56 protein-coding genes, 8 tRNA genes, 6 rRNA genes and 2 other annotated features (2 of these 72 running past the window's edge) are annotated in these 57,671 nt (G+C 41.5%); of the genes, 69 read left to right on the top strand and 1 reads right to left on the bottom strand.

Features of this window, described 5'->3' with window-relative positions; translation table 11 throughout:
- The 15 genes from lysS to rrf (ABC371_RS05005) all read left to right on the top strand — a co-directional run.
- Nucleotides 1–933: the 3' portion of a lysine--tRNA ligase gene (lysS, locus tag ABC371_RS05075; protein ID WP_412895806.1), read on the top strand. Its footprint begins 552 nt before the window's first position; 933 of the gene's 1,485 nt are visible here — the last part of the coding sequence; the start codon falls outside the window, past its left edge; its stop codon occupies nucleotides 931–933.
- A gap of 316 nt (nucleotides 934–1,249) precedes the next feature.
- Nucleotides 1,250–2,799 (top strand): 16S ribosomal RNA (locus ABC371_RS05070).
- A gap of 160 nt (nucleotides 2,800–2,959) precedes the next feature.
- Nucleotides 2,960–5,890 (top strand): 23S ribosomal RNA (locus ABC371_RS05065).
- Nucleotides 5,891–5,987: 97 nt separating this feature from the next.
- Nucleotides 5,988–6,103: ribosomal RNA gene (rrf, locus tag ABC371_RS05060) — 5S ribosomal RNA — on the top strand.
- An 8-nt stretch (nucleotides 6,104–6,111) separates the two neighbouring features.
- Nucleotides 6,112–6,187, top strand: a tRNA-Val gene (locus ABC371_RS05055).
- Between the two features lie 14 nt (nucleotides 6,188–6,201).
- Nucleotides 6,202–6,277, top strand: a tRNA-Lys gene (locus ABC371_RS05050).
- Between the two features lie 14 nt (nucleotides 6,278–6,291).
- Nucleotides 6,292–6,372 (top strand) — tRNA-Leu (locus ABC371_RS05045).
- Nucleotides 6,373–6,376: 4 nt separating this feature from the next.
- Nucleotides 6,377–6,451: transfer RNA gene (locus ABC371_RS05040), tRNA-Gly, on the top strand.
- A gap of 16 nt (nucleotides 6,452–6,467) precedes the next feature.
- Nucleotides 6,468–6,556: transfer RNA gene (locus tag ABC371_RS05035), tRNA-Leu, on the top strand.
- Nucleotides 6,557–6,569: 13 nt separating this feature from the next.
- A tRNA-Arg gene (locus tag ABC371_RS05030) sits at nucleotides 6,570–6,646 on the top strand.
- A gap of 5 nt (nucleotides 6,647–6,651) precedes the next feature.
- Nucleotides 6,652–6,728, top strand: a tRNA-Pro gene (locus ABC371_RS05025).
- 12 nt (nucleotides 6,729–6,740) lie between these two features.
- Nucleotides 6,741–6,816 (top strand) — tRNA-Ala (locus ABC371_RS05020).
- A 79-nt stretch (nucleotides 6,817–6,895) separates the two neighbouring features.
- Nucleotides 6,896–8,445 (top strand): 16S ribosomal RNA (locus ABC371_RS05015).
- Nucleotides 8,446–8,601: 156 nt separating this feature from the next.
- Nucleotides 8,602–11,532 (top strand): 23S ribosomal RNA (locus ABC371_RS05010).
- A gap of 55 nt (nucleotides 11,533–11,587) precedes the next feature.
- Nucleotides 11,588–11,703: ribosomal RNA gene (rrf, locus tag ABC371_RS05005) — 5S ribosomal RNA — on the top strand.
- Together the 16S, 23S and 5S rRNA genes with 8 tRNA genes alongside form the textbook arrangement of a ribosomal RNA operon.
- 362 nt (nucleotides 11,704–12,065) lie before the next feature.
- Here rrf (ABC371_RS05005) and ABC371_RS05000 read toward each other — a convergent pair.
- The gene (locus ABC371_RS05000; protein WP_412895805.1) at nucleotides 12,066–12,320 is read right to left on the bottom strand and encodes a hypothetical protein; all 255 of its coding nucleotides are present in this window, start codon (nucleotides 12,318–12,320) and stop codon (nucleotides 12,066–12,068) included.
- A 270-nt stretch (nucleotides 12,321–12,590) separates the two neighbouring features.
- Between ABC371_RS05000 and ABC371_RS04995 the strand changes: the two genes are divergently transcribed.
- The 54 genes from ABC371_RS04995 to ABC371_RS04730 all read left to right on the top strand — a co-directional run.
- Nucleotides 12,591–13,292 carry an MgtC/SapB family protein gene (locus ABC371_RS04995; RefSeq protein ID WP_412895804.1) on the top strand — a complete coding sequence of 234 codons (702 nt, stop codon included), beginning with the start codon at nucleotides 12,591–12,593 and terminating at the stop codon, nucleotides 13,290–13,292.
- Between the two features lie 177 nt (nucleotides 13,293–13,469).
- Complete coding sequence (locus ABC371_RS04990; protein ID WP_412899281.1) at nucleotides 13,470–13,934, top strand: CtsR family transcriptional regulator; 465 nt, start codon at nucleotides 13,470–13,472, stop codon at nucleotides 13,932–13,934.
- A 176-nt stretch (nucleotides 13,935–14,110) separates the two neighbouring features.
- Nucleotides 14,111–14,656, top strand: coding sequence for a protein-arginine kinase activator protein McsA (gene mcsA / locus ABC371_RS04985; protein WP_412895803.1), 546 nt, complete (start codon nucleotides 14,111–14,113; stop codon nucleotides 14,654–14,656).
- Between the two features lie 3 nt (nucleotides 14,657–14,659).
- Nucleotides 14,660–15,757: a protein-arginine kinase McsB gene (mcsB, locus tag ABC371_RS04980; RefSeq protein WP_412895802.1), complete on the top strand. Its 1,098-nt coding sequence runs from the start codon at nucleotides 14,660–14,662 to the stop codon at nucleotides 15,755–15,757.
- A complete protein-coding gene (clpC, locus tag ABC371_RS04975; RefSeq protein ID WP_412895801.1) occupies nucleotides 15,754–18,207 on the top strand; it encodes an ATP-dependent protease ATP-binding subunit ClpC in 2,454 nt (817 codons plus the stop codon). Before mcsB ends, clpC begins: the two co-directional genes overlap by 4 nt.
- A 212-nt stretch (nucleotides 18,208–18,419) precedes the next feature.
- Nucleotides 18,420–19,790 carry a DNA repair protein RadA gene (radA, locus tag ABC371_RS04970; protein WP_412895800.1) on the top strand — a complete coding sequence of 457 codons (1,371 nt, stop codon included), beginning with the start codon at nucleotides 18,420–18,422 and terminating at the stop codon, nucleotides 19,788–19,790.
- A 275-nt stretch (nucleotides 19,791–20,065) separates the two neighbouring features.
- Nucleotides 20,066–21,157, top strand: coding sequence for a PIN/TRAM domain-containing protein (locus tag ABC371_RS04965; protein ID WP_412895799.1), 1,092 nt, complete (start codon nucleotides 20,066–20,068; stop codon nucleotides 21,155–21,157).
- A gap of 26 nt (nucleotides 21,158–21,183) precedes the next feature.
- Nucleotides 21,184–21,870 carry a 2-C-methyl-D-erythritol 4-phosphate cytidylyltransferase gene (ispD, locus tag ABC371_RS04960; protein ID WP_412895798.1) on the top strand — a complete coding sequence of 229 codons (687 nt, stop codon included), beginning with the start codon at nucleotides 21,184–21,186 and terminating at the stop codon, nucleotides 21,868–21,870.
- 61 nt (nucleotides 21,871–21,931) lie between these two features.
- Nucleotides 21,932–22,414, top strand: a complete 483-nt coding sequence (gene ispF / locus ABC371_RS04955; protein ID WP_412895797.1) for a 2-C-methyl-D-erythritol 2,4-cyclodiphosphate synthase — start codon at nucleotides 21,932–21,934, stop codon at nucleotides 22,412–22,414.
- A gap of 66 nt (nucleotides 22,415–22,480) precedes the next feature.
- Entirely contained in the window at nucleotides 22,481–23,938 is a 1,458-nt protein-coding gene (gene gltX, locus ABC371_RS04950) for a glutamate--tRNA ligase (RefSeq protein WP_412895796.1), read from the top strand.
- A 46-nt stretch (nucleotides 23,939–23,984) separates the two neighbouring features.
- Nucleotides 23,985–24,253 (top strand) — a binding site (T-box leader).
- A gap of 164 nt (nucleotides 24,254–24,417) precedes the next feature.
- Entirely contained in the window at nucleotides 24,418–25,089 is a 672-nt protein-coding gene (gene cysE, locus ABC371_RS04945; protein WP_412899280.1) for a serine O-acetyltransferase, read from the top strand.
- Nucleotides 25,070–26,467, top strand: coding sequence for a cysteine--tRNA ligase (cysS, locus tag ABC371_RS04940; RefSeq protein WP_412895795.1), 1,398 nt, complete (start codon nucleotides 25,070–25,072; stop codon nucleotides 26,465–26,467). Before cysE ends, cysS begins: the two co-directional genes overlap by 20 nt.
- Nucleotides 26,468–26,473: 6 nt before the next feature.
- The gene (locus tag ABC371_RS04935) at nucleotides 26,474–26,878 is read left to right on the top strand and encodes a Mini-ribonuclease 3 (protein WP_412899279.1); all 405 of its coding nucleotides are present in this window, start codon (nucleotides 26,474–26,476) and stop codon (nucleotides 26,876–26,878) included.
- Nucleotides 26,879–26,895: 17 nt separating this feature from the next.
- Nucleotides 26,896–27,639 carry a 23S rRNA (guanosine(2251)-2'-O)-methyltransferase RlmB gene (gene rlmB / locus ABC371_RS04930; protein ID WP_412895794.1) on the top strand — a complete coding sequence of 248 codons (744 nt, stop codon included), beginning with the start codon at nucleotides 26,896–26,898 and terminating at the stop codon, nucleotides 27,637–27,639.
- Nucleotides 27,640–27,642: 3 nt separating this feature from the next.
- On the top strand, nucleotides 27,643–28,152 hold the full coding sequence (locus ABC371_RS04925) for an NYN domain-containing protein (RefSeq protein ID WP_412895793.1): 510 nt from the start codon (nucleotides 27,643–27,645) through the stop codon (nucleotides 28,150–28,152).
- A gap of 118 nt (nucleotides 28,153–28,270) precedes the next feature.
- Nucleotides 28,271–28,924: an RNA polymerase sporulation sigma factor SigH gene (gene sigH / locus ABC371_RS04920; RefSeq protein WP_058000110.1), complete on the top strand. Its 654-nt coding sequence runs from the start codon at nucleotides 28,271–28,273 to the stop codon at nucleotides 28,922–28,924.
- Nucleotides 28,925–29,060: 136 nt separating this feature from the next.
- Nucleotides 29,061–29,207: a 50S ribosomal protein L33 gene (gene rpmG, locus ABC371_RS04915; protein WP_010284985.1), complete on the top strand. Its 147-nt coding sequence runs from the start codon at nucleotides 29,061–29,063 to the stop codon at nucleotides 29,205–29,207.
- Nucleotides 29,208–29,244: 37 nt separating this feature from the next.
- Nucleotides 29,245–29,427, top strand: coding sequence for a preprotein translocase subunit SecE (secE, locus tag ABC371_RS04910; RefSeq protein WP_116354154.1), 183 nt, complete (start codon nucleotides 29,245–29,247; stop codon nucleotides 29,425–29,427).
- A 241-nt stretch (nucleotides 29,428–29,668) separates the two neighbouring features.
- Nucleotides 29,669–30,202, top strand: a complete 534-nt coding sequence (nusG, locus tag ABC371_RS04905; RefSeq protein WP_412895792.1) for a transcription termination/antitermination protein NusG — start codon at nucleotides 29,669–29,671, stop codon at nucleotides 30,200–30,202.
- Between the two features lie 296 nt (nucleotides 30,203–30,498).
- Nucleotides 30,499–30,924, top strand: a complete 426-nt coding sequence (rplK, locus tag ABC371_RS04900) for a 50S ribosomal protein L11 (protein ID WP_010285014.1) — start codon at nucleotides 30,499–30,501, stop codon at nucleotides 30,922–30,924.
- Between the two features lie 159 nt (nucleotides 30,925–31,083).
- The gene (gene rplA / locus ABC371_RS04895; protein ID WP_412895791.1) at nucleotides 31,084–31,773 is read left to right on the top strand and encodes a 50S ribosomal protein L1; all 690 of its coding nucleotides are present in this window, start codon (nucleotides 31,084–31,086) and stop codon (nucleotides 31,771–31,773) included.
- 62 nt (nucleotides 31,774–31,835) lie between these two features.
- Nucleotides 31,836–31,962 (top strand) — a sequence feature (ribosomal protein L10 leader region).
- A 75-nt stretch (nucleotides 31,963–32,037) separates the two neighbouring features.
- Nucleotides 32,038–32,538, top strand: a complete 501-nt coding sequence (gene rplJ / locus ABC371_RS04890) for a 50S ribosomal protein L10 (protein ID WP_412895790.1) — start codon at nucleotides 32,038–32,040, stop codon at nucleotides 32,536–32,538.
- 61 nt (nucleotides 32,539–32,599) lie between these two features.
- Nucleotides 32,600–32,962, top strand: coding sequence for a 50S ribosomal protein L7/L12 (rplL, locus tag ABC371_RS04885; RefSeq protein WP_136379922.1), 363 nt, complete (start codon nucleotides 32,600–32,602; stop codon nucleotides 32,960–32,962).
- 117 nt (nucleotides 32,963–33,079) lie between these two features.
- Complete coding sequence (locus tag ABC371_RS04880; RefSeq protein WP_412895789.1) at nucleotides 33,080–33,685, top strand: class I SAM-dependent methyltransferase; 606 nt, start codon at nucleotides 33,080–33,082, stop codon at nucleotides 33,683–33,685.
- A 448-nt stretch (nucleotides 33,686–34,133) separates the two neighbouring features.
- Nucleotides 34,134–37,703, top strand: a complete 3,570-nt coding sequence (rpoB, locus tag ABC371_RS04875; RefSeq protein ID WP_412895788.1) for a DNA-directed RNA polymerase subunit beta — start codon at nucleotides 34,134–34,136, stop codon at nucleotides 37,701–37,703.
- A 58-nt stretch (nucleotides 37,704–37,761) separates the two neighbouring features.
- Complete coding sequence (gene rpoC, locus ABC371_RS04870; protein ID WP_412895787.1) at nucleotides 37,762–41,355, top strand: DNA-directed RNA polymerase subunit beta'; 3,594 nt, start codon at nucleotides 37,762–37,764, stop codon at nucleotides 41,353–41,355.
- A 141-nt stretch (nucleotides 41,356–41,496) separates the two neighbouring features.
- Nucleotides 41,497–41,745 carry a 50S ribosomal protein L7ae-like protein gene (locus ABC371_RS04865; protein WP_412895786.1) on the top strand — a complete coding sequence of 83 codons (249 nt, stop codon included), beginning with the start codon at nucleotides 41,497–41,499 and terminating at the stop codon, nucleotides 41,743–41,745.
- 104 nt (nucleotides 41,746–41,849) lie between these two features.
- The gene (gene rpsL / locus ABC371_RS04860; protein ID WP_116354145.1) at nucleotides 41,850–42,272 is read left to right on the top strand and encodes a 30S ribosomal protein S12; all 423 of its coding nucleotides are present in this window, start codon (nucleotides 41,850–41,852) and stop codon (nucleotides 42,270–42,272) included.
- 38 nt (nucleotides 42,273–42,310) lie between these two features.
- Complete coding sequence (gene rpsG, locus ABC371_RS04855; RefSeq protein WP_010285031.1) at nucleotides 42,311–42,781, top strand: 30S ribosomal protein S7; 471 nt, start codon at nucleotides 42,311–42,313, stop codon at nucleotides 42,779–42,781.
- A gap of 82 nt (nucleotides 42,782–42,863) precedes the next feature.
- On the top strand, nucleotides 42,864–44,942 hold the full coding sequence (fusA, locus tag ABC371_RS04850) for an elongation factor G (protein ID WP_412895785.1): 2,079 nt from the start codon (nucleotides 42,864–42,866) through the stop codon (nucleotides 44,940–44,942).
- Nucleotides 44,943–45,062: 120 nt separating this feature from the next.
- Nucleotides 45,063–46,253, top strand: a complete 1,191-nt coding sequence (gene tuf / locus ABC371_RS04845) for an elongation factor Tu (RefSeq protein WP_412895784.1) — start codon at nucleotides 45,063–45,065, stop codon at nucleotides 46,251–46,253.
- A 369-nt stretch (nucleotides 46,254–46,622) separates the two neighbouring features.
- The gene (gene rpsJ, locus ABC371_RS04840; RefSeq protein WP_003348621.1) at nucleotides 46,623–46,931 is read left to right on the top strand and encodes a 30S ribosomal protein S10; all 309 of its coding nucleotides are present in this window, start codon (nucleotides 46,623–46,625) and stop codon (nucleotides 46,929–46,931) included.
- A gap of 43 nt (nucleotides 46,932–46,974) precedes the next feature.
- Nucleotides 46,975–47,604, top strand: a complete 630-nt coding sequence (rplC, locus tag ABC371_RS04835) for a 50S ribosomal protein L3 (RefSeq protein ID WP_412895783.1) — start codon at nucleotides 46,975–46,977, stop codon at nucleotides 47,602–47,604.
- A gap of 24 nt (nucleotides 47,605–47,628) precedes the next feature.
- Nucleotides 47,629–48,252, top strand: a complete 624-nt coding sequence (rplD, locus tag ABC371_RS04830; protein WP_412895782.1) for a 50S ribosomal protein L4 — start codon at nucleotides 47,629–47,631, stop codon at nucleotides 48,250–48,252.
- Complete coding sequence (gene rplW, locus ABC371_RS04825) at nucleotides 48,252–48,539, top strand: 50S ribosomal protein L23 (RefSeq protein WP_116354140.1); 288 nt, start codon at nucleotides 48,252–48,254, stop codon at nucleotides 48,537–48,539. Before rplD ends, rplW begins: the two co-directional genes overlap by 1 nt.
- 26 nt (nucleotides 48,540–48,565) lie before the next feature.
- Nucleotides 48,566–49,396, top strand: a complete 831-nt coding sequence (rplB, locus tag ABC371_RS04820; protein WP_136379911.1) for a 50S ribosomal protein L2 — start codon at nucleotides 48,566–48,568, stop codon at nucleotides 49,394–49,396.
- A 57-nt stretch (nucleotides 49,397–49,453) separates the two neighbouring features.
- Nucleotides 49,454–49,732, top strand: a complete 279-nt coding sequence (gene rpsS, locus ABC371_RS04815) for a 30S ribosomal protein S19 (protein WP_136379910.1) — start codon at nucleotides 49,454–49,456, stop codon at nucleotides 49,730–49,732.
- A 17-nt stretch (nucleotides 49,733–49,749) separates the two neighbouring features.
- On the top strand, nucleotides 49,750–50,091 hold the full coding sequence (rplV, locus tag ABC371_RS04810; RefSeq protein WP_116354137.1) for a 50S ribosomal protein L22: 342 nt from the start codon (nucleotides 49,750–49,752) through the stop codon (nucleotides 50,089–50,091).
- A gap of 3 nt (nucleotides 50,092–50,094) precedes the next feature.
- Complete coding sequence (rpsC, locus tag ABC371_RS04805) at nucleotides 50,095–50,751, top strand: 30S ribosomal protein S3 (RefSeq protein WP_116354136.1); 657 nt, start codon at nucleotides 50,095–50,097, stop codon at nucleotides 50,749–50,751.
- Nucleotide 50,752: 1 nt separating this feature from the next.
- Nucleotides 50,753–51,187, top strand: coding sequence for a 50S ribosomal protein L16 (rplP, locus tag ABC371_RS04800; RefSeq protein ID WP_136379908.1), 435 nt, complete (start codon nucleotides 50,753–50,755; stop codon nucleotides 51,185–51,187).
- Nucleotides 51,177–51,374: a 50S ribosomal protein L29 gene (gene rpmC, locus ABC371_RS04795; protein ID WP_010285065.1), complete on the top strand. Its 198-nt coding sequence runs from the start codon at nucleotides 51,177–51,179 to the stop codon at nucleotides 51,372–51,374. Before rplP ends, rpmC begins: the two co-directional genes overlap by 11 nt.
- A gap of 28 nt (nucleotides 51,375–51,402) precedes the next feature.
- Nucleotides 51,403–51,666 (top strand): 30S ribosomal protein S17, encoded by a 264-nt coding sequence (gene rpsQ, locus ABC371_RS04790; RefSeq protein WP_116354134.1) that lies wholly within the window; start codon nucleotides 51,403–51,405, stop codon nucleotides 51,664–51,666.
- Nucleotides 51,667–51,712: 46 nt separating this feature from the next.
- The gene (rplN, locus tag ABC371_RS04785) at nucleotides 51,713–52,081 is read left to right on the top strand and encodes a 50S ribosomal protein L14 (RefSeq protein WP_116354133.1); all 369 of its coding nucleotides are present in this window, start codon (nucleotides 51,713–51,715) and stop codon (nucleotides 52,079–52,081) included.
- Nucleotides 52,082–52,118: 37 nt separating this feature from the next.
- Nucleotides 52,119–52,430, top strand: a complete 312-nt coding sequence (gene rplX, locus ABC371_RS04780; protein ID WP_136379906.1) for a 50S ribosomal protein L24 — start codon at nucleotides 52,119–52,121, stop codon at nucleotides 52,428–52,430.
- A 24-nt stretch (nucleotides 52,431–52,454) separates the two neighbouring features.
- On the top strand, nucleotides 52,455–52,994 hold the full coding sequence (gene rplE / locus ABC371_RS04775) for a 50S ribosomal protein L5 (protein WP_412895781.1): 540 nt from the start codon (nucleotides 52,455–52,457) through the stop codon (nucleotides 52,992–52,994).
- Nucleotides 52,995–53,007: 13 nt separating this feature from the next.
- Nucleotides 53,008–53,193 carry a 30S ribosomal protein S14 gene (rpsN, locus tag ABC371_RS04770; RefSeq protein ID WP_010285078.1) on the top strand — a complete coding sequence of 62 codons (186 nt, stop codon included), beginning with the start codon at nucleotides 53,008–53,010 and terminating at the stop codon, nucleotides 53,191–53,193.
- 30 nt (nucleotides 53,194–53,223) lie between these two features.
- Entirely contained in the window at nucleotides 53,224–53,622 is a 399-nt protein-coding gene (rpsH, locus tag ABC371_RS04765) for a 30S ribosomal protein S8 (RefSeq protein ID WP_099352750.1), read from the top strand.
- Between the two features lie 28 nt (nucleotides 53,623–53,650).
- Nucleotides 53,651–54,187: a 50S ribosomal protein L6 gene (gene rplF / locus ABC371_RS04760; RefSeq protein WP_412895780.1), complete on the top strand. Its 537-nt coding sequence runs from the start codon at nucleotides 53,651–53,653 to the stop codon at nucleotides 54,185–54,187.
- A gap of 32 nt (nucleotides 54,188–54,219) precedes the next feature.
- On the top strand, nucleotides 54,220–54,582 hold the full coding sequence (gene rplR, locus ABC371_RS04755) for a 50S ribosomal protein L18 (RefSeq protein ID WP_010285081.1): 363 nt from the start codon (nucleotides 54,220–54,222) through the stop codon (nucleotides 54,580–54,582).
- Between the two features lie 22 nt (nucleotides 54,583–54,604).
- Nucleotides 54,605–55,105, top strand: coding sequence for a 30S ribosomal protein S5 (gene rpsE / locus ABC371_RS04750; RefSeq protein WP_116354129.1), 501 nt, complete (start codon nucleotides 54,605–54,607; stop codon nucleotides 55,103–55,105).
- Between the two features lie 13 nt (nucleotides 55,106–55,118).
- Nucleotides 55,119–55,301 (top strand): 50S ribosomal protein L30, encoded by a 183-nt coding sequence (gene rpmD / locus ABC371_RS04745; protein ID WP_010285086.1) that lies wholly within the window; start codon nucleotides 55,119–55,121, stop codon nucleotides 55,299–55,301.
- Between the two features lie 32 nt (nucleotides 55,302–55,333).
- Complete coding sequence (rplO, locus tag ABC371_RS04740) at nucleotides 55,334–55,774, top strand: 50S ribosomal protein L15 (protein WP_412895779.1); 441 nt, start codon at nucleotides 55,334–55,336, stop codon at nucleotides 55,772–55,774.
- On the top strand, nucleotides 55,774–57,066 hold the full coding sequence (gene secY / locus ABC371_RS04735) for a preprotein translocase subunit SecY (RefSeq protein WP_136379903.1): 1,293 nt from the start codon (nucleotides 55,774–55,776) through the stop codon (nucleotides 57,064–57,066). Before rplO ends, secY begins: the two co-directional genes overlap by 1 nt.
- Before the next feature lie 57 nt (nucleotides 57,067–57,123).
- A protein-coding gene (locus tag ABC371_RS04730) for an adenylate kinase (RefSeq protein WP_412895778.1) crosses the window boundary here: on the top strand, nucleotides 57,124–57,671 show its 5' portion. The gene runs 103 nt beyond the window's last position; only the first 548 of its 651 coding nucleotides appear in the window; its start codon is at nucleotides 57,124–57,126; the stop codon falls past the right edge of the window.

Raw genomic sequence — 57,671 nt, 5'->3', positions numbered from 1 at the left:
ATGAGACGTTATTTAGATGATCACGGCTATTTAGAGGTGGAAACACCAATGATGCATTCTATTCCTGGTGGTGCATCTGCACGCCCGTTCATTACTCATCATAATGCATTGGATATCCCGTTATATATGCGAATTGCGATTGAGCTACACCTTAAGCGTCTAATCGTTGGTGGACTAGAAAAGGTCTATGAAATTGGAAGGGTATTTCGTAATGAAGGTGTCTCAACACGCCATAACCCTGAATTTACAATGATTGAGTTATATGAAGCATATGCTGACTATAAAGATATCATGAGCCTTACTGAAAACCTAGTAGCCCATATTGCCCAAGAAGTATTAGGAACTACTACAATCACTTATGGTGAACACCAAATAGATTTAAAGCCAGAGTGGAAACGACTCCACATGGTAGATGCAATTAAAGAATATGTAGGGGTAGATTTCTGGAAGGAAATGAGCCTTGAAGAAGCTAGACAACTTGCAAAAGAAAATAATGTAGAAATTAACGATAATATGCAATATGGTCACATTGTGAATGAGTTCTTTGAGCAAAAAATTGAAGACAAGCTTATTCAACCAACATTCATCTATGGACATCCGGTAGAAATTTCACCACTTGCGAAGAAAAATCCTGAAGATCCTAGATTTACAGACCGATTTGAGCTATTCATCGTTGGTAGAGAACACGCCAATGCATTTACAGAATTAAATGACCCTATTGATCAACGTCAAAGATTCGAAGCTCAGCTTAAAGAAAGAGAGCAAGGAAATGACGAAGCTCATATGATGGATGAAGATTTCGTTGAATCGTTAGAGTACGGTTTACCACCAACAGGTGGATTAGGTATCGGAGTAGACAGACTTGTTATGCTCTTAACGAATTCTCCATCAATTAGAGACGTATTACTCTTCCCACAAATGCGCCATAAATAATTTTTAAAAAGAGTGGTTATCCACTCTTTTTTTATGCTCTATTGTTAAAAAAACTTTTTCAGTATAATTTTTTTATCAAAAAGACTTGCCTAAATATTTAATAGGTGGTATATTAAGTACCTGCCGCTGAGAGGTGGCGATGAAATAAAAAAGAAACAAAAAAAGTTATTGACTATCTAAAAGATAGGTGATATTATTATAAAGTTGCTTCAAAAGAGCAACGGTAATAATACCTTAAAAAGTTCTTTGAAAACTGAACACAATACAAGCGTCAACGTTAATTCTAAGTAACAAACTTATTGAGCAATCAATACTCTTATTGGAGAGTTTGATCCTGGCTCAGGATGAACGCTGGCGGCGTGCCTAATACATGCAAGTCGAGCGAACCTGAGGGAGCTTGCTCCTAAAGGTTAGCGGCGGACGGGTGAGTAACACGTGGGCAACCTGCCTGTAAGACTGGGATAACTTCGGGAAACCGGAGCTAATACCGGATAATATATGAGACCACATGGTCTCCTATTAAAAGATGGCTTTTTGCTATCACTTACAGATGGGCCCGCGGCGCATTAGCTAGTTGGTGAGGTAACGGCTCACCAAGGCAACGATGCGTAGCCGACCTGAGAGGGTGATCGGCCACACTGGGACTGAGACACGGCCCAGACTCCTACGGGAGGCAGCAGTAGGGAATCTTCCGCAATGGACGAAAGTCTGACGGAGCAACGCCGCGTGAGCGAAGAAGGTCTTCGGATCGTAAAGCTCTGTTGTTAGGGAAGAACAAGTATCGTTCGAATAGGGCGGTACCTTGACGGTACCTAACCAGAAAGCCACGGCTAACTACGTGCCAGCAGCCGCGGTAATACGTAGGTGGCAAGCGTTATCCGGAATTATTGGGCGTAAAGCGCGCGCAGGCGGTCCTTTAAGTCTGATGTGAAAGCCCACGGCTCAACCGTGGAGGGTCATTGGAAACTGGGGGACTTGAGTGCAGAAGAGGAGAGCGGAATTCCACGTGTAGCGGTGAAATGCGTAGAGATGTGGAGGAACACCAGTGGCGAAGGCGGCTCTCTGGTCTGTAACTGACGCTGAGGCGCGAAAGCGTGGGGAGCGAACAGGATTAGATACCCTGGTAGTCCACGCCGTAAACGATGAGTGCTAAGTGTTAGAGGGTTTCCGCCCTTTAGTGCTGCAGCAAACGCATTAAGCACTCCGCCTGGGGAGTACGGTCGCAAGACTGAAACTCAAAGGAATTGACGGGGGCCCGCACAAGCGGTGGAGCATGTGGTTTAATTCGAAGCAACGCGAAGAACCTTACCAGGTCTTGACATCCTCTGACACTCCTAGAGATAGGAATTTCCCTTCGGGGACAGAGTGACAGGTGGTGCATGGTTGTCGTCAGCTCGTGTCGTGAGATGTTGGGTTAAGTCCCGCAACGAGCGCAACCCTTGATCTTAGTTGCCAGCATTAAGTTGGGCACTCTAAGGTGACTGCCGGTGACAAACCGGAGGAAGGTGGGGATGACGTCAAATCATCATGCCCCTTATGACCTGGGCTACACACGTGCTACAATGGATGGTACAAAGGGCAGCAAAACCGCGAGGTTAAGCCAATCCCATAAAACCATTCTCAGTTCGGATTGCAGGCTGCAACTCGCCTGCATGAAGCCGGAATCGCTAGTAATCGCGGATCAGCATGCCGCGGTGAATACGTTCCCGGGCCTTGTACACACCGCCCGTCACACCACGAGAGTTTGTAACACCCGAAGTCGGTGGGGTAACCGTAAGGAGCCAGCCGCCTAAGGTGGGACAGATGATTGGGGTGAAGTCGTAACAAGGTAGCCGTATCGGAAGGTGCGGCTGGATCACCTCCTTTCTAAGGAAACTGAAGTTCTACGAACTTCATAAAAAGACGCTTTGTATTGTGGTCAGTTTTGAGAGTGCTTTTGTGCTTTCAAATTCGTTCTTTGAAAACTAGATAACGTAACAAAACATTCATTGAAGTAGTAAAAGTTCTTTTATAATTAATTAACTTAGGTTAAGTTATGAAGGGCGCACGGTGGATGCCTTGGCACTAGGAGCCGATGAAGGACGGTACTAACACCGATATGCTTCGGGGAGCTGTAAGTAAGCTTTGATCCGAAGATTTCCGAATGGGGAAACCCACTGCTCGTAATGGGGCAGTATCCTTACCTGAATACATAGGGTGAGAGAAGGTAGACCCGGGGAACTGAAACATCTTAGTACCCGGAGGAAGAGAAAGCAAACGCGATTTCCTGAGTAGCGGCGAGCGAAACGGAAGATAGCCCAAACCAAGAGGCTTGCCTCTTGGGGTTGTAGGACACTCTATACGGAGTTACAAAAGAGCGAAGTAGACGAAGCGACCTGGAAAGGTCCGTCAGAGAAGGTAACAACCCTGTAGTTGAAACTTCGTTCTCTCTTGAGTGGATCCTGAGTACGGCGGGACACGAGAAATCCCGTCGGAAGCTGGGAGGACCATCTCCCAAGGCTAAATACTCCCTAGTGACCGATAGTGAACCAGTACCGTGAGGGAAAGGTGAAAAGCACCCCGGGAGGGGAGTGAAAGAGAACCTGAAACCGTGTGCCTACAAGTAGTCAAAGCACATTTATGTGTGATGGCGTGCCTTTTGTAGAATGAACCGGCGAGTTACGATCCCGTGCAAGGTTAAGTTGAAGAGACGGAGCCGCAGCGAAAGCGAGTCTGAATAGGGCGATATAGTACGTGGTCGTAGACCCGAAACCAGGTGATCTACCCATGTCCAGGGTGAAGTTCAGGTAACACTGAATGGAGGCCCGAACCCACGCACGTTGAAAAGTGCGGGGATGAGGTGTGGGTAGCGGAGAAATTCCAATCGAACTTGGAGATAGCTGGTTCTCTCCGAAATAGCTTTAGGGCTAGCCTCGAGTTAGAGTCTTGGAGGTAGAGCACTGATTGGACTAGGGGCCCTCATCGGGTTACCGAATTCAGTCAAACTCCGAATGCCAAAGACTTGATTCTCGGGAGTCAGACTGCGAGTGATAAGATCCGTAGTCAAGAGGGAAACAGCCCAGACCACCAGCTAAGGTCCCAAAGTATACGTTAAGTGGAAAAGGATGTGGAGTTGCTTAGACAACCAGGATGTTGGCTTAGAAGCAGCCACCATTTAAAGAGTGCGTAATAGCTCACTGGTCGAGTGACTCTGCGCCGAAAATGTACCGGGGCTAAACGTATCACCGAAGCTGTGGATTGTTCTTACGAACAATGGTAGGAGAGCGTTCTAAGTGCAGCGAAGTCAGACCGAGAGGACTGGTGGAGCGCTTAGAAGTGAGAATGCCGGTATGAGTAGCGAAAGAGGGGTGAGAATCCCCTCCACCGAATGCCTAAGGTTTCCTGAGGAAGGCTCGTCCGCTCAGGGTTAGTCGGGACCTAAGCCGAGGCTGAAAAGCGTAGGCGATGGACAACAGGTTGAAATTCCTGTACCACCTCATTACCGTTTGAGCAATGGAGGGACGCAGGAGGATAGGGTAAGCGCGCTGTTGGATATGCGCGTCCAAGCAGTTAGACTGGTAAGTAGGCAAATCCGCTTACCGTAAGGTTGAGTTGTGATGGCGAGGGAAATAAAGTACCGAAGTTCCTGATTCCACACTGCCAAGAAAAGCTTCTAGCGAGGTAGAAGGTGCCCGTACCGCAAACCGACACAGGTAGGCGAGGAGAGAATCCTAAGGTGATCGAGAGAACTCTCGTTAAGGAACTCGGCAAAATGACCCCGTAACTTCGGGAGAAGGGGTGCTTTTTAGGGTGAATAGCCCTGAAAAGCCGCAGTGAATAGGCCCAGGCGACTGTTTAGCAAAAACACAGGTCTCTGCGAAGCCGCAAGGCGAAGTATAGGGGCTGACACCTGCCCGGTGCTGGAAGGTTAAGAGGAGGGGTTAGCGTAAGCGAAGCTCTGAATCGAAGCCCCAGTAAACGGCGGCCGTAACTATAACGGTCCTAAGGTAGCGAAATTCCTTGTCAGGTAAGTTCTGACCCGCACGAAAGGTGTAACGATCTGGGCACTGTCTCAACGAGAGACTCGGTGAAATTATAGTACCTGTGAAGATGCAGGTTACCCGCGACAGGACGGAAAGACCCCGTGGAGCTTTACTGCAACCTGATATTGAATTTTGGTACAGCTTGTACAGGATAGGTAGGAGCCTTGGAGGCCGGAGCGCCAGCTTCGGTGGAGGCGTCGGTGGGATACTACCCTGGCTGTATTGAAATTCTAACCCGAAGGCCTTATCGGCCTTGGAGACAGTGTCAGGTGGGCAGTTTGACTGGGGCGGTCGCCTCCTAAAGAGTAACGGAGGCGCCCAAAGGTTCCCTCAGAATGGTTGGAAATCATTCGTAGAGTGTAAAGGCACAAGGGAGCTTGACTGCGAGACCTACAAGTCGAGCAGGGACGAAAGTCGGGCTTAGTGATCCGGTGGTTCCGCATGGAAGGGCCATCGCTCAACGGATAAAAGCTACCCCGGGGATAACAGGCTTATCTCCCCCAAGAGTCCACATCGACGGGGAGGTTTGGCACCTCGATGTCGGCTCATCGCATCCTGGGGCTGTAGTCGGTCCCAAGGGTTGGGCTGTTCGCCCATTAAAGCGGTACGCGAGCTGGGTTCAGAACGTCGTGAGACAGTTCGGTCCCTATCCGTCGTGGGCGTAGGAAATTTGAGAGGAGCTGTCCTTAGTACGAGAGGACCGGGATGGACACACCGCTGGTGTACCAGTTGTCCTGCCAAGGGCATAGCTGGGTAGCTATGTGTGGAAGGGATAAGTGCTGAAAGCATCTAAGCATGAAGCCCCCCTCAAGATGAGATTTCCCATAGTGTTAAACTAGTAAGATCCCTCGAAGATGACGAGGTTGATAGGTCAGAGGTGGAAGCATGGTGACATGTGCAGCTGACTGATACTAATCGATCGAGGACTTAACCAAACTGATGAATGTAGGAGCGTTATCTAGTTTTGAAGGAATGAATTTCCTATTAATTAATCTCGAAAAGAGATTATAATAAGAAATGTTCTTTTAATAGTCTAGTGACGATGGCGAGAAGGTCACACCCGTTCCCATACCGAACACGGAAGTTAAGCTTCTCAGCGCCGATGGTAGTTGGGACTTTGTCCCTGTGAGAGTAGGACGTCGCTAGGCAAAATAATGGAGGATTAGCTCAGCTGGGAGAGCACCTGCCTTACAAGCAGGGGGTCGGCGGTTCGATCCCGTCATCCTCCACCATTCTTAATTAGTATGAGCCATTAGCTCAGTCGGTAGAGCATCTGACTTTTAATCAGAGGGTCGAAGGTTCGAGTCCTTCATGGCTCACCATTTAATTTCAATATGCGGGTGTGGCGGAATTGGCAGACGCGCTAGACTTAGGATCTAGTGTCTTTGACGTGGGGGTTCGAGTCCCTTCACCCGCATTATGCGGAAGTAGTTCAGTGGTAGAACACCACCTTGCCAAGGTGGGGGTCGCGGGTTCGAATCCCGTCTTCCGCTCCAGAGGTAATTTTTAAATGCCGGGGTGGCGGAACTGGCAGACGCACAGGACTTAAAATCCTGCGGTAGGTGACTACCGTACCGGTTCGATTCCGGTCCTCGGCACCATTCGAATAATAATGCGCCCGTAGCTCAATTGGATAGAGCGTCTGACTACGGATCAGAAGGTTATGGGTTCGACTCCTTTCGGGCGCGCCATATTACGGGAAGTAGCTCAGCTTGGTAGAGCACTTGGTTTGGGACCAAGGGGTCGCAGGTTCGAATCCTGTCTTCCCGACCATTTTAAAATATTGGGGCCTTAGCTCAGCTGGGAGAGCGCCTGCTTTGCACGCAGGAGGTCAGCGGTTCGATCCCGCTAGGCTCCACCAACAGTTCTTTGAAAACTGAACACAATACAAGCGTCAACGTTAATTCTAAGTAACAAAACTTATTGAGCAATCAATACTCTTATTGGAGAGTTTGATCCTGGCTCAGGATGAACGCTGGCGGCGTGCCTAATACATGCAAGTCGAGCGAACCTGAGGGAGCTTGCTCCCAAAGGTTAGCGGCGGACGGGTGAGTAACACGTGGGCAACCTGCCTGTAAGACTGGGATAACTTCGGGAAACCGGAGCTAATACCGGATAATATATGAGACCACATGGTCTCGTATTAAAAGATGGCTTTTAGCTATCACTTACAGATGGGCCCGCGGCGCATTAGCTAGTTGGTGAGGTAACGGCTCACCAAGGCAACGATGCGTAGCCGACCTGAGAGGGTGATCGGCCACACTGGGACTGAGACACGGCCCAGACTCCTACGGGAGGCAGCAGTAGGGAATCTTCCGCAATGGACGAAAGTCTGACGGAGCAACGCCGCGTGAGCGAAGAAGGTCTTCGGATCGTAAAGCTCTGTTGTTAGGGAAGAACAAGTATCGTTCGAATAGGGCGGTACCTTGACGGTACCTAACCAGAAAGCCACGGCTAACTACGTGCCAGCAGCCGCGGTAATACGTAGGTGGCAAGCGTTATCCGGAATTATTGGGCGTAAAGCGCGCGCAGGCGGTCCTTTAAGTCTGATGTGAAAGCCCACGGCTCAACCGTGGAGGGTCATTGGAAACTGGGGGACTTGAGTGCAGAAGAGGAGAGCGGAATTCCACGTGTAGCGGTGAAATGCGTAGAGATGTGGAGGAACACCAGTGGCGAAGGCGGCTCTCTGGTCTGTAACTGACGCTGAGGCGCGAAAGCGTGGGGAGCGAACAGGATTAGATACCCTGGTAGTCCACGCCGTAAACGATGAGTGCTAAGTGTTAGAGGGTTTCCGCCCTTTAGTGCTGCAGCAAACGCATTAAGCACTCCGCCTGGGGAGTACGGTCGCAAGACTGAAACTCAAAGGAATTGACGGGGGCCCGCACAAGCGGTGGAGCATGTGGTTTAATTCGAAGCAACGCGAAGAACCTTACCAGGTCTTGACATCCTCTGACACTCCTAGAGATAGGATTTTCCCTTCGGGGACAGAGTGACAGGTGGTGCATGGTTGTCGTCAGCTCGTGTCGTGAGATGTTGGGTTAAGTCCCGCAACGAGCGCAACCCTTGATCTTAGTTGCCAGCATTAAGTTGGGCACTCTAAGGTGACTGCCGGTGACAAACCGGAGGAAGGTGGGGATGACGTCAAATCATCATGCCCCTTATGACCTGGGCTACACACGTGCTACAATGGATGGTACAAAGGGCAGCAAAACCGCGAGGTTAAGCCAATCCCATAAAACCATTCTCAGTTCGGATTGCAGGCTGCAACTCGCCTGCATGAAGCCGGAATCGCTAGTAATCGCGGATCAGCATGCCGCGGTGAATACGTTCCCGGGCCTTGTACACACCGCCCGTCACACCACGAGAGTTTGTAACACCCGAAGTCGGTGGGGTAACCGTAAGGAGCCAGCCGCCTAAGGTGGGACAGATGATTGGGGTGAAGTCGTAACAAGGTAGCCGTATCGGAAGGTGCGGCTGGATCACCTCCTTTCTAAGGAAACTGAAGTTCTACGAACTTCATAAAAAGACGCTTTGTATTGTGGTCGGTTTTGAGAGTGCTTTTGTGCTTTCAAATTCGTTCTTTGAAAACTAGATAACGTAACAAAACATTCATTGAAGTAGTAAAAGTTCTTTAATAATTAACTTAGGTTAAGTTATGAAGGGCGCACGGTGGATGCCTTGGCACTAGGAGCCGATGAAGGACGGTACTAACACCGATATGCTTCGGGGAGCTGTAAGTAAGCATTGATCCGAAGATTTCCGAATGGGGAAACCCACTGCTCGTAATGGGGCAGTATCCTTACCTGAATACATAGGGTGAGAGAAGGTAGACCCGGGGAACTGAAACATCTTAGTACCCGGAGGAAGAGAAAGCAAACGCGATTTCCTGAGTAGCGGCGAGCGAAACGGAAGATAGCCCAAACCAAGAGGCTTGCCTCTTGGGGTTGTAGGACACTCTATACGGAGTTACAAAAGAGCGAAGTAGACGAAGTGACCTGGAAAGGTCCGTCAGAGAAGGTAACAACCCTGTAGTTGAAACTTCGTTCTCTCTTGAGTGGATCCTGAGTACGGCGGGACACGTGAAATCCCGTCGGAAGCTGGGAGGACCATCTCCCAAGGCTAAATACTCCCTAGTGACCGATAGTGAACCAGTACCGTGAGGGAAAGGTGAAAAGCACCCCGGGAGGGGAGTGAAAGAGAACCTGAAACCGTGTGCCTACAAGTAGTCAAAGCACATTTATGTGTGATGGCGTGCCTTTTGTAGAATGAACCGGCGAGTTACGATCCCGTGCAAGGTTAAGTTGAAGAGACGGAGCCGCAGCGAAAGCGAGTCTGAATAGGGCGATATAGTACGTGGTCGTAGACCCGAAACCAGGTGATCTACCCATGTCCAGGGTGAAGTTCAGGTAACACTGAATGGAGGCCCGAACCCACGCACGTTGAAAAGTGCGGGGATGAGGTGTGGGTAGCGGAGAAATTCCAATCGAACTTGGAGATAGCTGGTTCTCTCCGAAATAGCTTTAGGGCTAGCCTCGAGTTAGAGTCTTGGAGGTAGAGCACTGATTGGACTAGGGGCCCTCATCGGGTTACCGAATTCAGTCAAACTCCGAATGCCAAAGACTTGATTCTCGGGAGTCAGACTGCGAGTGATAAGATCCGTAGTCAAGAGGGAAACAGCCCAGACCACCAGCTAAGGTCCCAAAGTATACGTTAAGTGGAAAAGGATGTGGAATTGCTTAGACAACCAGGATGTTGGCTTAGAAGCAGCCACCATTTAAAGAGTGCGTAATAGCTCACTGGTCGAGTGACTCTGCGCCGAAAATGTACCGGGGCTAAACGTATCACCGAAGCTGTGGATTGTTCTTACGAACAATGGTAGGAGAGCGTTCTAAGTGCAGCGAAGTCAGACCGAGAGGACTGGTGGAGCGCTTAGAAGTGAGAATGCCGGTATGAGTAGCGAAAGAGGGGTGAGAATCCCCTCCACCGAATGCCTAAGGTTTCCTGAGGAAGGCTCGTCCGCTCAGGGTTAGTCGGGACCTAAGCCGAGGCTGAAAAGCGTAGGCGATGGACAACAGGTTGAAATTCCTGTACCACCTCATTACCGTTTGAGCAATGGAGGGACGCAGGAGGATAGGGTAAGCGCGCTGTTGGATATGCGCGTCCAAGCAGTTAGACTGGTAAGTAGGCAAATCCGCTTACCGTAAGGTTGAGTTGTGATGGCGAGGGAAATAAAGTACCGAAGTTCCTGATTCCACACTGCCAAGAAAAGCTTCTAGCGAGGTAGAAGGTGCCCGTACCGCAAACCGACACAGGTAGGCGAGGAGAGAATCCTAAGGTGATCGAGAGAACTCTCGTTAAGGAACTCGGCAAAATGACCCCGTAACTTCGGGAGAAGGGGTGCTTTTTAGGGTGAATAGCCCTGAAAAGCCGCAGTGAATAGGCCCAGGCGACTGTTTAGCAAAAACACAGGTCTCTGCGAAGCCGCAAGGCGAAGTATAGGGGCTGACACCTGCCCGGTGCTGGAAGGTTAAGAGGAGGGGTTAGCGTAAGCGAAGCTCTGAATCGAAGCCCCAGTAAACGGCGGCCGTAACTATAACGGTCCTAAGGTAGCGAAATTCCTTGTCAGGTAAGTTCTGACCCGCACGAAAGGTGTAACGATCTGGGCACTGTCTCAACGAGAGACTCGGTGAAATTATAGTACCTGTGAAGATGCAGGTTACCCGCGACAGGACGGAAAGACCCCGTGGAGCTTTACTGCAACCTGATATTGAATTTTGGTACAGCTTGTACAGGATAGGTAGGAGCCTTGGAAGCCGGAGCGCCAGCTTCGGTGGAGGCGTCGGTGGGATACTACCCTGGCTGTATTGAAATTCTAACCCGAAGGCCTTATCGGCCTTGGAGACAGTGTCAGGTGGGCAGTTTGACTGGGGCGGTCGCCTCCTAAAGAGTAACGGAGGCGCCCAAAGGTTCCCTCAGAATGGTTGGAAATCATTCGTAGAGTGTAAAGGCACAAGGGAGCTTGACTGCGAGACCTACAAGTCGAGCAGGGACGAAAGTCGGGCTTAGTGATCCGGTGGTTCCGCATGGAAGGGCCATCGCTCAACGGATAAAAGCTACCCCGGGGATAACAGGCTTATCTCCCCCAAGAGTCCACATCGACGGGGAGGTTTGGCACCTCGATGTCGGCTCATCGCATCCTGGGGCTGTAGTCGGTCCCAAGGGTTGGGCTGTTCGCCCATTAAAGCGGTACGCGAGCTGGGTTCAGAACGTCGTGAGACAGTTCGGTCCCTATCCGTCGTGGGCGTAGGAAATTTGAGAGGAGCTGTCCTTAGTACGAGAGGACCGGGATGGACACACCGCTGGTGTACCAGTTGTCCTGCCAAGGGCATAGCTGGGTAGCTATGTGTGGAAGGGATAAGTGCTGAAAGCATCTAAGCATGAAGCCCCCCTCAAGATGAGATTTCCCATAGTGTTAAACTAGTAAGATCCCTCGAAGATGACGAGGTTGATAGGTCAGAGGTGGAAGCATGGTGACATGTGCAGCTGACTGATACTAATCGATCGAGGACTTAACCAAACTGATGAATGTAGGAGCGTTATCTAGTTTTGAAGGAATGAATCCTTCAACATAGTCTAGTGGCGATAGCGAAGAGGTCACACCCGTTCCCATACCGAACACGGAAGTTAAGCTCTTCAGCGCCGATGGTAGTTGGGACTTTGTCCCTGTGAGAGTAGGACGTCGCTAGGCACACTAAAGATCAGCCGATATGGTTGGTCTTTTTTATTTGTTTTTGTTTGGATATTAGGGGTTGAAGAACGTGGCACTTGTTTGACAGATGTTGAGTGATGAAGAGTAACGTAAATTGTAGAATCGTTCCTGTTTTGAGATTGATTTCAAGTGATTGGTAACTAAAAAGGCTTAAACGTTCCACTTTTGTAATTGTATTGAAGGAAAGGGTAACGAAAAGTGCTGATTCGTTCCTGTTTCATGATTTAGATGAAGGAATCGGTAACGCAAGCCAATACACAATCTTTTTTAGATTGTCACTTTTAATAACGGCAAAAAGTTAGGTAATGCTGATCCAGCGAACGCCAAATTTGCAAACCCCATTACCGGTATATCGCCCATTCGTAAAACGATAAATGATATACCGTAAACCCGATTAACGGTATATCACGCAACCGTAAACCGATAAATGGTATACCGCAAACCCGATTACCGGTATACCACCCACTCGCAAACCAATAAATGATAAACCGCAAGCAGCAACCGACATAATCGTTTTTATCAACCCTCCCAGAATCCCATACATAATACATATATACGAATCGACAAACCATATACCAATACAGGTCATTAGTCATTAAGATAACTCCCTATATACCAGTGTTAAATTTTACATTTCAAAAAAGATCTATATTATTAATTACATTGTTAATGATAATTAACATCTTAGGTCCTATGGCAGAAACACTATTTTAAAATAGGTATTTTTGATACTCATAAACTTTTTGAACGAATCGTATAATGATAAAACACTACCTTTTTTTATTTGAATTAAAGGGGATTTTAAATTTCCTATCGAATAAGTAATTTACAGGTCGCCTATGTCTATAGAACAGGGGGGATGTGACATGGCACAATTTTTTGCATCGTTCCAAACTCAAGAATTTTTTACGATGTCGCTTCGCATTTTTATGGCTGCGTTATTATGTGGATTAGTTGGATTGGAGAGAGAAGTACATAAACACCCTGCTGGATTTCGTACACATTTACTGGTTGGAGTTGGTTCTTGTTTAATGATGCTGATGTCTATTTTTGGGTTTCAGCCTTATTTAGAGATGAGTACGAATGTCCGTTTTGACCCGGCACGAATTCCGTCATATGTGATTAGTGGTATTGGTTTTTTGGGTGCTGGTACTATTTTGGTAAGGGATGCCACGGTTCGTGGGCTAACTACGGCAGCATCGATTTGGGTTGTTGCTGGTCTAGGGTTAATAATCGGGTTAGGGATGTATGCGCCAGCCATATTAACTACAATTGTAGTTTTATTAAGTTTAATTTTTCTAAACCGATTTGAAGAGTTCTTTTTTAAATCCAGAAAACGAAAAGTTGTTCATATCATTATTCATGAAAATATTTCCTCGTCTTCATTCATTTTAAAATTATTTAAAGATAATGGTTTTAAGGTGAAGGATTTTAATATTAAGTATTCAAAGGATAAGGTAGAAAACAATTGCCAGTACACAATTGATGTAGAAGTGGCAAGTAAAAATGAGCGTTTACGCTTATATGAAGAAATGTCTAAGCGGGAAATGGTCCAAAAAATTTTTTAATTTGGTGTTTAGAGAGGTACCAGGTTTGGAAAGTATAGGATAGTAAAGCCCTTAAATGGTAAATGATTGCCCTTTTTCTACTTTCAATTTCACATGCGAAACAGTTGAAAAATTAGTGCAGTCATTTTATATTATAATTATAGTCAAATATAGTCAAAGTCAAGGTGAGGTGTGGTCATAATGAGGAATATATCTGATATCATTGAACAATATCTAAAAAGTGTTCTTGATACAAGTGATCGAGCTATAGTTGAAATTAAAAGAAGTGAGATTGCCGATAAATTTGAATGTGTCCCATCTCAAATTAATTATGTGATAAATACAAGGTTTACGTTAGAGAGAGGCTATTTGGTGGAAAGTAAAAGAGGTGGCGGAGGCTACATTCGAATTATGAGAGTGAAAACAAATGACGACTCTCAACTGATTAAGCAACTCGTACGCCTTATCGATAAACGGATTGCTCAAACAAGTGCTGAGGACGTTATTTTGCGCTTGGTTGAGGAGGAAGTGATCTCAAAAAGAGAAGCGAAGATCATGTTAAGTGTGATTGACCGTTCTGTCTTGTTTATTGAGCTTCCACATCGGGATGAATTAAGAGCAAGAATGTTAAAGGCAATGCTTACATCCCTCATGTATAGATAAAAGGTAAAGCCTCCGGCGGATGCCACGATTTTTCAAAGGAAAGTTTTCGAGAGGAGGATCAAAGACTAAGAACGCCACTTCCTGTGGCAACGTCTTTGTGACCCACCTCGTGTGGGCCTAAAAAAATCGGGCGCAAATACGCCAAGGCGCATTTGATTAAATAGGAAGGTGTTATCATGATATGCCAAGAATGTAATCAACGCCCTGCAACATTTCATTTTACAAAGGTGATTAATGGTGAAAAAACAGAGGTTCATATTTGTGAACATTGTGCTCAAGAAAAAAGCGAGATGTTCATGTTTCCAGGCACATCTGGCTTTTCAATAGATAACTTATTAGCAGGACTTCTTCAGTTTGAGCCACTTACCGGTTCACAGCAACATGCTTTTCAAAAAAATGAAGTATTGCAATGCGAGAACTGTAAAATGACTTTTCAACAATTTGCAAAAGTAGGTCGGTTTGGCTGTTCGCAATGCTATCCAACCTTTGAAAAACAACTTACCCCAATTTTAAAACGTCTGCATAGTGGCAATACACATCATACAGGGAAAATTCCAAAACGAATCGGTGGCTCCTTCCATATTCGGAAAGAGATTGAACAACTAAAGCAAAAGATGCAGGAATATATTTCGTTAGAGGAATTCGAAAAAGCTGCAGATGTTCGTGACCACGTAAGGGATCTTGAAAAGAAACTGAGTGGTTACACAGAAGGGGAGGTTTAATCAATGTCACTTGAGCATTTTATCAATCAAGCTTTAAGTGCTTGGATGAGTCAAGAAGGTCCTGATTCAGATATTGTCTTAAGTTCACGGATTAGACTTGCTCGAAATCTGAAAAATGTACCTTTCTCAACGGTTTATTCAAATGAAGAGGCTGGGCAAATAGTCGATGTCTTTCAAAAGGGGTTTGCTGGAAAGAGTTTTCCCTCAATTGGAGGATTTGAATTATTAAAAATGACGGAGCTTCAGCCTAATGAAAAAAGGGTATTGGTTGAAAAGCATTTGATCAGTCCACATTTAGCCGAAAACTTTCAATTAGGAGCTTGTCTTTTATCCGAAAATGAAGAAATTAGCATCATGATTAATGAAGAAGACCATATACGAATACAATGTTTATTCCCAGGGTTGCAATTATCGGAAGGCTTGCAGGTTGCAAACAACCTAGATGATTGGATAGAGGAGCATGTTGATTATGCATTTGATGAAACTAGAGGCTATTTAACAAGCTGTCCAACAAATGTAGGAACTGGACTAAGGGCCTCCGTGATGATGCATCTTCCAGCTCTTATTCTTACACATCAAATGAGTCGTATCATTCCAGCAATCAATCAACTTGGTCTAGTTGTAAGAGGAATTTATGGTGAAGGTAGCGAGGCGTTAGGGAATATTTTTCAAATATCCAATCAAATCACGCTAGGTAAAACGGAAGAAGATATTGTAGAAGACTTAAAGAGTGTGGTTGCACAGTTGATTGCACAAGAGCGCTCTGCTCGAGAAGCACTTGTGAAGACTTCAAACATACAATTAGAGGACCGAGTATTTCGTTCCTATGGTGTTTTAGCTAATAGTAGGATTATTGAATCGAAAGAAGCAGCTAAGTGTTTATCAGATGTTCGATTGGGTATTGATCTTGGCTATATAAAAGAAATATCAAGAACCATTCTTAATGAACTCATGATTTTAACTCAACCTGGATTCTTGCAGGTCTATGCTGGTGGAGCATTAAGGCCAAATGAAAGGGACGTTAGAAGGGCGTCTATTATTCGAGAAAGATTAAAACTAGAAAATAATAAGACTACTGACATGGAGGGTGATGGGTTATGATGTTTGGCAGATTTACTGAGCGTGCACAAAAGGTGTTAGCGTTAGCTCAAGAGGAAGCTGTACGATTGGGACATAACAATATTGGAACTGAACATGTATTATTAGGTCTTATCCGCGAAGGTGAAGGGATTGCCGCAAAGGCCTTGCTTGCACTAGGGTTAGGACCTGAAAAAATACAAAAAGAAGTAGAAGCTCTAATTGGACGTGGTCAGGAAGGTTCACAGACCATCCATTACACACCACGTGCGAAAAAGGTAATTGAGTTATCAATGGATGAGGCTCGTAAGCTAGGCCATTCTTATGTAGGAACAGAACACATCCTACTTGGATTAATTCGCGAAGGTGAGGGTGTTGCTGCAAGAGTGTTAAACAACCTTGGAGTGAGCCTCAATAAAGCTCGCCAACAGGTTTTACAATTATTAGGGAGCAATGAGTCGTCATCAGGACATCATGGCGGTGGTTCTGCTAATGCGAATACACCAACCTTGGATAGCTTAGCACGTGATCTTACGGCGATCGCAAGAGAAGGCAGCCTTGATCCCGTGATTGGACGAAGTAAAGAGATTCAACGTGTGATTGAAGTGCTAAGCCGTCGTACGAAAAATAACCCTGTTTTAATTGGGGAGCCTGGTGTTGGTAAAACGGCTATTGCTGAAGGATTAGCCCAGCAAATTGTAAACAATGAGGTACCAGAAACGCTTCGCGATAAGCGTGTAATGACCCTTGATATGGGTACTGTAGTTGCAGGTACAAAATACCGTGGAGAATTTGAGGACCGTTTGAAAAAGGTAATGGATGAAATTCGCCAAGCTGGGAATATCATTCTGTTTATTGATGAACTTCATACGTTAATCGGTGCTGGTGGTGCTGAAGGTGCGATTGATGCATCGAATATTTTAAAACCATCTCTTGCTCGCGGTGAGCTACAATGTATCGGTGCAACAACTTTAGATGAATATAGAAAATACATTGAAAAAGATGCTGCTCTTGAGCGTCGTTTCCAACCAATTCAGGTAGATGAACCATCTGTAGAAGAGTCTATTTTAATATTAAAAGGACTACGTGACCGTTATGAGGCACATCATAGAGTATCGATCTCGGATGAATCGATCATTCAAGCGGTTAAGCTTTCAGACCGTTATATCTCCGATCGCTTTTTACCAGATAAGGCCATCGACTTAATTGATGAGGCGGGTTCAAAGGTTCGTCTTCGTTCGTATACAGCACCACCAAATCTAAAGGAGCTTGAATTAAAGCTTGAAGAGGTTCGTAAGGAAAAAGATGCAGCCGTTCAAAGTCAAGAATTTGAAAAAGCTGCTTCGTTACGTGACTCAGAGCAACGCCTTCGTGAACAGTTAGAAGAAACGAAGAAAAACTGGAAAGAAAAACAGGGTCAAGAGAATTCAGAGGTAACAGTGGATGATATTGCAATGGTTGTATCAAGCTGGACTGGGGTCCCTGTATCAAAACTAGCGCAGACAGAAGCTGATAAATTACTTAATATGGAGGAAATCCTTCATTCACGTGTGATTGGTCAGGAAGAGGCTGTAAAGGCAGTTTCTAAGGCTGTAAGGCGTTCGCGTGCTGGATTAAAGGATCCAAAGCGCCCAACAGGTTCATTCATATTCCTAGGACCAACAGGGGTTGGGAAAACAGAATTAGCGCGTGCCTTAGCTGAATCTATTTTTGGTGATGAGGATGCGATGATTCGTGTAGATATGTCAGAGTACATGGAGAAGCACTCTACATCAAGATTGGTAGGCTCACCTCCAGGATATGTAGGCTATGAAGAAGGAGGTCAATTAACAGAAAAGGTGCGCCGTAAGCCATATTCTGTTATCCTCTTAGATGAAATCGAAAAAGCACACCCAGATGTGTTTAATATTTTACTTCAAGTCCTAGAGGATGGTCGTTTGACTGACTCTAAGGGGCGTACGGTTGATTTTAGAAATACAATTTTAATTATGACATCAAACGTTGGAGCTAGCACACTAAAGCGAAATAAATATGTTGGCTTTGCGCTTGATGATGAGAAGCAAGATTATCGAAACATGAAGGATAAGGTAATGGAAGAGTTAAAGAAAGCATTCCGTCCGGAGTTCCTTAACCGTATTGATGAAACCATTGTCTTCCACTCACTAGAGAAGAAGCATTTGAGGGAAATTGTTACCCTTATGGCAGATCAGTTAACAAAACGCCTGCAGGAGCAAGAGTTTGAGCTTGAATTAACAGAAGCTGCTAAAGACCGAATTGCAGAAGAGGGATATGATCCAGAATACGGAGCGCGTCCATTACGCCGTGCCATTCAAAAACAAATTGAAGACCGTTTGTCTGAAGAACTATTACGCGGTAATATAGAAAAAGGAAAGAAAATTGTAATGGACTATGCTAACGGAGAATTCGTAATCCAAACGAAAGAAACCGAAGAAACAAAAGAAACAGTGAAATAAAAAAGTACGTAATTGTAAAAGAGGTATACATCAAGAATTGATTCGTGTATACCTCTTTTTTTAGAAAATGTCTAGCTTCAGGCGCCATCGGCTCGAGGTCACAAGCTAATCGTTACTGAAGGCAAAAAGCTCCTTCTGTCAGCGCTTATCTTGTACTTGTCGCCTAAAGCTGAGCGCCTTGAGCTTTTCTAATAAAGAAAGGATTAATGACAATGGCAAAAACAAAGACGAAATTCACCTGTCAGTCCTGTGGCTATGAATCACCAAAATGGATGGGGAAATGCCCTGGATGTGGTGAATGGAATTCATTAGTCGAGGAAACCCTACATAAACCAGCTAGAAAAGGTGCTTTTGCACATTCAAGTCCCACTGTTCAGCGCAAGCCTTCACCAATCACATCAATCGAGTCAGAAAATGAACCTAGAATGTATACAACAAACAAGGAATTTAATCGCGTACTTGGCGGCGGAATTGTCCGTGGTTCACTTGTATTAATTGGGGGTGACCCAGGGATAGGGAAGTCTACCTTGCTACTACAAGTATCCTCGCAAATAGCAAAACAAAGCAAAGTTTTATATATTTCCGGAGAAGAATCGGTCAAACAAACAAAGTTAAGATCGGACCGTCTAGGAGTTTCCTCTGATCAATTGTATGTTTTAGCCGAGACGGACCTTGAGTTTATTTCCCAGACAATTACTGAATTAAACCCATCTTTTGTAGTAATTGATTCGATTCAAACGATTTATCATTCTGATATTTCTTCTGCGCCTGGCAGTGTTTCACAGGTGCGGGAATGTACGGCGGAGTTAATGCGAATTGCGAAGACAAATGGGATTGCTATTTTTATCGTGGGTCATGTTACGAAAGAGGGAAATATTGCAGGTCCTCGTTTGCTTGAACATATGGTGGATACTGTTCTTTACTTTGAAGGGGAACGACATCATACGTATCGTATATTACGTGCTGTAAAAAACCGTTTTGGTTCAACGAATGAGATGGGCATTTTTGAGATGAAGGAAACGGGCCTAGAAGAAGTTGCCAACCCTTCTGAGATATTTCTTGAGGAGCGTTCTGCAGGTGCTGCAGGGTCAACAGTTGTTGCATCTATGGAAGGTACACGACCCGTACTTGTCGAAATCCAAGCACTGATATCACCAACTAGTTTTGGAAATCCACGCCGCATGGCAACAGGAATAGACCATAACCGGGTTTCTTTATTAATGGCGGTATTAGAAAAAAGAGCAGGTTTTCTCTTGCAAAATCAAGATGCATATTTAAAGGTTGCTGGTGGTGTAAAGTTAGACGAACCAGCAATTGATTTAGCGGTTGCCTTAAGCATTGCGTCTAGTTTTAGAGATCAACCGACGAACCCAACAGATGTTATTATTGGCGAAGTTGGGTTAACTGGAGAGGTAAGACGCGTATCTCGAATTGAGCAGCGGGTCCAGGAAGCGGCAAAGCTTGGCTTCAAGCGAGTAATTCTTCCTGAGCGTAATTTAGGTGGTTGGACCATTCCAAAGGGAATTGAAGTGATAGGTGTGAGTGATATTAGGCAAGCCATTCAACATACATTGGGAAAATAACCTAAAATAATGAATCGAAAAATCTAGTGAAAATGAAACATTTTTATTGCTTTATTCGTATAGTAAGTGTGAACCAGGTGGACATCCATATTTTCATAAAAGCCAACTAGAAATAATTTTTTACTAAAGCAGTTATAATTTTATCAGGTTTAAAAAATAATATATGAGTAGCGTTTTACACATCTATGTCATTCTGTTTACATTTTGAAAAAAGCTATTTATTGTAGGTTTCAATTATTATAAAGTGATTATAATGAATAGGAGGAGGTGAAGGAATGTTAAAACGTATTGTGCAGCTCTTTTTTCTAATAGTCGGAGGTATGCTTGGAATTGTCTATCTACCGGATGTATTAAAGCTGTTAAATATCGACAATATTCCATATCTAAATAATTCATATACTCTTGCGATTTTAGGTGCTATTATATTATTTATTGTTACGTTTTGGTTAGTAGATTATATCGTAGGTTTAATTAAATGGCTAGAAGAGTCATTGATCAAGGCTCCTGTTACAGATGTTTTATTTGGAAGCTTAGGCTTGATTTCCGGATTGATTGTTGCTTTTTTAATTGTCATTCCATTAGACCGTATTTCATTTTCGGTAGTAAATACAGTGCTTCCAATCTTTATTACCCTGCTTTTAGGATATTTAGGTTTTCAAGTTGGCTTTAAAAAGCGGGATGAACTTGTGAATTTATTTTCTATTAACCGATCTGGTAAAAAGAAGAGCTTGGAGGAAGAGGAAGTAAACCAACAGGCCAAAAAACTTAAAATTTTAGATACAAGTGTTATTATTGATGGACGTATCGCAGATATATGTCAAACCGGGTTTCTTGAAGGAACAATTGTGATTCCTCGATTTGTGTTAGAGGAACTTCAGCATATTGCAGATTCTTCTGACGTATTAAAGCGAAACCGCGGTAGAAGAGGACTCGATATTTTAAACCGGATTCAAAAAGAACTAGCGATTAAAGTTGAAATCTACGAAGGTGATTTTGACGATATTCAAGAGGTTGATAGTAAATTAGTGAAGCTTGCAAAATTAACGATGGGCGTAGTCGTGACGAATGACTTTAACTTAAACAAAGTTTGTGAGCTGCAAAATGTGGCAGTTTTAAATATTAATGACCTTGCGAATGCGGTGAAGCCGGTGGTGTTACCTGGTGAAGAATTAAGCGTTCAAGTCATTAAGGATGGAAAAGAGCATAATCAAGGTGTCGCTTATTTAGATGACGGTACGATGATTGTAGTCGAAGAAGGTCGCGACTATATTGGAAAACGCATTGAAGTGCTTGTAACGAGTGTTTTACAAACATCAGCAGGTCGAATGATTTTCGCGAAGCCAAAATTGCTTGAAAAGGCATTATAATTGAATCGTGTTAGGGGCGTTACGGGGTGAATTATCAGGTTGTCATTCCTGCGGCAGGACAAGGAAAACGAATGAACGCAGGTAAGAATAAACAATTCATTGAATTGCAATCAATACCAGTTATTATTCATACATTACGAGTTTTTGAACAGGACCCAATGTGTACGGGGATTATTTTAGTCATTAATATGGATGAACAGCCCATTTTTGATGAGTTGATCCAAACCTATAACGTCCAAAAGGTTGTCTCTTTCGTTCAGGGTGGTAGTGAGCGCCAGTACAGTGTCTACAATGGTTTACAAGCTGTGAAGAACACAGATATTGTATTGGTCCATGATGGTGCGAGACCCTTTCTGAAACAAGAGCATGTTCATGAGCTAGTCAATGTTGCGGTAGAAAAAGGGGCAGCTGTGCTAGCGGTTCCCGTAAAGGATACAATCAAACGCGCCTCTCGTGATTTATATGTAGAAGAAACAGTTGAACGTTCTAGCTTGTGGGCCATTCAAACCCCACAAGCTTTTCATGTTTCTATCTTACAAGAAGCACATGAGATGGCTCAAAAAGAAGGTTTCCTCGGCACAGATGAAGCTAGTCTCGTTGAAAGAATCCCAAAACAAGTATATATTGTAAAAGGTGATTACTTAAATATCAAACTAACAACTCCAGATGACTTAGTTTTTGCGGAAGCGATTTTACAAAACTGGACAAGCTAAATAGAAAAGCGCAAAAATGCGCGTGGCAAAAGCTAAAAAGCTGAATAAAGGGGGAAAACCAATGTTTCGTATTGGACAGGGCTTTGACGTTCACCAATTGGTTGAAGGACGCCCGTTAATTATAGGTGGAATTACCATACCATATGAAAAAGGACTACTAGGACATTCAGATGCAGATGTATTACTCCACACCGTTTCTGATGCCTGTCTTGGAGCGATTGGTGAAGGTGACATAGGTAAGCATTTTCCAGACACAGACCCGTATTTCAAGGATGCGGATTCTGCGAAACTTCAACAGCATGTATGGAATTTGGTGAAGGAAAAGGGCTATAAGCTTGGAAATATTGACTGCACGATTATCGCTCAAAAGCCAAAAATGGCTCCGTATATTGAACAAATTAGAGCGCGGATTGCCGAGTTGCTAGAAGCAGATTCTTCACAGGTAAATGTGAAAGCAACGACTACTGAAAAGTTAGGTTTTACGGGTCGCGGTGAGGGAATTGCAGCACAAGTAACGATTTTACTGCAAAAGGTAGAGAACTAATTTTTTGATTTAATAAATATGTGTTAAAAATCTAGATGATACTAAGCGTTGTAACGGAGGGTACATATGTCAAATAACGTACGTGTGCGCTATGCACCAAGTCCAACAGGACATTTACATATTGGAAACGCAAGAACAGCCTTATTTAATTATTTATATGCACGAAACCAAAACGGAAAATTCATCATTCGTATTGAAGATACAGACAAGAAACGAAATATTGAAGGTGGCGAAGAAAGTCAGCTCAAATATTTAAAATGGCTTGGAATTGATTGGGATGAAGGACCGGATGTTGGTGGCGAGCACGGACCATACCGTCAATCAGAACGTAATGAGATTTATGAAAAGTATTATACAGAGCTTCTTGAAAAAGGACTCGCTTATAAATGCTATTGTACGGAAGAAGAGATTGAAAAAGAACGTGAAGAGCAGATGGCACGTGGTGAGACACCTCATTACTCAGGCAAATGCCGTCACTTAACGAAGGATCAACAGGAAGCTTTAGAAAGTGAAGGAAGACAGCCAAGTATTCGTATCATTATTCCACAAGGCAAGGTTTACACGTTTCATGATATGGTAAAAGGCGAAATTTCTTTTGAGTCAGAAGGCATGGGCGATTATGTAATCGTGAAGAAGGATGGAACTCCGACTTATAATTTTGCAGTAGCCATCGATGATCATCTCATGGAAATTTCACATGTTTTGCGTGGGGAAGACCATATTTCCAATACACCAAAGCAAATGGTTGTGTATGAGGCATTTAACTGGGATATTCCAACATTCGGACATATGACATTAATCGTAGGCGAAAACCATAAGAAGCTAAGCAAGCGCGATGAGTCTATTATTCAATTTATTGAGCAATATGAAGAACTTGGATACCTACCAGAAGCCCTATTTAACTTTATTACGCTATTAGGTTGGTCGCCAGGTGGGGAAGAAGAGCTGCATACAAAAGATGAGTTTATTGACATTTTTGATCCAGCTCGTTTATCTAAATCACCAGCAGTTTTTGACACTCAAAAGCTTACATGGATGAACAATCAATATATAAAAAATATTGATCTTGATCGTTTAGTTGATCTTTCGCTACGACATTTAATCAAAGCAGGTAGATTAAGTGAACCATTAAGTGATACAGACAAGCAATGGGCACGTGACTTAATTGCACTACATCAAGAAAAAATGAGTTATGGAGCAGAAATCGTTGAACTAACCGACCTTTTCTTTAAGGATGAAGTAACGCTTGAAGATGATGCGAAGGAAGTTCTTGCGGGAGAAACAGTTCCTGAAGTATTAAAGGCCTTTTTACAAGAGGTTGAAGGTCTTGAAACGTTCGGTGCTGATGAAATTAAAGCATCCATTAAAGCTGTTCAAAAAGGTACAGGACAAAAAGGTAAGAACCTTTTCATGCCAATTCGTGCAGCTGCAACGGGTCAGCTTCATGGACCAGATTTACCACAAGCGATTCACCTTTTAGGAAAAGAAAAAATAATTTCACGCCTTAAAAGTTTAATTAGTTAACATCTGGCTGAAAATGTAATATAGTATAGGTAACAAATTATATATTGTAAAAGTGTTGATAAGGAGAGTAAATAAGTTATTGACTTTAAAGTATTTGTAAGTATAACAAATACGAACAGAGAGAACCATCATCGGCTGAAAGTGGTTTAAGGGAAATGCTTATTGAAATGCACCTTTGAGTCTTTTATCGAACCGGTATTGTAAGTGGTAACGTAGTAGATAAAAGCGGCGTCTCACCGTTAAGAGATTAAGTTGAGGTAATGGACTTTTCATTGCCTAAACAGAGTGGAACCGCGTGAATAAAGCGTCTCTGTGTTTTTACACAGGGGCGCTTTTTATTTTGGAAAAAGGTTTTGGAGCCATCGGCTATCTGGTCTAGCCAATCACTTCAAAAGGTAAAAACGCAACTTTTGTCAGCATTTATCTTATGATTGTCGCCGAGAAGCGGGGGCCTAACGTTTTTTATTCAAGGAGGGTTGATTGTGTTTAGACGCATGAAAGAGGATATCGAGGTAGTATTTGAACAGGACCCGGCAGCAAGATCTCATTTTGAGGTCATCTTAACGTATTCTGGATTGCATGCCATTTGGGCACATCGTGTAGCGCACTTTCTTTTTAAACGAAAGATGTTTTTCTTGGCTAGAACGGTATCACAAATAAGTCGCTTTTTTACAGGAATTGAAATTCACCCTGGAGCTAAAATTGGTCGTCGTTTTTTTATCGACCATGGCATGGGTGTAGTCATTGGTGAGACCTGTGAAATCGGAGATAATGTGACTGTATTCCAGGGGGTAACACTTGGGGGTACAGGAAAAGAAAAAGGAAAGCGACATCCTACAGTTAAAAACAATGCCCTTATTGCATCAGGAGCAAAAGTATTAGGATCCATTACAATTGGAGAAAATTCAAAGGTAGGAGCGGGTTCGGTTGTTCTGCAAGATGTTCCTCCGAATTCGACAGTTGTCGGGATACCAGGTCGAGTGGTGATTCAAGACGGAGTCAAAGTTAGAAATACTAAGGACTTAAATCATCGAGATTTACCAGATCCTGTTTCAGATAAAATCAGAGAGCTAGAAAGTGAAATAAAAAGCTTAAAAGAGGAAATACAGAAAAAGGAAGGAGCAAAGGATAATGCCCATTCACATATATAATACACTGACACGAAAGAAAGAAGAGTTTAAACCACTCGAAGAAAATAAGGTAAAAATGTATGTGTGCGGTCCAACCGTTTATAACTACATCCATATCGGGAATGCACGTCCAGCTATCGTTTTCGATACAGTCCGACGCTATTTTGAATTTAGGGGCTATGACGTTCATTATGTATCGAACTTCACAGATGTTGACGATAAATTAATCAAAGCAGCGAATGAGTTAGGGGAAGAAGTGCCAACCATTGCGGAACGTTTTATCAATGCCTATTATGACGACGTATCTGCTTTAGGATGCAAAAAGGCAGATGTTCACCCAAGGGTTACAGAAAATATGGATATTATCATTGATTTCATTCAGGCCTTGATTGAGAAAGGGTTTGCTTATGAATCAGAAGGCGACGTGTACTACCGTACAAGGGAATTTAAGGAATATGGTAAGCTTTCACATCAATCCATTGATGAGCTCCGTGTCGGTGCAAGAATTGAAGTCGGGGATAAGAAGCAGGACGCCCTGGACTTTGTGCTATGGAAAAGTGCTAAACCGGGTGAAATATACTGGGAAAGTCCATGGGGCAAGGGGCGTCCAGGCTGGCATATTGAATGCTCAGCGATGGCAAGGAAATACTTAGGTGAGACCATTGATATTCACGCAGGTGGTCAGGACTTAGCATTTCCGCATCATGAAAACGAAATTGCACAATCGGAAGCGGTGAATGAAAAGACATTTGCTAACTATTGGATGCATAACGGCTATATTAATATTGACAATGAAAAAATGTCAAAATCCCTAGGGAACTTTGTGTTGGTTCACGATATTATCAAAGACGTTGATCCACAGGTATTGCGCTTTTTCATGCTGTCTGTTCATTATCGCCATCCAATCAACTACAACCTTGAATTACTGGAAAGTACGAAAAACGCATTAGAACGATTACGTACTTCCTATGCAAATCTAAAGCATCGTCAGGAAAGTAGTACAAATTTAACAACGAATGATGATGAGTGGTTGGAAAAAATTAACGCTTTTCGCAACGAATTTATCATTGCAATGGATGATGACTTTAATACAGCGAATGCCATTTCTGTTTTGTTCGACCTTTCGAAACAGGCGAACTATTATTTACAGGAAAAAAATACATCGGAGAAAGTGATCGAAGCCTTTTTACAAGAATTTGAGGTGTTATTCGAGACGCTGGGGCTTAAAGTCGAAGATGAACAATTACTTGATGAGGAAATCGAAGAACTAATAGCAAAGAGAAATCAAGCACGTAAAGACCGTGATTTCGCTCTATCCGATCAAATCCGTGATCAACTAAAAGCTATGAATATTATTCTTGAAGACACTCCTCAAGGGACAAGATGGAAAAGAGGATAAATGAAAATGTTTTTATCAGACAATCAAATTGATAGCCATCAATTAAATAGTCTTGCTCTTGCTTATATGGGTGATGCTGTATATGAAATGTATGTACGGCATTATCTTTTGCAAAAGGGGAGTGTGAGACCTAATCAACTTCATAATCAAGCGAAGCATTATGTTTCTGCTAAAGCCCAGTCCGCTGTGATTCACACGATGCTGGATGAAGGTTTTTTTTCAGAAGAGGAACAAGGAGTCATTAGAAGGGGCCGCAATGCGAAGAGTGGAACCGTCCCAAAAAATACAGATGTTCAGACTTACCGATACAGTACGGCATTTGAAGCTTTACTAGGTTATCATTTTTTACAAAATGACCAAGAGAGAATCCATTCCATTATTGAAGAGGCGTTTCGAATCATTGAATCTTAAGAAAGGAGGAAAAAGAAGTGGCGAGTGATTATATTATTGGGAAGAACCCCGTTATTGAAGCGTTAAAATCAGAGCGGGATATTAATAAAATATGGATAGCAGAAGGCTCGAATAGAGGTCAAATGAACCAGATTACTTCTCTTGCAAAGGAAGGTAACGTCATGGTTCAATTTGTTCCGAAAAAGAAGATTGACCAAATGGTTGAAGGGAATCACCAAGGAGTTGTCGCGCAGGTAGCTGCGTATGAGTATGCTGAGGTGGATGACATTCTAGCTTTAGCTGAGAAACGAAATGAAGCACCATTTATCATTCTATTGGACGAATTAGAAGATCCACATAATCTTGGTTCAATTCTTCGTACGGCAGATGCAGTTGGAGCACATGGGGTGATAATTCCGAAGAGAAGAGCAGTTGGATTAACCGCAACCGTAGCAAAAGCTTCAACGGGAGCGATAGAATATATACCAGTTGCTCGTGTAACCAATTTAGCAAGAACGATTGATGAGTTAAAGGACCGTGGTGTATGGATTGTTGGAACAGATGCAAAAGGAAAAGAGGATTATCGAAATATCGATGGGAAAATGTCAATTGGCTTGGTAATTGGCAGTGAAGGCAAAGGTATGGGACGCCTTGTGAAGGAAAAATGTGATTTTCTGTTAAGACTACCGATGCAAGGGAAAGTAACCTCTTTAAATGCTTCAGTTGCAGCAAGTCTATTAATGTATGAGGTATATCGTAAGCGGAATCCGTTAGGGGAATAAAACATGGATATCCTGCTGGTAGATGGCTACAACATTATTGGTGCATGGCCAGAATTACGTGTTCTTAAAACCAAGGACTTTTCAGCAGCGCGTGATTTATTAATTGAAAAGATGGCTGAATATCAGGCGTATACAGGATATAAGGTGATTGTCGTATTTGATGCACACCTCGTACCGGGAATTGAAACAAAAATGAAAAGCCGAAAAGTAGAAGTCATTTTTACCCGTGAAAATGAAACGGCCGATGAACGAATCGAAAAGCTTGCTCAACAATTAAGCAATATTAAAACGCAAATTCACGTAGCTACCTCAGATTATACAGAGCAATGGCAAATTTTCGGACAAGGCGCCTTACGGAAATCAGCAAGGGAATTATTAACTGAAATGGAAGTCGTGGAATCCGGAATTAAAAAGGATGTAAAGAAAACCTATCAAGAAAAAAGTGTTTCAAAAATTCCACTTTCCGACGAAATGGCAGAAATTTTTGAAAAATGGCGTCGTGGACAGCGATGAGCGGTTGACGCTTGGAAAAGCACTCCTGTATAATATTTCTAGATAAAGAATTTTATGAACATTACGTTTTACAAGTTTTGGTAGGAAACAACTTCTAAGGTAGGTCGGAGGGATCGGTGTGAGTTCAAGCTTCGATGATTATGGCAACAGGTTATATTATGACCGACTAGAGGATGAGGAAGTCGTGGAATTGGTCCATGCTGGAGAAAGTGAGGCGTTGGATTATTTAATCAATAAGTATAAAAATTTTGTGCGTGCAAAAGCCAGATCCTATTTTTTAATTGGGGCAGATCGTGAGGATATTGTTCAGGAAGGTATGATCGGGTTATACAAAGCGATACGTGATTTTAAGGAGGACAAGCTTTCTTCGTTTAAAGCGTTTGCGGAACTATGTATTACACGACAAATTATTACTGCGATTAAAACAGCGACAAGGCAAAAGCATATTCCTCTAAACTCTTATGTTTCGTTGGACAAGCCGATATATGATGAAGAATCTGACCGTACATTAATGGATGTCATATCAGGAGCAAAGATTCTCGATCCTGAGGAATTAATCATCAACAGGGAAAAGTTTGATGACATTGAATTAAAAATGGCAGAACTTTTAAGTGATTTGGAACGTAAGGTATTGTCCTTATATTTGGACGGAAGATCCTATCAGGAGATATCAGAGGATTTAAACCGACATGTAAAGTCAATCGATAATGCACTCCAGCGTGTAAAGCGTAAGTTAGAACGATATTTAGAAATTCAAGAAATTAAATTATAAAAATCTGTTTTCAACCATTACTACAGGTAGGGGCTAGTATTGACATACAAATCAAGCCTGTGTTACATTTTTAAGGAAATTGAGACTTTTTTATAAAATAGGATGCAAGTAGCATTTTCACATGGTAGGTGATAAAATGCGAAAAAAAGTAATTTTAGCTTGTGTGGAATGCGGAAGTAGAAATTATTCCACTATGAAGAATAGCACTTCAGCTGAAAGACTAGAAATGAAGAAGTTTTGTAAGACTTGCAATTCTCACACGAATCATCGTGAAACGAAATAGATCGCAGACTGTGTTGATAAAGTTGGAGGTTACATGGATGAAGCGCATAACCAAGTTTTTTCGTGAAGTAGTTCGAGAAATGAAGAAAACAAGTTGGCCAAAGAGAAAAGAACTCACACGCTATACGATTGTTACATTAACAACGGTAATCTTTGTATCTGTGTTTTTTGCTGTAATTGACCTAGGAATTTCTGAATTAATTCGTTTAGTACTTGAATAAACATTGTATACTCATGGTATAATGATGGATAGAGAATAAAGAATCTTTTACGAAAAAGCCCGGGTACGGGTTTTTTTAATTGCAAAAAATTTGTCAACACTATGTTTAAATCTAGGTCATTCAATTATTAACAACGAATGAGGAAAGCTAGTTTCCTTACGTCATTCATTGACCGAGTCTACAAAATAGGAATAAGGAACTTGATCGCACAAAGGGAGGGAAGGACAAGTAGTCCTAACTTATGGAAAAGAATTGGTATGTTGTTCATACGTATTCAGGGTACGAAAATAAAGTAAAAGCAAATTTAGAAAAACGTGTTGAGACAATGGGAATGCAAGATAAAATCTTTCGTGTTGTTGTACCAGAAGACGAAGAAACAGATATTAAGAACGGTAAAAAGAAAATTATTAAAAAGAAAGTATTTCCAGGTTATGTATTAGTTGAATTAATTATGACAGATGATTCATGGTATGTCGTACGTAATACACCTGGTGTTACAGGATTCGTTGGTTCAGCTGGTTCCGGTTCGAAACCAACACCGCTTTTACCAGAAGAAGTGACGTTCATCCTTAAGAGAATGGGAATGGATGAAAGACCGATGGAAGTTGATTTCGAATTAAAAGAAACAGTTCGTGTCAAAGAGGGTCCATTTACAAACTTCACTGGTGCAATTGAAGATCTAGATGTAGATAAGCAAAAGGTAAAGGTTCTTGTTAACATGTTTGGTCGTGAAACCCCAGTTGAGTTAGACTTTACACAAATTGAAAAAATCTAGAACGAAATGCCGAAGCGCCTTGAACAGCCCCGACAAGCATAAGACGAATCACGCAGGAAATCCTGATTTCTGGAGTGATTTGGCTTATGACCTCGAGGGGCTAGGCGCTGAGGCTAGACAAAAAAGTTTAAGAAAAACTTGATATTGTAAACGAAAAGTGGTAATATTGCAAAGGTCAGTATGTCTCTAAATATAGAGACTGGCTATGATAAAGTTCTTTATCGATATGTAAAGAATAGATGAGTGGGAGGGTAAACCCCTATTACCACATCACGGACTTTAAGGAGGTGTGTCTCGTGGCTAAAAAAGTAATTAAAGAGGTTAAATTACAAATTCCAGCGGGGAAAGCAAACCCAGCACCACCAGTTGGACCAGCATTAGGTCAAGCAGGTGTTAACATCATGGGATTCTGTAAGGAGTTCAATGCACGTACAGCAGAACAAGCTGGTTTAATTATTCCTGTTGTAATCACAGTTTATGAAGATCGTTCATTTACATTTATTACAAAAACTCCTCCTGCTGCAGTTCTTTTAAAGAAAGCGGCTGGTATTGAGTCTGGTTCAGGTGAACCTAACCGTAATAAAGTTGCAACAGTTAAGCGTGATAAAGTACGCGAGATTGCAGAAACAAAAATGCCTGATTTAAATGCGGCGAACGTTGAATCTGCAATGCGTATGGTTGAAGGTACTGCTCGTAGCATGGGAATTGTTATCGAAGACTAATTCCTATTTGTTACATGTTTCAAAGGGGTTGCGGATGGAACATCTCATTTCTTTCGTTCGCAACCTTTGTTCTGTCTAGCGTCAGCATGAAGATATTTGATGCTGATTGCGGGCGTGGGAGGTTATTCCGTTAAAACCACAATCGAGGAGGAAGTTATAATGGCAAAAAGAGGTAAAAAGTACGTAGAAGCTGCTAAATTAGTAGATCGTGCAAAAACTTACTCAGTTGCAGAAGCAATTGAATTAGTAAAGAAAACAAACACAACTAAATTTGATGCTACTGTTGAAGTTGCATTCCGTTTAGGAGTTGACCCTAAGAAAGCTGACCAACAAATTCGTGGTGCAGTTGTTTTACCAAACGGTACTGGTAAAACTCAACGTGTTTTAGTTTTCGCTAAAGGTGAAAAAGCAAAAGAAGCAGAAGCTGCTGGAGCTGATTATGTTGGCGATAGCGAGTACATCACTAAAATCACCCAAGGTTGGTTTGAGTTTGATGTAATCGTAGCTACTCCTGACATGATGGGTGAAGTTGGTAAACTTGGACGTGTATTAGGACCTAAAGGTTTAATGCCGAACCCTAAAACAGGAACTGTTACTTTTGATGTAACAAAAGCAGTAAATGAAATCAAAGCTGGTAAAGTTGAATACCGCATTGATAAGTCTTCGAACATCCATGTTCCGATTGGTAAGGTTTCATTTGATGACCAAAAACTAATTGAGAACTTCACTACAATTTATGAAACTATGCTTAAGGTTAAACCATCTGCAGCAAAAGGAACTTACATGAAAAACATTGCTGTATCATCTACAATGGGACCTGGCGTGAAAGTTGACGCTTCTTCATTCTAATTAGAAAAAAGTGGATATTGACTTTTGCGAAAGCATTTCATATAATAAATTTTGTTGTTAATAAATAAATAGCATTTGTACCGTAGACAGTAGGGGCTTTTAAAAGCTTAATTTCCTACCGAGGTGTAGTATATAAACTTGATCAATACTACCTCTATGTCTATGACATAGAGGTTTTTTAATCTGTATACGTGTTCGATTCGAACGCACTCTAACACCGAACGGTTTCAAGTGTCTGAAATTACTCACAGGAGGTGTAGAAGAATGAGTCATGCAGTAGAACAAAAGAAACAAATTGTGACTGAAATTGCAGACAAATTACGTGCAAGTAAATCAACTGTAGTTGTAGACTATCGCGGTCTATCTGTTGCAGAAGTAACAGAACTACGTAAACAACTTCGTGACGCAGGCATTGAATTCAAAGTGTACAAAAACTCTTTAACTCGCCGTGCTGCAGAACAAGCTGAACTTGCTGGATTAAATGATGCATTAACAGGACCAAACGCAATTGCCTTCAGTAATGAAGATGTAGTTGCTCCTGCTAAAATTCTTAATGATTTTGCGAAAAAGCATGAAGCATTAGAAATTAAAGCAGGTGTTATCGAAGGAAACATTGCAACTCTTGAAGAAGTTAAAGCTCTTGCTGATCTACCATCACGCGAAGGTTTACTTTCTATGTTGCTTAGCGTACTTCAAGCTCCAATTCGCAATCTTGCTCTTGCTACTAAAGCAGTTGCAGATCAAAAAGAAGAGCAAGGCGCTTAATTGTAAAACAAAAACGCAATTCGAATTAAAAATAGGATAATTAATTAAGGAGGATTTTCTAATGACTAAAGAACAAATCATTGAAGCAGTTAAAAATATGACTGTTTTAGAACTAAATGACCTAGTAAAAGCAATTGAAGAAGAATTTGGTGTAACTGCTGCTGCTCCTGTAGCTGTAGCTGCTGGTGGCGGTGCTGAAGCTGCTGCTGAGCAAACTGAATTTGATGTTGTATTAGCAGACGCTGGTGCACAAAAAATCAAAGTTATCAAAGTTGTACGTGAAATCACTGGACTTGGCTTAAAAGAAGCTAAAGAACTTGTTGACAACACTCCAAAAGCAATCAAAGAAGGCGTTTCTAAAGAAGAAGCTGAAGAAGTTAAAGCTAAACTTGAAGAAGTTGGAGCTGGCGTAGAAGTTAAGTAATAACTAATGAACGTAAGAAAAAAGCTCGCTATAAAAGCGAGCTTTTTTTAAACTAATATTGTTTTTGGAATGAGATGGGTATACTGTACATATACTCTTATGTTGGGAGATACATAAATGACCGAACATTATTATACTAGCAAACCCACCGTATCAAGCAATCGAAAAACTCAGGACTTTGTTTTAAGAGGGTATACGTTTTCTTTTACAAGCGATAGCGGAGTTTTTTCAAAAAATGAGGTTGACTTTGGATCAAGGTTATTAATAGAGGAATTCCGTGCTCCTGAAATTGATGGTCCGTTTTTAGATGTTGGTTGTGGGTATGGACCAATTGGTCTTGCACTAGCAAAAGTACATAATGAACGTTCAGTTGAAATGATTGATGTGAATGAGCGCGCAATTGAGCTTGCAAAAACGAATGCAGAAATGAATAAAATCACCAATGTCGACATTCACCAAAGTGATTTGTTTACGGATGTTGAAAAACGAGGTTTCGCTGCGATTATCTCCAACCCGCCAATTCGTGCAGGGAAAAAGGTTGTTCATCATATTTTGGAAGAGAGTTATCAGTATCTAGTTCCTGGAGGAGAGCTTTGGGTTGTAATCCAAAAGAAACAAGGAGCTCCATCTGCGATCGAGAAGCTTGAAGCGGTTTTTGAAGAGGTAGAGATTGTGGAGAGAAAAAAAGGCTACCATATCATTAAAGCGGTACGCGCTAGTTAGTTTTAAAAAATTTGCTTGACAAAAACAAAAACCTGTTGACTGCTCAAATCTCGTGTGGTAGCATTATATAATGCCGATATGTAATTTTTCCATGTATAACTAAAAAATTAAATATATGTATAAATATAGTATGTATGGAAAAACTAATAAAATCAATAGTTTGTTTTTGAAAGTGTGGTTTTCTTAGTAGAAACCCTTTTTCTTTTTGTCTATAAAAAGGGTGTTTTGTACGAAGTTTAAACCATTTTACATAAACAAAAAATGAGTGCATGTTAGGCATGAAAAGTCGAAGTTGTTTGGAAATTGATAGGCTGCATTTTGTGTCCTATCATTTTGATTTGTGGTTAACATTCTTATTAATTATACAAGTTCAAAAGTAGACTTTAATAATTGATAAGTATTTATAAATTAGCAAGATTAATAACGCTTGATATGAGGGGTGAATGGGTTGATAGGTCAACTAGTTCAGTATGGACGACACCGCCAACGAAGAAGTTATGCTCGTATTAGTGAAGTTTTAGAATTACCAAATCTTATTGAGATTCAAACCTCTTCTTATCAGTGGTTTCTTGATGAGGGTCTTAGGGAGATGTTCCAAGATATTTCCCCGATTGAAGACTTTACAGGTAACCTATCTCTAGAGTTCATTGATTACAGTTTAGGTGAGCCAAAGTATTCCGTAGAAGAATCAAAGGAAAGAGATGTTACTTATTCAGCACCACTTCGAGTTAAGGTACGTTTGATCAACAAAGAAACTGGTGAAGTAAAAGATCAAGATGTATTTATGGGTGACTTCCCACTCATGACAGAAACGGGTACATTCGTTATCAATGGTGCAGAACGTGTAATTGTTTCTCAATTAGTTCGTTCGCCGAGTGTTTATTTCAGTGGTAAAGTTGATAAGAATGGAAAACGAGGCTTTACTGCAACGGTAATACCAAACCGTGGTGCATGGTTAGAATATGAAACAGATGCGAAGGATGTTGTATACGTTCGTATTGATCGTACTCGAAAACTACCGCTAACGGTTCTTTTGCGCGCGCTCGGGTTTGGCTCTGATCAAGAAATCATCGATTTATTCGGTGAAAATGAATATTTACGTAACACACTTGAGAAAGACAACACAGAAAGCACAGAAAAAGCATTACTAGAAATATATGAGCGTCTACGTCCAGGAGAACCACCGACAGTAGAAAACGCAAAAAGTTTATTAGAATCACGCTTTTTTGATCCAAAGCGTTACGACCTTGCGAGTGTAGGTCGTTATAAGATAAATAAAAAACTTCATATTAAGAATCGTTTGTTTAATCAACGTTTAGCGGAAACACTTGTAGATCCTGAAACAGGTGAAATCATCGTAGAAAAGGATACTCTTCTCGATCGTAGAACGCTAGATCGTATCATTCCGTATTTAGAGAACGGTATTGGATTTAAATCACTTCAACCATCAGGTGGCGTGATTGATGAAGAAGTTACCCTTCAATCTATTAAAATTTACGCACCAAATGATCCGGATGGCGAACAAGTCATTAACGTCATAGGTAATGCCTATATTGAAGAAGGTGTTAAGAATATTACACAAGCGGATATTCTTTCTTCAATAAGTTATTTCTTTAACTTGCTACATCAAGTTGGAGATACAGATGATATCGACCATCTAGGTAACCGTCGTTTGCGTTCTGTTGGTGAACTTTTGCAGAACCAATTCCGTATCGGCTTATCAAGAATGGAACGTGTTGTTCGTGAGAGAATGTCAATTCAAGATACGAATACCATTACTCCACAGCAACTCATCAATATTCGTCCAGTGATTGCGTCTATTAAAGAATTCTTTGGTAGCTCACAGCTTTCACAGTTCATGGACCAAACGAATCCATTAGCAGAATTAACACATAAACGAAGACTATCAGCATTAGGACCTGGTGGACTTACACGTGAACGTGCAGGGTTTGAAGTGCGTGACGTTCACTATTCTCACTATGGTCGTATGTGTCCAATCGAAACACCAGAAGGTCCAAATATCGGGCTAATCAACTCATTGTCATCTTATGCAAAAGTGAATCGATTTGGGTTTATTGAAACTCCATATCGAAGAGTTGATCCTGAGACTGGTAAAGTAACAGATCGTATCGATTACTTAACAGCAGATGAAGAAGATAACTATGTTACCGCTCAGGCGAATTCTCGTTTGAGTGATGATGGTACATTTTTAGATGAAGATGTAGTTGCTCGTTTCAAGGGTGAAAACACAGTTGTTCACCGTGACCGAATTGACTACATGGACGTATCGCCGAAACAAGTTGTATCTGCAGCGACAGCTTGTATTCCATTCTTAGAAAATGACGACTCCAACCGTGCTCTAATGGGGGCGAACATGCAACGTCAAGCTGTTCCATTAATGCAACCAGAAGCTCCGCTTGTTGGTACAGGTATGGAATATGTATCTGGTAAAGACTCAGGTGCGGCCGTTATTTGTAAACACCCTGGAATTGTTGAACGTGTTGAAGCAAAACAAATTTGGGTACGTCGTTATGCAGAAGTGGATGGTCAGAAGGTAAAAGGTGACCTTGATAAATATCGTCTCCTTAAATTTATTCGTTCTAACCAAGGTACATGTTATAACCAACGTCCAATTGTTACTGAAGGGGACGAAGTTGTTAAGGGAGAAATCCTTGCAGACGGTCCTTCGATGGAACAGGGTGAACTAGCATTAGGACGAAACGTTCTTGTTGGTTTCATGACTTGGGATGGATATAACTATGAAGATGCCATTATCATGAGTGAAAGACTTGTAAAAGACGATGTGTATACTTCTATTCATATTGAAGAATACGAATCAGAATCTCGTGATACAAAATTAGGACCTGAAGAAATTACACGTGATATTCCAAACGTTGGGGAAGATGCGTTACGTAACCTTGACGAGCGTGGAATCATCCGTATTGGTGCAGAGGTAAAAGACGGTGATTTACTAGTAGGTAAGGTTACACCTAAAGGGGTAACTGAACTTACAGCGGAAGAGCGACTTCTACATGCGATATTCGGTGAAAAAGCACGTGAGGTTCGTGATACTTCTCTTCGTGTACCGCATGGTGGAGAAGGGATCGTTCTTGATGTAAAAGTATTTAACCGTGAAGACGGTGATGAATTACCACCTGGTGTAAACCAGCTTGTTCGTGTCTACATTGTTCAAAAACGTAAAATTCACGAAGGCGATAAGATGGCTGGTCGTCACGGAAACAAAGGGGTAATTTCAAGAATTCTTCCTGAAGAAGATATGCCATTCCTTCCAGATGGAACACCGATTGACATCATGTTAAATCCATTAGGGGTACCGTCACGTATGAATATTGGTCAGGTACTGGAGCTACACTTAGGTATGGCTGCTAGACAACTTGGCATTCACGTTGCAACTCCAGTATTTGATGGTGCGACTGAAAATGATGTTTGGGATACTCTAGAAGAAGCTGGAATGTCTCGTGATGCGAAAACAGTATTATATGATGGAAGAACGGGAGAACCGTTTGACAATCGTGTATCTGTTGGTGTGATGTATATGATTAAATTAGCACACATGGTTGACGACAAACTCCATGCTCGTTCAACTGGACCTTATTCTCTTGTTACGCAACAGCCTCTTGGAGGTAAAGCGCAATTCGGAGGACAACGTTTCGGTGAAATGGAAGTTTGGGCGCTTGAAGCTTATGGAGCTGCATATACACTACAAGAAATCCTAACAGTCAAGTCAGACGATGTTGTTGGTCGTGTGAAGACTTATGAAGCGATTGTTAAGGGTGAAAATGTACCAGAACCTGGTGTCCCTGAATCATTCAAAGTATTGATCAAAGAACTTCAATCACTTGGTTTAGATGTGAAGATCCTTTCCGGTGATGAAGAAGAGATTGAAATGCGTGATTTAGAAGAAGATGAAGAAGCGAGTCAATCAGAGGGAATATCTCTTGATTCTGACCAAAAAACTGATTCAGAACTAGAAAAGAACGCAGTTGTTAAGGAATAGAGTTAACAAGCAAAGGTCAATTAGGGTAATCCTGTAGATCGAAAGGGAGGTAGGCCCCTTGCTAGATGTTAATAATTTTGAATACATGAGCATTGGTCTCGCTTCACCCGATAAAATCCGTTCATGGTCTTTCGGTGAAGTGAAAAAGCCAGAAACAATCAACTATCGTACATTAAAGCCAGAAAAAGATGGTTTGTTCTGTGAACGAATCTTTGGTCCTCAAAAGGACTGGGAGTGTCACTGTGGTAAATACAAGCGTGTTCGCTACAAAGGTGTCGTCTGTGACCGATGCGGCGTTGAAGTAACTCGTGCAAAAGTTCGTCGTGAACGTATGGGACATATTGAACTTGCTGCACCTGTATCACATATTTGGTACTTTAAAGGAATTCCAAGCCGAATGGGACTTGTCTTAGACATGTCCCCTCGGGCTCTTGAAGAAGTTATCTATTTTGCATCCTATGTAGTAACAGAAACAGGAGATACTCCTTTAGATAAAAAGCAATTGCTTTCTGAAAAGGAATATCGTGCGTACCGTGAAAAATACGGAAACACATTCCATGCTGCAATGGGTGCTGAAGCGATTAAAAAGCTTCTTCTTGATATTGATCTAGAAAAAGAAGTTGATGGTCTGAAAGAAGAATTAAAAACTTCTCAAGGACAAAGAAGAACTCGTGCAATTAAGCGACTAGAAGTACTAGAGGCATTCCGTAACTCTGGAAATGAGCCTTCATGGATGATTCTTGATGTACTACCAGTCATTCCTCCTGAACTACGTCCAATGGTTCAGCTTGACGGTGGTCGTTTTGCAACATCAGATTTAAACGATTTATATCGTCGTGTGATTAATCGTAACAATCGTTTAAAACGCCTATTAGATTTAGGTGCTCCAAGCATTATCGTTCAGAACGAAAAACGTATGCTTCAAGAAGCGGTTGATGCGTTGATTGACAATGGACGTCGCGGAAGACCGGTTACCGGTCCTGGTAATCGTCCATTAAAATCACTTTCACATATGCTAAAAGGTAAACAAGGTCGTTTCCGTCAAAACTTATTAGGTAAACGTGTTGACTACTCTGGTCGTTCCGTTATCGTTGTAGGACCGAATCTTAAGATGTACCAATGTGGATTACCGAAGGAAATGGCATTGGAATTATTCAAACCGTTTGTAATGAAAGAGCTTGTTGAAAAAGGTCTTGCTCACAATATAAAGAGTGCGAAACGTAAAATCGAACGTGTGCAGCCAGAGGTTTGGGATGTCCTCGAATCTGTTATTAAGGAGCATCCGGTTCTCTTAAACCGTGCACCTACACTACACCGTTTAGGTATTCAAGCATTCGAACCAACATTAGTTGAAGGACGCGCAATTCGTCTACACCCACTCGTATGTACTGCTTACAACGCAGACTTCGACGGTGACCAAATGGCGGTTCACGTACCACTTTCTGCAGAAGCACAGGCTGAAGCAAGATTATTAATGTTGGCAGCACAAAATATCCTTAACCCGAAAGATGGAAAACCAGTTGTTACGCCGTCACAGGACATGGTATTGGGTAACTATTACCTAACTATGGAACGTCCAGGAGCAGTTGGAGAAGGAATGGTCTTTAAGGATACAAACGAAGCTATTCTTGCGTATCAAAATGGTTATGTGCACTACCATACAAGGGTTGCGGTACATGCTGGTTCACTAAATAACGAAACATTTACTGAAGAACAAAATAATATGTTGCTTATGACAACGGTAGGTAAATTAATTTTTAACGAGATTCTTCCGAAATCATTCCCGTATATTAATGAGCCTACAAAAACAAACCTAGAAGTGAAAACACCTGAAAAGTATTTCATACCTAAAGGTGCAAATGTTAAAGAACTTATCCAAAGTCAGGAGCAAATTGAACCATTCAAGAAGAAGATTCTCGGTAATATTATCGCTGAAGTCTTCAAACGGTTTAAAATTACTGAAACCTCAAAAATGCTTGATCGTATGAAGGATCTTGGATTTAAGCACTCGACAAAAGCAGGTATTACCGTTGGTGTAGCTGACATTGTTGTTTTAGCTGAAAAAGAAGAAATCTTAGCACAAGCACAAGCGAAGGTTGATAATGTTCTAAAACAATTTAGACGTGGTTTAATCACGGAAGATGAGCGTTATGATCGTGTTATCTCGATTTGGAGTGCTGCAAAAGATACAATTCAAGGTAAGCTAATGGCTTCACTTGATAAGCGCAACCCAATTTTCATGATGAGTGACTCTGGTGCCCGTGGTAATGCATCCAACTTTACACAGTTAGCTGGTATGCGTGGATTAATGGCGAACCCGGCTGGACGTATCATTGAACTTCCAATTAAATCAAGCTTCCGTGAAGGTTTAACAGTGTTGGAATACTTCATTTCGACTCACGGTGCGCGTAAAGGACTTGCGGACACAGCATTAAAGACAGCTGACTCTGGTTACCTAACAAGACGTTTAGTTGACGTTGCTCAGGACGTAATTGTACGTGAGGATGACTGTGGTACAGATCGTGGCTTACTTGTAGGCGCGTTAAAAGAGGGAACAGAAATTATCGAACCTCTTGATGAACGTCTAAATGGTCGTTACGCAAGAAAGAAAGTTGTTCATCCTGAAACCAATGAAGTATTAGTAGCAGAAAACGAATTAATTACAGAAGATATCGCTAAAGCAATTGTTGATGCTGGTGTTGAGGAAGTAACCATTCGTTCTGCATTTACATGTAATACACGCCATGGCGTATGTAAAAAATGTTATGGACGAAATCTAGCAACAGGATCAGAAGTTGAAGTTGGTGAAGCAGTTGGTATTATTGCTGCTCAATCAATCGGTGAACCAGGTACACAGCTTACAATGCGTACGTTCCACACTGGTGGGGTTGCTGGAGATGACATCACTCAAGGTTTACCTCGTATTCAAGAACTATTTGAGGCGAGAAATCCGAAAGGTCAAGCTGTTATCACTGAAATTGCGGGTGTAGTAACGTCCATTAATGAAGTAAAAGATAGACAGCAAGAAATTGTAATCCAAGGAGAAGTAGAATCACGTTCTTACACTGCACCATACAGTGCTCGATTGAAAGTCGCTGAAGGACAGCAAGTTGAAAGTGGTCAGGTACTAACAGAAGGTTCAGTTGATCCAAAGGAATTACTAAAGGTAACAAGTACATCAGCTGTCCAAGAATACCTCTTAAAAGAAGTTCAAAAAGTTTATCGTATGCAGGGTGTTGAAATCGGTGATAAACACGTCGAAGTAATGGTAAGACAAATGCTTCGTAAAGTTAGAGTCATTGATGCAGGTGACACAGATGTATTACCAGGTTCACTACTTGATATACATCAGTTCACTGATGCAAACACGAAGGTTTTACTAGAAGGTAAAGCACCTGCTACAGGTAGACCAGTGCTTCTAGGTATTACAAAAGCATCACTAGAAACTGATTCGTTCCTATCTGCTGCGTCATTCCAAGAGACAACACGCGTCTTAACTGATGCCGCAATTAAAGGAAAACGCGATGAGTTACTAGGATTAAAAGAGAATGTAATTATTGGTAAACTTGTTCCAGCAGGTACAGGTATGACTCGTTATCGTCGAGCAGAACCAGTAGTTGTAGAGCAAGAAGACCCAGTTGGTGTTGAATAAAGGTTAGAAGAGCATATCTAAGATATTGGATGTCTACTGTGAGCGAAATAATTTTTATTTGCTTGTAGTTGACATCCTTCTCTTAGGGTGTTAATATATCTAAGGTGCTCCTTAAACCTGTTACTTTGGAGGATATATTATATGTCTTATGAAAAAGTATCACAGGCAAAGAAGATTATCATTGGTACAAAGCAAGCAGTAAAAGCATTACAAACCGATAAGGTATCGGAAATTGTTATAGCAGAAGATGCGGATCGGCGTGTAATCAATAAAGTATTACAGATAGCCGAGGATCGACAAATTCCAATATCAAAGGTAGATTCGATGAAGAAGCTTGGAAAAGCTTGTGGAATCGAAGTAGGAGCTTCTACTGTGGCGATTATTAATTAAAAACTGTTTTTGTGGAAATGAATCTACAAAGACTTTGTTTTTTGTAAAAAAATGAACCACCTGGATATGTGGTCTTGACGAATCAAGAAGGGAGGAAACAAATAATGCCTACAATTAACCAATTAATTCGTAAGGGTCGTGAAACTAAAGTTCAAAAGTCCGACTCTCCTGCATTAAATAAAGGTTATAACAGCTTCAAAAAGTCACAAACTAATACTACTTCACCTCAAAAGCGTGGTGTTTGTACTCGTGTTGGTACAATGACTCCGAAGAAACCGAACTCAGCATTACGTAAGTATGCGCGTGTACGTTTAACAAACGGAATTGAGGTTACTGCTTATATCCCAGGAATTGGTCACAACTTACAAGAGCACAGTGTTGTACTAATTCGTGGTGGACGTGTTAAGGACTTACCAGGGGTACGTTATCACATCGTTCGTGGTGCGCTTGATACTGCTGGTGTTAATAACCGTGCGCAAAGCCGTTCTAAATACGGTACTAAGAGACCAAAAGCAGCAAAGAAATAATAGACTAACATATTTAAGACTGAAAGGAGGAAATATCAATGCCTCGTAAAGGACCTGTTGCTAAAAGAGATGTATTACCAGATCCGATTTATAATTCAAAGCTTGTAACTCGTTTAATCAACAAAATGATGGTTGATGGAAAAAGAGGTAAATCACAAGCGATTCTATATAACGCGTTTGATTTAGTACAACAACGTTCAGGTAAGGATGCAATGGAAGTGTTTGAACAAGCGCTTAAAAACATCATGCCTGTACTAGAAGTAAGAGCACGTCGTGTAGGTGGTGCAAACTATCAAGTTCCTGTTGAAGTTCGCCCTGACCGTCGTACTACTCTAGGTTTACGTTGGTTAGTAAACTACGCTCGTCTTCGTGGTGAAAAAACTATGGAAGAGCGTTTAGCTAACGAAATTCTAGATGCAGCTAACAATTCTGGTGCATCAGTTAAGAAACGTGAAGATACACACAAAATGGCGGAAGCAAACAAAGCATTTGCTCACTACCGTTGGTAAAATAAGAGCTCTGTTAAGTAGATTAACAGAGCCATTACTACAATAAAAATTATACTTACTCATAGGAAGGAGAAAGACCCAAATGGCAAGAGAGTTCTCCTTAGAAAAGACTCGTAATATTGGTATCATGGCCCACATCGATGCTGGTAAAACAACAACTACTGAGCGTATCCTTTATTACACTGGTAAAATTCATAAACTCGGTGAAACTCACGAAGGTGCATCTCAAATGGACTGGATGGAGCAAGAACAAGAACGTGGTATCACCATTACTTCTGCTGCAACAACTGCATCATGGAAGGGTCACCGCGTTAACATCATTGACACTCCAGGACACGTAGACTTCACAGTTGAGGTTGAACGTTCACTTCGTGTACTTGATGGAGCTGTTACAGTTCTTGATGCACAATCTGGCGTTGAGCCACAAACTGAAACAGTTTGGAGACAAGCTACAACTTATGGTGTTCCAAGAGCTGTATTCGTAAACAAAATGGACAAGATCGGCGCTGACTTCCTTTATTCTGTTAGCACACTTCATGACCGTCTTCAAGCGAATGCACATCCAATTCAATTACCAATTGGAGCAGAAGATCAATTCAGAGGTATCATTGACCTTGTTGAAATGAATGCAACATTCTATGGTGATGACTTGGGAACTGATGTTGAAGTAGGAGAAATTCCTGAAGAATTTCAAGACCAAGCAAACGAATACCGTGAAAAACTCGTAGAAGCTGTAGCGGAATTAGATGAAGACTTGATGGAAAGATACCTTGGTGGAGAAGAAATCTCTAACGAGGATTTGAAAAAGGCGATTCGTACTGCAACACTTAAGGTAGAGTTCTACCCTGTAATGTGTGGTACTGCATTCAAGAACAAAGGTGTTCAAAAAATGCTTGATGCTGTTATCGACTATCTTCCAGCTCCAACAGATGTTGCATCTATTCAAGGTCATGACGCTGATACTGGGGAAGATATTGAACGTCATTCAGACGACAACGAACCATTCTCAGCACTTGCATTCAAAGTAATGACTGATCCTTTTGTTGGTAAGTTAACATTCTTCCGTGTGTATTCTGGTACATTAAACTCTGGATCATACGTGAAAAACTCAACAAAAGGAAAGCGTGAACGTATTGGACGTATCCTTCAAATGCACGCGAACCACCGTCAAGAAATTACAACTGTTTATGCTGGTGACATTGCTGCAGCTGTAGGATTGAAAGATACTACAACTGGTGATACATTATGTGATGAAAAGGATAATGTAATTCTTGAATCTATGACATTCCCAGAGCCAGTTATTCAACTTTCTGTTGAGCCTAAATCAAAAGCTGACCAAGACAAAATGTCTACAGCTTTACAAAAGCTACAAGAGGAAGATCCAACATTCAGAGCACATACTGATCAAGAAACAGGTCAAACGATCATTGCTGGTATGGGTGAGTTACACTTAGACGTCCTAGTGGATCGTATGAAGCGTGAATTCAAAGTAGAAGCAAATGTTGGTGCTCCACAAGTTGCGTACCGCGAAACTTTCCGTCAATCTGCACAAGTTGAAGGTAAATTCGCTCGTCAATCAGGTGGACGTGGTCAATACGGACACGTTTGGATCGAATTCTCACCAAACGAAGAAGGAAAAGGCTTTGAATTTGAAAATGGGATTGTTGGTGGTGTTGTACCGCGTGAATACATCCCTGCTGTACAGGCTGGTCTAGAAGACGCTCTTCAAAGAGGGGTTCTAGCAGGTTATCCATTAGTAGACATTAAAGCTAGACTTTTTGATGGTTCTTACCATGACGTTGACTCTAGTGAAATGGCGTTTAAGATTGCTGCTTCAATGGCACTTAAAAACGCTGCTTCAAAATGTCAACCAGTTATCCTTGAACCTGTCATGAAAGTTGAAGTTGTAATGCCTGAAGAATACTTAGGCGACATTATGGGTGGTATTACTTCTCGTCGTGGACGCGTTGAAGGTATGGAAGCTCGTGGTAACGCGCAAGTAGTACGTGCTATGGTTCCACTATCTGAAATGTTTGGTTATGCTACTTCTTTACGTTCTAACACACAAGGACGTGGAGTATTTACAATGCACTTCGATCACTATGAAGAAGTACCAAAATCAATTTCTGAAGAAATTATCAAAAAAAATAAAGGTGAATAATTGATTTTCACCTTTACATCAAGTATAACTACTTATGTAGGCCTTGAAAGTGGAGTTGCCTCCACTTTCGGGATATCATACTTACTATTAAAATAACAAATACTTAAGGAGGCTTTTCAAATGGGAAAAGAGAAATTTGACCGTTCGAAACCACATGCTAATATTGGTACAATTGGACACGTTGACCATGGTAAAACTACTTTAACAGCTGCTATCACTACTGTTCTTGCTAAAAGAAGCGGAAAAGGTGCAGCAATGGGTTATGACCAAATTGATGGTGCGCCTGAAGAGCGTGAGCGTGGAATCACAATCTCAACTTCACACGTTGAGTATGAAACTGACAACCGTCACTATGCACACGTAGACTGCCCAGGACACGCTGACTACGTTAAGAACATGATCACTGGAGCTGCTCAAATGGACGGCGGGATCTTAGTAGTATCTGCTGCTGACGGCCCAATGCCACAAACTCGTGAGCACATCCTTCTTTCTCGTCAAGTAGGTGTTCCTTACCTTGTTGTATTCATGAACAAATGTGACATGGTAGACGACGAAGAATTATTAGAATTAGTAGAAATGGAAGTTCGTGACCTTCTTTCTGAATACGACTTCCCTGGTGACGATGTACCAGTAATCAAAGGTTCTGCTCTTAAAGCTCTTGAAGGAGAAGCTGAGTGGGAAGAAAAAATCATTGAATTAATGGCTGCTGTTGACGAATACGTTCCAACTCCAGAGCGTGACACTGAAAAGCCATTCATGATGCCTGTTGAGGATGTATTCTCAATCACTGGTCGTGGTACTGTTGCTACAGGACGTGTTGAGCGTGGACAAGTTAAAGTTGGTGATGTAGTTGAAATCATCGGTTTAACTGAAGAGCCAAAATCAACTACTGTAACAGGTGTTGAAATGTTCCGTAAGCTTCTTGACTATGCTGAAGCTGGTGACAACATTGGTGCACTACTTCGTGGTGTTTCTCGTGAAGAAATCCAACGTGGTCAAGTACTTGCAAAGCCAGGTACAATCAAGCCACACACAAAGTTCAAAGCTGAAGTTTACGTTTTATCTAAAGAAGAAGGTGGACGTCATACTCCATTCTTCTCAAACTACCGCCCACAGTTCTACTTCCGTACAACTGACGTAACTGGAATCATTCAACTTCCAGAAGGTGTTGAAATGGTTATGCCTGGCGACAACATCGAAATGACTGTTGAACTAATCGCTCCAGTTGCAATCGAAGACGGAACTAAGTTCTCAATTCGTGAAGGTGGACGTACAGTAGGCGCTGGCGTTGTTGCTACAATCACTGAGTAATAACAATAGGTCTTCAAAAACAGGCGGATGATCCGCCTGTTTTTTTGTATAATTTCTGTTATATATAGAAAGGAAACATCGGAAAGTTTCAGATAAACTTGTTTCCAAAATCTTACGCTAAAATAATATAGAGCTTTAGTTGAAAAGTCCTCTATAGGTGTGTATAATTGAAAAAGTGCGATAGACATGCATAAAATAAAGATTTATGTTGCATTTCGTATTAGTTTTTTATATAATAGACAATGTTGGTCTTTGACTGCGATGATGTGGAAGGTTGCTGATACACCCGGCCGCTTTGCCATGGCGAGTGTAAGGAAATTTCCACGGAGAAGGTCTATTTTAAAAGTAGGCGAAAAAGGAGGGAAAATAATGGCAAAACAAAAAATTCGTATTCGTTTAAAAGCATATGATCACAGAATTCTTGATCAATCTGCAGAGAAAATCGTAGAAACAGCAAAACGTTCTGGGGCGGCAGTTTCTGGTCCAATCCCACTTCCAACTGAGAAGTCTGTTTATACGATTCTTCGTGCTGTTCACAAGTATAAAGATTCTCGTGAACAATTTGAAATGCGTACACACAAGCGCTTAATCGACATCATTAACCCAACACCACAAACTGTTGATTCATTAATGCGTTTAGATTTACCATCTGGTGTTGACATTGAAATCAAACTTTAATTTTAAATGAAATAAATTGTAAATATTATAGGAGGTGTGACTAATGACCAAAGGAATCTTAGGAAGAAAAGTTGGTATGACTCAAGTATTCGTAGGTAACGGTGAACTTATCCCTGTAACTGTAATCGAAGCTGCTCCAAACGTAGTTCTTCAAAAGAAATCAGTTGAAACTGATGGATATGAAGCTGTACAAATCGGTTTCGATGACAAGAGAGAAAAGCTTTCAAACAAACCTGAAAAGGGTCATGCATCAAAAGCAAACACTGCACCTAAGCGCTTCGTTCGCGAATTACGCGGAGTTAACTTAGATGAGTTTGAAGTTGGTCAGGAAGTCAAAGTTGATATCTTCGCTGAAGGAGATATTGTTGATGTAACAGGAATTTCAAAAGGTAAAGGATTCCAAGGTGCGATTAAGCGCCACGGACAATCTCGCGGACCAATGTCTCACGGTTCACGCTATCACCGTCGTCCTGGTTCTATGGGACCTGTAGCTCCAAACCGTGTATTCAAAAACAAACTTCTACCTGGTCGTATGGGTGGAGACCGTATCACAGTACAAAACTTAGAGATCGTGAAAGTAGATACAGAACGTAATCTTCTTCTAGTAAAAGGTAATGTACCTGGTGCGAGAAAATCTGTTGTTACAGTTAAGAGAGCTGTTAAAGCAAAATAATTACTAGGAAAGGAGGACATTTGAATGCCTAAAGTATCATTGTATAACCAAACTGGTTCAGCTGTTGGAGAAATCGAATTAAACGATTCTGTATTCGGTGTTGAACCAAATCAACAAGTTTTATTCGATGCAGTAATCATGCAAAGAGCTTCCTTACGTCAAGGAACTCACAAAACAAAGATTCGTTCTGAAGTAGCAGGCGGAGGACGTAAACCATGGCGTCAAAAGGGCACTGGTCGTGCTCGTCAAGGTTCAATTCGCTCACCACAATGGCGTGGTGGTGGAACAGTATTTGGTCCAACTCCAAGAAGCTACAGCTACAAGTTACCTAAAAAAGTACGCCGTTTAGCAATCAAATCAGCATTATCTACTAAGGTATTAGAGGAAAACATTCTAGTATTAGACAATCTAGTATTAGAAGCTCCTAAAACTAAAGACATGGTTGCGGTACTGAAAGGATTAAACGTAGATCGCAAAGCGTTAATTGTAACTGCAGACGTTAATGAAGCAGTAGAACTTTCAGCTCGTAATATTCCTGGAGTAACAGTTGTTGTTGCAAATGGAGTAAGTGTTCTTGATGTTCTTAACCATGATAAGCTTGTGATTACTAAAGCTGCGGTGGAAAAAGTAGAGGAGGTGCTCGCATAATGAAAGATCCTCGTGATATTATTAAGAGCCCTGTTATTACTGAACGTTCATCAGACCTAATGGCTGAAAAAAAATACACATTTGAAGTTGACGTTAAATCAAACAAAACCGAAGTTAAGGATGCGATTGAGCAAATTTTCGGCGTTAAAGTTGAAAAAGTTAACATCATGAACTACAAAGGTAAGTTCAAACGTGTAGGACGTTACAGTGGATATACAAATCGTCGCAGAAAAGCTATCGTTAAACTAACAGAAGACAGCAAAGAAATCGAATTCTTTGAAGTATAATTTTATAGAGAAGGAGGGAAATAGAGATGGCGATTAAACATTACAAACCAACCTCTAACGGTCGTCGTGGAATGACAACATTAGATTTCGCAGAAATCACTACGGACAGACCAGAGAAATCATTACTTGCACCTTTAAACAAAAAAGCTGGTCGTAATAACCAAGGTAAAATAACAGTACGTCATCAAGCTGGCGGACATAAGCGTCAATACCGTATAATCGACTTCAAACGCGAAAAAGATGGTATACCAGGACGCGTTGCTACGATCGAATACGATCCAAACCGTTCAGCAAACATTGCATTAATCAACTATGCGGATGGAGAAAAACGTTACATTATTGCTCCAAAAAACCTAAAAGTAGGTATGGAGGTCGTTTCAGGACCTGAAGCTGACATTAAAACAGGTAATGCACTTCCATTAGCAAACATCCCAGTAGGTACAGTAGTACACAACATCGAATTAAAGCCTGGTAAAGGTGGACAATTAGTTCGTTCAGCTGGTACTTCTGCACAAGTACTTGGTAAAGAAGGTAAATACGTTCTTGTTCGTTTGAATTCTGGTGAAGTACGCATGATTCTTGCTACTTGCCGTGCAACTGTAGGTCAAGTAGGCAACGAACAACATGAACTAGTTAACATTGGTAAAGCAGGTCGTTCACGTTGGTTAGGCAAACGCCCAACAGTTCGTGGATCTGTTATGAACCCTAACGATCACCCACACGGTGGTGGTGAAGGTAAAGCACCTATCGGACGTAAGTCTCCTATGACTCCATGGGGTAAACCAACTCTTGGTGCTAAAACTCGTAAGAAGAAAAACAAATCAGATAAATTCATCGTACGTCGTCGTAAAAAATAACGGGGTTGTGCTACGGTTCGTTGGAACCGTAGGCCAATCACGAAGGGAGGTTCACTTATGGGACGCAGTTTGAAAAAAGGACCTTTTGTAGATGATCACTTAATGAAAAAGGTTGAAAATCAAAACGGATCTGAGAAGAAACAAGTTATTAAAACTTGGTCACGTCGTTCAACGATTTTCCCTCAATTCATCGGTAATACAATCGCGGTATATGATGGTCGTAAGCATGTACCAGTTTACGTTACTGAAGATATGGTAGGTCACAAACTTGGTGAATTTGCACCAACTCGTACTTACAAAGGCCACGCAAGTGACGATAAGAAAACAAGACGCTAATGAGAGGAGGATTATCTATGCAAGCTAAAGCTGTTGCGAGAACAGTTCGTATTGCTCCTCGTAAAGTTCGTTTAGTAGCAGATTTAATTCGAGGCAAGCAAGTAGGTGAAGCAATCGCAATCCTACGTCATACACCTAAAGCTGCTTCTCCTATTGTAGAAAAGGTATTAAATTCTGCGATTGCGAATGCAGAGCATAACTACGAAATGGACGCTAATAACCTAGTTATTACTGAAGCATATGTAAATGAAGGTCCAACATTAAAAAGATTCCGTCCAAGAGCTATGGGACGTGCAAGTCAGATTAACAAACGCACTAGCCACATTACAATCGTGGTATCAGAAAAGAAGGAGGGATAAGTAGTGGGTCAAAAAGTTAATCCTATTGGAATGCGTGTCGGCATCATTCGTGACTGGGAGTCAAAATGGTACGCAGGCAAAGATTATGCAGATTTATTACACGAAGACCTTAAAGTTCGCGAATATATCGCAAAACGTTTAAGTGATGCTTCTGTTTCTAAAGTTGAAATTGAACGTGCTGCAAATCGTATCAACGTTACTGTTCATACTGCTAAACCTGGTATGGTTATTGGTAAAGGTGGTACAGAAGTTGAAGCACTTCGTAAAGCATTAAACCAATTAACAGGTAAGAGAGTACACATCAACATCCTTGAAATTAAAAGAGCTGATCTTGATGCAACTCTAGTAGCTGAAAACATCGCACGTCAATTAGAAAACCGTGTTTCTTTCCGTCGTGCACAAAAACAAGCTATCCAACGCTCAATGCGTGCTGGAGCACAAGGTATTAAAACACAAACTTCTGGTCGTTTAGGCGGAGCGGATATTGCTCGTGCAGAACACTATAGTGAAGGAACAGTTCCACTTCACACTCTTCGTGCAGACATTGATTACGGTACTGCAGAAGCTGATACAACTTACGGAAAAATTGGTGTAAAAGTTTGGATCTATCGTGGAGAGGTCCTTCCTACGAAGAAGAAAACTGAGGAAGGAGGAAAATAATATGTTATTACCAAAACGTGTGAAATACCGCAGAGAACACCGTGGAAAAATGCGTGGTCAAGCAAAAGGTGGTACTGAAGTACATTTCGGTGAGTTCGGTTTACAAGCTCAAGAAGCTTCTTGGATTACAAACCGTCAAATCGAAGCTGCTCGTATCGCTATGACACGTTATATGAAACGTGGCGGTAAAGTTTGGATTAAAATTTTCCCATCTAAGCCATATACAGCAAAACCTTTAGAGGTACGTATGGGTTCCGGTAAAGGTGCTCCTGAAGGATGGGTAGCAGTAGTTAAACCCGGAAAAGTATTATTTGAAATTGCTGGTGTATCCGAAGAGATTGCTCGTGAAGCGCTACGCCTAGCAGCTCATAAGCTACCAGTTAAAACTAAATTTGTAAAACGTGAAGAAATTGGTGGTGAATCAAATGAAAGCTAATGAAATCCGTGACCTTACCACTGCCGAAATTGAACAAAAAGTAAAATCATTAAAAGAAGAGTTATTTAACCTTCGCTTTCAACTAGCTACTGGTCAACTTGAGAATACTGCACGTATTCGTGAAGTTCGTAAATCGATCGCTCGTATGAAAACAGTAGTCCGCGAAAGAGAAATCGGTCGTAAATAATCGATAACCAGGAAGGAGGTCTACGATAGTGAGTGAACGTAACCAACGTAAGGTCTACCAAGGACGTGTTGTATCTGACAAAATGGATAAAACAGTTACTGTTCTTGTAGAAACATATAAAAAACATTCTCTTTACGGTAAACGCGTAAAGTATTCAAAGAAATTTAAAGCACATGATGAAAACAATGTTGCTAAAATCGGCGACATCGTAAAAATTATGGAGACTCGCCCATTATCTGCTACTAAACGCTTCCGTCTTGTTGAAGTAGTAGAAAAAGCAGTTATTATCTAATATATTTTGTTCGGATCAATCAATAGTCCGAAGGGAGGTTTCATGAATGATTCAACAAGAAACTCGTTTGAAAGTTGCTGACAACTCAGGAGCACGTGAGGTACTAACTATTAAAGTATTAGGTGGTTCTGGTCGCAAAACAGCAAACATTGGTGATGTTATCGTATGTACAGTAAAACAAGCAACACCAGGTGGCGTTGTTAAAAAAGGTGATGTTGTTAAAGCTGTAGTTGTACGTACGAAACGTGGTGTACGTCGTAATGACGGAACTTACATCCGTTTTGATGAAAATGCTTGTGTTATTATCCGTGACGACAAGAGTCCACGTGGAACTCGTATCTTCGGTCCAGTAGCACGTGAATTACGTGATAGTAACTTTATGAAAATTGTTTCACTAGCTCCAGAAGTATTATAATTCGAAATCGATTGGCCTTTAAGGAGGTGCGAACTAGATGCATGTAAAAAAGGGTGACAAGGTACAGGTCATTTCAGGGAAAGATAAAGGTAAACAAGGTGTAATCCTTGAAAGCTTTCCAAAGAAAGACCGTGTCATTGTAGAAGGCGTTAATATTGTAAAGAAACACTCAAAACCGTCTCAAGCGAATCCACAAGGTGGTATCATTAGCCAAGAGGCACCTATTCATGTATCAAATGTAATGCCATTAGATCCTAAATCTGGTACTCCAACACGTGTTGGTTATACAGAAGTTAATGGCAAAAAGGTACGTGTAGCAAAAAAATCCGGTGAAGTTTTAGATAAATAGTAAATAAAGAAAGGAGGTACTTACATGAACCGCCTAAAAGAAAAATTTCAAAAAGAAATTACACCTGCTCTAATGAGCAAGTTTAACTATACGTCTGTTATGCAGGTTCCAAAAGTAGAAAAAATCGTGATCAACATGGGTGTTGGTGACGCTGTTCAAAACTCTAAAGTATTAGACAACGCAGTAGAAGAATTAGCTGCTCTTAGTGGTCAAAAGCCAGTTGTTACTAAAGCTAAGAAATCAATCGCTGGTTTCCGTCTTCGTGAAGGAATGCCTATCGGTGCGAAAGTTACACTACGCGGAGAGCGTATGTACGATTTCTTAGATAAGCTTGTTTCTATCTCACTACCACGTGTACGTGACTTCCGTGGAGTATCAAAGAAATCATTTGATGGTCGTGGAAACTACACTTTAGGTGTAAAAGAACAATTAATTTTCCCTGAAATTGATTACGATAAAGTAAGTAAAGTTCGTGGTATGGATATCGTTATCGTAACTACTGCAAATACTGACGAAGAAGCTCGTGAGTTATTAACAGCATTCGGTATGCCGTTCCAAAAGTAAAGGAGGCGAAAACGTGGCTAAAAAATCAATGATTGCGAAACAAAAACGCACACAGAAATTTAAAGTACAAGAGTACACACGTTGCGAACGTTGCGGCCGTCCACACTCTGTATTACGTAAATTTAAATTATGCCGTATTTGTTTCCGTGAACTAGCTTATAAGGGTCAAATTCCTGGTGTAAAAAAAGCAAGTTGGTAAACCCCGAATTGGGAAGGAGGTAAAAATACTATGGTGATGACAGATCCAATTGCAGATATGCTTACTCGCATCCGTAATGCGAACATGGTTCGTCATGAGAAGCTTGAAATCCCTGCATCAAACATTAAAAGGGAAATCGCTGAAATTTTAAAGCGTGAAGGTTTCGTTCGTGACGTTGAATATATTGAGGATGACAAACAAGGTATCATTCGTATTTTCTTAAAATACGGTGCAAACAATGAGCGCGTAATTACTGGTCTTAAGCGTATTAGTAAGCCTGGTCTACGTGTTTATGCAAAATCTAACGAAGTACCACGTGTGTTAAACGGTCTAGGTATCGCGATCGTTTCAACTTCACAAGGTGTATTAACTGATAAAGAAGCTCGTCAAAAGCAAGCCGGCGGAGAAGTATTAGCTTACGTTTGGTAATAGCTTGATAAGAATGGAGGTGTAGTACATGTCACGTATTGGTAAAAAACCAATCGAATTACCATCTGGTGTTACTGTAACTTTCAACGGTAATACTGTTACTGTAAAAGGACCAAAAGGCGAATTAACTCGTGCTTTTCATCCTGATATGCAAATCAATGTTGAAGACAACGTGATCAACGTTGTTCGTCCAACTGATAATAAAGAACACCGTGCTCTTCACGGTACAACACGTAGTCTACTTGGAAACATGGTTGAAGGTGTTTCTAAAGGCTTCGAAAGAGGCTTAGAGCTAATCGGGGTCGGATACCGTGCTCAAAAAGCTGGAAATAAGCTTGTATTAAACGTTGGTTACTCTCATCCAGTAGAAATCGTTCCAGAGACTGGCGTTGAAATCGATGTACCTTCTAACACTAAGATTGTAGTTAAAGGTATCGATAAAGAACGTGTTGGAGCGTTAGCTGCTAATATTCGTGGTGTACGTCCGCCTGAGCCTTATAAAGGAAAAGGTATTCGCTACGAAGGTGAATTTGTTCGTCGTAAAGAAGGTAAAACTGCGAAGTAAGCCTTTTTAGGTAAAAGAAAGGAGAGACGTAAATGATTACGAAACAGGATAAAAATGCAGTTCGTAGAAAAAGACATGCTCGTGTTCGTTCTCGTGTTTCAGGAACTGCTACTCGTCCTCGCCTAAATGTGTTCCGTTCAAACAAACACATTTACGCTCAATTAATCGATGATGTTAACTCAGTAACAATCGCAAGTGCTTCTACATTAGACAAAGAACTTTCTGTTGAAGGTTCTGGTAACGTAGATGCTGCAACAAAGGTTGGCGAACTAGTTGCTAAGCGTGGTATCGAAAAAGGAATCAAAGAGGTAGTATTCGACCGCGGAGGTTACCTATATCACGGACGTGTAAAAGCATTAGCAGAAGCTGCTCGTGAAGCTGGATTACAATTTTAATAAAAAAGGAGGGACATTATAGATGCGTCGCATTGATCCGAATAAATTAGAACTTGAAGAACGCGTAGTTACCGTTAACCGTGTTGCTAAAGTTGTAAAGGGTGGACGTCGTTTCCGCTTTGCAGCATTAGTAGTAGTTGGTGATAAGAACGGTCACGTTGGTTTTGGAACTGGTAAAGCACAAGAAGTTCCAGATGCAATCCGTAAAGCAATTGAAGATGCTAAAAAGAACCTAATCTCTGTACCAATGGTTGGAACAACAATTCCTCACCAAGTAGTTGGTCAATTTGGAGCAGGAGAAGTATTACTAAAACCTGCGTCTGAAGGTACTGGAGTTATCGCTGGTGGACCAGTTCGTGCGGTATTAGAACTTGCTGGTGTCGGTGATATCCTTTCTAAATCTTTAGGAACAAACACTCCAGTAAATATGATTCGTGCTACAATTGAAGGTTTAAGTCAATTAAAGCGTGCTGAAGAAGTAGCTAAGTTACGTGGTAAATCAGTAGAAGAACTGTTAGGATAGGAGGGAAAACACAATGTCAAAGAAATTAGAAATCACCCTCACTCGCAGTGTCATTGGACGTCCTGAAGACCAACGTGTAACTGTTCGTACTCTTGGATTGAAAAAATTACATCAAACTGTTGTTCATGATGATAATGCTGCGATTCGCGGTATGATTAATAAAGTTGCTCACCTAGTTACGGTTAAAGAACAATAATTGAATTTTTTCTGAAATAAGGAGGTGCCCAAATGAAACTTCATGAATTACAAGCAACTGAAGGATCTCGTAAAACACGTAATCGTGTTGGACGTGGAACTGGTTCAGGTAATGGTAAAACTGCTGGTAGAGGTCATAAAGGTCAAAACTCACGTTCAGGTGGCGGTGTACGTCCTGGTTTTGAAGGTGGTCAAATGCCTTTATTCCAACGTCTACCAAAACGTGGTTTCACAAACATCAATCGCAAAGACTTTGCAATTGTTAACTTAGAAACATTAAATCGTTTTGAAGACGGAACAGAAGTAACACCTGAACTTTTAATTGAAACTGGTGTTGTAAGTAAACTGAATGCTGGAATTAAGATCCTTGGTAAAGGTACTCTTGACAAAAAGCTAACAGTTAGAGCTCACAAATTCTCCTCTACTGCTCAACAAGCGATTGAAGCTGCTGGCGGAAAAACTGAGGTGATCTAATGTTTCAAACAATCTCCAATTTTATGCGCGTTGGTGATATAAGAAACAAAATTATATTCACCTTACTTATGTTAGTAGTATTTCGAATCGGCACCTTTATTCCAGTACCAAATGTAAATGCCGACGTTTTAAGGGCTTCTGATAGCAATACAGCGTTCGGTCTTTTAAATACATTTGGTGGTGGAGCGTTGTTTAACTTCTCAATCCTTGCGATGGGTATCATGCCTTATATCACTGCTTCAATTATCATACAGTTGTTGCAAATGGACGTAGTTCCTAAATTTACGGAATGGTCCAAGCAAGGAGAAGTTGGACGTCGTAAATTAGCACAGTTTACTCGCTATGGAACGATCGTGCTCGGTTTTATCCAAGCATTAGGTATGTCGTACGGCTTTAACAATATGTCAAATGGTATGTTAATCGAAAATCCTAGTATCGGAACGTATTTATTAATCGCTGTTGTGTTAACTGCTGGTACTGCATTTTTAATGTGGTTAGGTGAACAGATTACAGCGAAGGGCGTTGGTAACGGAATTTCGATTATCATTTTCGCTGGTATTGTTGCCGGTATTCCAACAGCTGTAAACCAAATTTATATTCAACAATTTGAAGATGCAGGGGATCAACTATTCCTAAGCATCATTACTGTTGTTTTATTGCTAATTGCTGTTATAGCTGTTGTCGTAGGTGTAATATTTGTACAACAAGCTTTACGTAAAATTCCAATTCAATATGCAAAGCGGTTAGCTGCTAATAGCCCGGTTGGAGGACACTCCACTCATTTACCGTTAAAAGTAAATGCGGCTGGTGTTATTCCTGTAATCTTTGCAGTTTCTTTCATTATCACACCACCAACGATTGCATCGTTCTTTGGTCCTAATGCGGTGACTGAATGGATTCAAAAATATTTTGATTATTCCCAGCCAGTTGGGATGATTATATATATCGCGCTAATCATTGCGTTCACATATTTCTACACATTTGTTCAAGTTAATCCTGAGCAAATGGCAGATAATTTGAAAAAGCAAGGCGGCTACATTCCAGGGATTCGCCCAGGAAGAAACACGCAAGAATATGTAACAAAAATTCTGTATCGTTTAACTTTTGTTGGTTCTATTTTCTTAGCAGCAATTTCTGTTCTTCCTGTATTCTTTATAAAATTTGCGAATTTACCGCAGTCTGCACAAATTGGTGGAACTAGCTTGCTCATCGTTATTGGTGTTGCACTTGAGACGATGAAGCAGCTTGAAAGTCAGCTTGTAAAACGTCATTATAAAGGATTTATCAAATAAGGTCTGGGAATGTTTTTCCCAGCACCTCTAAGAAAGAGGTTAGAGGGGGCAAATCACTTGAACTTAGTATTAATGGGGCTGCCGGGTGCTGGTAAAGGTACTCAAGCCGAAAAAATCGTAGAAAAGTACAATATCCCTCATATCTCAACAGGAGATATGTTCCGTGCTGCAATAAAAGATGGAACAGAACTAGGACTTCAAGCAAAATCCTTTATGGATAAAGGTGAGCTTGTGCCTGATGAAGTTACGATCGGAATTGTCCGTGAACGATTAAGCAAGGACGATTGCAACCAAGGATTTTTACTTGATGGATTCCCGCGTACTGTTCCACAAGCAGAAGCGCTTGAGGCAATCCTTACTGATCTTGAGAAGAAGATCGACTATGTTATTAACATCGAAGTCGATTCTGACATTTTACTTGAGAGATTAACTGGTCGTCGAATTTGTAAGGACTGCGGTGCTACTTACCACTTAGTATTCAACCCGCCTAGCCAGGAAGGGACATGCGATAAATGTGGTGGAGAACTTTATCAACGTGCTGATGACAATGCGGAGACAGTTGGAACTCGCCTTCAAGTGAATATCGAGCAATCGAAGCCACTTCT

Source organism: Bacillus jepli (assembly GCF_047238305.1).
Taxonomy (GTDB): Bacteria; Bacillota; Bacilli; order Bacillales; family Bacillaceae_L; genus Ferdinandcohnia.
The sequence above is the reverse complement of the archived record's forward strand: the minus strand, read 5'-3'. Positions and strand labels throughout refer to the sequence as shown.

Bases quoted from the DNA above. Each gene is read 5' to 3' on its own strand.
- ABC371_RS05000 (WP_412895805.1), bottom strand. From the start codon at position 12,320: ATGACTAATGACCTGTATTGGTATATGGTTTGTCGATTCGTATATATG.
- ABC371_RS04995 (WP_412895804.1), top strand. From the start codon at position 12,591: ATGGCACAATTTTTTGCATCGTTCCAAACTCAAGAATTTTTTACGATG.
- mcsA (WP_412895803.1), top strand. From the start codon at position 14,111: ATGATATGCCAAGAATGTAATCAACGCCCTGCAACATTTCATTTTACA.
- mcsB (WP_412895802.1), top strand. From the start codon at position 14,660: ATGTCACTTGAGCATTTTATCAATCAAGCTTTAAGTGCTTGGATGAGT.
- clpC (WP_412895801.1), top strand. From the start codon at position 15,754: ATGATGTTTGGCAGATTTACTGAGCGTGCACAAAAGGTGTTAGCGTTA.
- radA (WP_412895800.1), top strand. From the start codon at position 18,420: ATGGCAAAAACAAAGACGAAATTCACCTGTCAGTCCTGTGGCTATGAA.
- ABC371_RS04965 (WP_412895799.1), top strand. From the start codon at position 20,066: ATGTTAAAACGTATTGTGCAGCTCTTTTTTCTAATAGTCGGAGGTATG.
- ispF (WP_412895797.1), top strand. From the start codon at position 21,932: ATGTTTCGTATTGGACAGGGCTTTGACGTTCACCAATTGGTTGAAGGA.
- gltX (WP_412895796.1), top strand. From the start codon at position 22,481: ATGTCAAATAACGTACGTGTGCGCTATGCACCAAGTCCAACAGGACAT.
- cysS (WP_412895795.1), top strand. From the start codon at position 25,070: ATGCCCATTCACATATATAATACACTGACACGAAAGAAAGAAGAGTTT.
- ABC371_RS04935 (WP_412899279.1), top strand. From the start codon at position 26,474: ATGTTTTTATCAGACAATCAAATTGATAGCCATCAATTAAATAGTCTT.
- ABC371_RS04925 (WP_412895793.1), top strand. From the start codon at position 27,643: ATGGATATCCTGCTGGTAGATGGCTACAACATTATTGGTGCATGGCCA.
- rpmG (WP_010284985.1), top strand. From the start codon at position 29,061: ATGCGAAAAAAAGTAATTTTAGCTTGTGTGGAATGCGGAAGTAGAAAT.
- secE (WP_116354154.1), top strand. From the start codon at position 29,245: ATGAAGCGCATAACCAAGTTTTTTCGTGAAGTAGTTCGAGAAATGAAG.
- nusG (WP_412895792.1), top strand. From the start codon at position 29,669: ATGGAAAAGAATTGGTATGTTGTTCATACGTATTCAGGGTACGAAAAT.
- rplA (WP_412895791.1), top strand. From the start codon at position 31,084: ATGGCAAAAAGAGGTAAAAAGTACGTAGAAGCTGCTAAATTAGTAGAT.
- rplJ (WP_412895790.1), top strand. From the start codon at position 32,038: ATGAGTCATGCAGTAGAACAAAAGAAACAAATTGTGACTGAAATTGCA.
- rplL (WP_136379922.1), top strand. From the start codon at position 32,600: ATGACTAAAGAACAAATCATTGAAGCAGTTAAAAATATGACTGTTTTA.
- ABC371_RS04880 (WP_412895789.1), top strand. From the start codon at position 33,080: ATGACCGAACATTATTATACTAGCAAACCCACCGTATCAAGCAATCGA.
- ABC371_RS04865 (WP_412895786.1), top strand. From the start codon at position 41,497: ATGTCTTATGAAAAAGTATCACAGGCAAAGAAGATTATCATTGGTACA.
- rpsL (WP_116354145.1), top strand. From the start codon at position 41,850: ATGCCTACAATTAACCAATTAATTCGTAAGGGTCGTGAAACTAAAGTT.
- rpsG (WP_010285031.1), top strand. From the start codon at position 42,311: ATGCCTCGTAAAGGACCTGTTGCTAAAAGAGATGTATTACCAGATCCG.
- fusA (WP_412895785.1), top strand. From the start codon at position 42,864: ATGGCAAGAGAGTTCTCCTTAGAAAAGACTCGTAATATTGGTATCATG.
- tuf (WP_412895784.1), top strand. From the start codon at position 45,063: ATGGGAAAAGAGAAATTTGACCGTTCGAAACCACATGCTAATATTGGT.
- rpsJ (WP_003348621.1), top strand. From the start codon at position 46,623: ATGGCAAAACAAAAAATTCGTATTCGTTTAAAAGCATATGATCACAGA.
- rplC (WP_412895783.1), top strand. From the start codon at position 46,975: ATGACCAAAGGAATCTTAGGAAGAAAAGTTGGTATGACTCAAGTATTC.
- rplD (WP_412895782.1), top strand. From the start codon at position 47,629: ATGCCTAAAGTATCATTGTATAACCAAACTGGTTCAGCTGTTGGAGAA.
- rplW (WP_116354140.1), top strand. From the start codon at position 48,252: ATGAAAGATCCTCGTGATATTATTAAGAGCCCTGTTATTACTGAACGT.
- rplB (WP_136379911.1), top strand. From the start codon at position 48,566: ATGGCGATTAAACATTACAAACCAACCTCTAACGGTCGTCGTGGAATG.
- rpsS (WP_136379910.1), top strand. From the start codon at position 49,454: ATGGGACGCAGTTTGAAAAAAGGACCTTTTGTAGATGATCACTTAATG.
- rplV (WP_116354137.1), top strand. From the start codon at position 49,750: ATGCAAGCTAAAGCTGTTGCGAGAACAGTTCGTATTGCTCCTCGTAAA.
- rplP (WP_136379908.1), top strand. From the start codon at position 50,753: ATGTTATTACCAAAACGTGTGAAATACCGCAGAGAACACCGTGGAAAA.
- rpmC (WP_010285065.1), top strand. From the start codon at position 51,177: ATGAAAGCTAATGAAATCCGTGACCTTACCACTGCCGAAATTGAACAA.
- rplN (WP_116354133.1), top strand. From the start codon at position 51,713: ATGATTCAACAAGAAACTCGTTTGAAAGTTGCTGACAACTCAGGAGCA.
- rplX (WP_136379906.1), top strand. From the start codon at position 52,119: ATGCATGTAAAAAAGGGTGACAAGGTACAGGTCATTTCAGGGAAAGAT.
- rplE (WP_412895781.1), top strand. From the start codon at position 52,455: ATGAACCGCCTAAAAGAAAAATTTCAAAAAGAAATTACACCTGCTCTA.
- rpsH (WP_099352750.1), top strand. From the start codon at position 53,224: ATGGTGATGACAGATCCAATTGCAGATATGCTTACTCGCATCCGTAAT.
- rplF (WP_412895780.1), top strand. From the start codon at position 53,651: ATGTCACGTATTGGTAAAAAACCAATCGAATTACCATCTGGTGTTACT.
- rplR (WP_010285081.1), top strand. From the start codon at position 54,220: ATGATTACGAAACAGGATAAAAATGCAGTTCGTAGAAAAAGACATGCT.
- rpsE (WP_116354129.1), top strand. From the start codon at position 54,605: ATGCGTCGCATTGATCCGAATAAATTAGAACTTGAAGAACGCGTAGTT.
- rpmD (WP_010285086.1), top strand. From the start codon at position 55,119: ATGTCAAAGAAATTAGAAATCACCCTCACTCGCAGTGTCATTGGACGT.
- rplO (WP_412895779.1), top strand. From the start codon at position 55,334: ATGAAACTTCATGAATTACAAGCAACTGAAGGATCTCGTAAAACACGT.
- secY (WP_136379903.1), top strand. From the start codon at position 55,774: ATGTTTCAAACAATCTCCAATTTTATGCGCGTTGGTGATATAAGAAAC.